The sequence below is a fragment of the Mesosutterella faecium genome, from assembly GCF_022809315.2.
Classification (GTDB): Bacteria; Pseudomonadota; Gammaproteobacteria; order Burkholderiales; family Burkholderiaceae_F; genus Mesosutterella; species Mesosutterella faecium.
Window position 1 is genome coordinate 2,263,922 of sequence record NZ_JAKZJU020000001.1, and the last position, 55,045, is coordinate 2,318,966.

Annotated in this window: 55 protein-coding genes and 2 tRNA genes (2 of these 57 cut by a window edge); 22 read left to right on the forward strand and 35 right to left on the reverse strand. The window is 63.0% G+C overall.

Annotation, left to right across the window (positions count from 1 at the left end; all coding sequences use genetic code 11):
• From MUN46_RS10095 to MUN46_RS10105, 3 genes are all read left to right on the forward strand, one after another.
• Nucleotides 1-18, forward strand: partial view of a hypothetical protein gene (locus MUN46_RS10095; protein WP_243376707.1) — the 3' end only. It extends 333 nt beyond the left edge of the window; 18 of the gene's 351 nt are visible here — the last part of the coding sequence; the start codon falls outside the window, past its left edge; its stop codon occupies nt 16-18.
• A 97-nt stretch (nt 19-115) separates the two neighbouring features.
• Complete coding sequence (locus MUN46_RS10100) at nt 116-274, forward strand: hypothetical protein (RefSeq protein ID WP_243376706.1); 159 nt, start codon at nt 116-118, stop codon at nt 272-274.
• On the forward strand, nt 271-1,380 hold the full coding sequence (locus tag MUN46_RS10105; protein WP_243376705.1) for an MBL fold metallo-hydrolase: 1,110 nt from the start codon (nt 271-273) through the stop codon (nt 1,378-1,380). The genes MUN46_RS10100 and MUN46_RS10105 overlap by 4 nt, the downstream gene beginning before the upstream one ends.
• Before the next feature lie 27 nt (nt 1,381-1,407).
• Here the strand turns inward: MUN46_RS10105 and hydE are convergent, their stop codons facing one another.
• A complete protein-coding gene (gene hydE / locus MUN46_RS10110) occupies nt 1,408-2,634 on the reverse strand; it encodes a [FeFe] hydrogenase H-cluster radical SAM maturase HydE (RefSeq protein WP_243376704.1) in 1,227 nt (408 codons plus the stop codon).
• The gene (gene hydF, locus MUN46_RS10115) at nt 2,631-3,914 is read right to left on the reverse strand and encodes a [FeFe] hydrogenase H-cluster maturation GTPase HydF (protein ID WP_243376703.1); all 1,284 of its coding nucleotides are present in this window, start codon (nt 3,912-3,914) and stop codon (nt 2,631-2,633) included. The genes hydE and hydF overlap by 4 nt, the downstream gene beginning before the upstream one ends.
• A 357-nt stretch (nt 3,915-4,271) precedes the next feature.
• On the opposite strand from hydF, the gene MUN46_RS10120 reads away from it, so the two are divergent.
• Complete coding sequence (locus tag MUN46_RS10120; protein WP_243376702.1) at nt 4,272-4,964, forward strand: DNA-3-methyladenine glycosylase family protein; 693 nt, start codon at nt 4,272-4,274, stop codon at nt 4,962-4,964.
• Nucleotides 4,965-5,060: 96 nt separating this feature from the next.
• On the opposite strand, the gene MUN46_RS10125 is transcribed toward MUN46_RS10120, so the two are convergent.
• From MUN46_RS10125 to MUN46_RS10135, 3 genes are read right to left on the reverse strand one after another with little or no spacing between them, the layout of a single operon-like run.
• Nucleotides 5,061-5,762, reverse strand: a complete 702-nt coding sequence (locus MUN46_RS10125; RefSeq protein WP_243376701.1) for a cytochrome b/b6 domain-containing protein — start codon at nt 5,760-5,762, stop codon at nt 5,061-5,063.
• Nucleotides 5,752-6,105 (reverse strand): iron hydrogenase small subunit, encoded by a 354-nt coding sequence (locus MUN46_RS10130; RefSeq protein ID WP_243376700.1) that lies wholly within the window; start codon nt 6,103-6,105, stop codon nt 5,752-5,754. Before MUN46_RS10130 ends, MUN46_RS10125 begins: the two co-directional genes overlap by 11 nt.
• Nucleotides 6,106-6,129: 24 nt before the next feature.
• Nucleotides 6,130-7,482, reverse strand: a complete 1,353-nt coding sequence (locus MUN46_RS10135; protein WP_243376699.1) for a [Fe-Fe] hydrogenase large subunit C-terminal domain-containing protein — start codon at nt 7,480-7,482, stop codon at nt 6,130-6,132.
• Nucleotides 7,483-7,871: 389 nt separating this feature from the next.
• On the opposite strand from MUN46_RS10135, the gene MUN46_RS10140 reads away from it, so the two are divergent.
• On the forward strand, nt 7,872-8,150 hold the full coding sequence (locus MUN46_RS10140; RefSeq protein ID WP_243376698.1) for a hypothetical protein: 279 nt from the start codon (nt 7,872-7,874) through the stop codon (nt 8,148-8,150).
• Between the two features lie 22 nt (nt 8,151-8,172).
• Here the strand turns inward: MUN46_RS10140 and MUN46_RS10145 are convergent, their stop codons facing one another.
• Together MUN46_RS10145 and MUN46_RS10150 are read right to left on the reverse strand one after the other, a co-directional pair.
• Nucleotides 8,173-9,087 (reverse strand): AEC family transporter, encoded by a 915-nt coding sequence (locus tag MUN46_RS10145; protein WP_243376697.1) that lies wholly within the window; start codon nt 9,085-9,087, stop codon nt 8,173-8,175.
• A gap of 63 nt (nt 9,088-9,150) precedes the next feature.
• On the reverse strand, nt 9,151-10,158 hold the full coding sequence (locus MUN46_RS10150) for an aldo/keto reductase (protein ID WP_243376696.1): 1,008 nt from the start codon (nt 10,156-10,158) through the stop codon (nt 9,151-9,153).
• Nucleotides 10,159-10,399: 241 nt separating this feature from the next.
• Here MUN46_RS10150 and MUN46_RS10155 point away from each other — a divergent pair, with 241 nt between their 5' ends.
• The gene (locus MUN46_RS10155) at nt 10,400-11,992 is read left to right on the forward strand and encodes an IS1634 family transposase (RefSeq protein ID WP_285230611.1); all 1,593 of its coding nucleotides are present in this window, start codon (nt 10,400-10,402) and stop codon (nt 11,990-11,992) included.
• A gap of 19 nt (nt 11,993-12,011) precedes the next feature.
• Here the strand turns inward: MUN46_RS10155 and MUN46_RS11750 are convergent, their stop codons facing one another.
• Both MUN46_RS11750 and MUN46_RS10160 read right to left on the reverse strand, forming a co-directional pair.
• Nucleotides 12,012-12,158: a hypothetical protein gene (locus tag MUN46_RS11750; RefSeq protein ID WP_340309685.1), complete on the reverse strand. Its 147-nt coding sequence runs from the start codon at nt 12,156-12,158 to the stop codon at nt 12,012-12,014.
• Between the two features lie 42 nt (nt 12,159-12,200).
• Entirely contained in the window at nt 12,201-12,857 is a 657-nt protein-coding gene (locus tag MUN46_RS10160) for an aldo/keto reductase (RefSeq protein WP_340309686.1), read from the reverse strand.
• A gap of 171 nt (nt 12,858-13,028) precedes the next feature.
• Between MUN46_RS10160 and MUN46_RS10165 the strand changes: the two genes are divergently transcribed.
• From MUN46_RS10165 to nrdG, 3 genes are all read left to right on the forward strand, one after another.
• A complete protein-coding gene (locus MUN46_RS10165) occupies nt 13,029-13,850 on the forward strand; it encodes a LysR family transcriptional regulator (RefSeq protein ID WP_243377724.1) in 822 nt (273 codons plus the stop codon).
• A gap of 442 nt (nt 13,851-14,292) precedes the next feature.
• Entirely contained in the window at nt 14,293-16,461 is a 2,169-nt protein-coding gene (gene nrdD / locus MUN46_RS10170) for an anaerobic ribonucleoside-triphosphate reductase (RefSeq protein ID WP_243377723.1), read from the forward strand.
• Nucleotides 16,462-16,492: 31 nt separating this feature from the next.
• On the forward strand, nt 16,493-16,975 hold the full coding sequence (gene nrdG, locus MUN46_RS10175; RefSeq protein ID WP_243377722.1) for an anaerobic ribonucleoside-triphosphate reductase activating protein: 483 nt from the start codon (nt 16,493-16,495) through the stop codon (nt 16,973-16,975).
• Between the two features lie 127 nt (nt 16,976-17,102).
• On the opposite strand, the gene MUN46_RS10180 is transcribed toward nrdG, so the two are convergent.
• A complete protein-coding gene (locus MUN46_RS10180) occupies nt 17,103-18,077 on the reverse strand; it encodes a LysR family transcriptional regulator (RefSeq protein ID WP_243377721.1) in 975 nt (324 codons plus the stop codon).
• A gap of 277 nt (nt 18,078-18,354) precedes the next feature.
• Here MUN46_RS10180 and MUN46_RS10185 point away from each other — a divergent pair, with 277 nt between their 5' ends.
• A complete protein-coding gene (locus tag MUN46_RS10185; protein ID WP_243377720.1) occupies nt 18,355-19,728 on the forward strand; it encodes an MmgE/PrpD family protein in 1,374 nt (457 codons plus the stop codon).
• Between the two features lie 180 nt (nt 19,729-19,908).
• Here the strand turns inward: MUN46_RS10185 and purB are convergent, their stop codons facing one another.
• From purB to tig, 11 genes are all read right to left on the reverse strand, one after another.
• The gene (gene purB, locus MUN46_RS10190) at nt 19,909-21,285 is read right to left on the reverse strand and encodes an adenylosuccinate lyase (protein WP_243377719.1); all 1,377 of its coding nucleotides are present in this window, start codon (nt 21,283-21,285) and stop codon (nt 19,909-19,911) included.
• A gap of 404 nt (nt 21,286-21,689) precedes the next feature.
• Nucleotides 21,690-21,917 carry a hypothetical protein gene (locus MUN46_RS10195; RefSeq protein ID WP_285230612.1) on the reverse strand — a complete coding sequence of 76 codons (228 nt, stop codon included), beginning with the start codon at nt 21,915-21,917 and terminating at the stop codon, nt 21,690-21,692.
• A 93-nt stretch (nt 21,918-22,010) separates the two neighbouring features.
• Entirely contained in the window at nt 22,011-22,784 is a 774-nt protein-coding gene (gene istB / locus MUN46_RS10200; RefSeq protein WP_243377773.1) for an IS21-like element helper ATPase IstB, read from the reverse strand.
• Nucleotides 22,781-24,070: an IS21 family transposase gene (gene istA, locus MUN46_RS10205; protein WP_285230541.1), complete on the reverse strand. Its 1,290-nt coding sequence runs from the start codon at nt 24,068-24,070 to the stop codon at nt 22,781-22,783. Before istA ends, istB begins: the two co-directional genes overlap by 4 nt.
• 24 nt (nt 24,071-24,094) lie before the next feature.
• The gene (locus tag MUN46_RS10210) at nt 24,095-25,687 is read right to left on the reverse strand and encodes an IS1634 family transposase (RefSeq protein ID WP_285230613.1); all 1,593 of its coding nucleotides are present in this window, start codon (nt 25,685-25,687) and stop codon (nt 24,095-24,097) included.
• Nucleotides 25,688-25,998: 311 nt separating this feature from the next.
• Nucleotides 25,999-26,074 (reverse strand) — tRNA-Val (locus MUN46_RS10215).
• A gap of 58 nt (nt 26,075-26,132) precedes the next feature.
• Nucleotides 26,133-26,465: an HU family DNA-binding protein gene (locus MUN46_RS10220; protein ID WP_281069894.1), complete on the reverse strand. Its 333-nt coding sequence runs from the start codon at nt 26,463-26,465 to the stop codon at nt 26,133-26,135.
• A 167-nt stretch (nt 26,466-26,632) separates the two neighbouring features.
• Nucleotides 26,633-29,083 carry an endopeptidase La gene (gene lon, locus MUN46_RS10225; RefSeq protein ID WP_243377428.1) on the reverse strand — a complete coding sequence of 817 codons (2,451 nt, stop codon included), beginning with the start codon at nt 29,081-29,083 and terminating at the stop codon, nt 26,633-26,635.
• 211 nt (nt 29,084-29,294) lie between these two features.
• Complete coding sequence (clpX, locus tag MUN46_RS10230) at nt 29,295-30,572, reverse strand: ATP-dependent Clp protease ATP-binding subunit ClpX (RefSeq protein WP_243377427.1); 1,278 nt, start codon at nt 30,570-30,572, stop codon at nt 29,295-29,297.
• 153 nt (nt 30,573-30,725) lie between these two features.
• Entirely contained in the window at nt 30,726-31,343 is a 618-nt protein-coding gene (gene clpP / locus MUN46_RS10235) for an ATP-dependent Clp endopeptidase proteolytic subunit ClpP (RefSeq protein ID WP_281069893.1), read from the reverse strand.
• A 53-nt stretch (nt 31,344-31,396) separates the two neighbouring features.
• Complete coding sequence (gene tig, locus MUN46_RS10240) at nt 31,397-32,854, reverse strand: trigger factor (RefSeq protein ID WP_243377426.1); 1,458 nt, start codon at nt 32,852-32,854, stop codon at nt 31,397-31,399.
• Between the two features lie 363 nt (nt 32,855-33,217).
• Here tig and MUN46_RS10245 point away from each other — a divergent pair, with 363 nt between their 5' ends.
• The 10 genes from MUN46_RS10245 (at nt 33,218) to MUN46_RS10290 (ending at nt 43,925) form a co-directional block, all read left to right on the forward strand.
• The gene (locus MUN46_RS10245) at nt 33,218-33,517 is read left to right on the forward strand and encodes a UxaA family hydrolase (protein WP_243377425.1); all 300 of its coding nucleotides are present in this window, start codon (nt 33,218-33,220) and stop codon (nt 33,515-33,517) included.
• Nucleotides 33,514-34,728, forward strand: a complete 1,215-nt coding sequence (locus MUN46_RS10250) for a UxaA family hydrolase (RefSeq protein ID WP_243377424.1) — start codon at nt 33,514-33,516, stop codon at nt 34,726-34,728. The genes MUN46_RS10245 and MUN46_RS10250 overlap by 4 nt, the downstream gene beginning before the upstream one ends.
• 160 nt (nt 34,729-34,888) lie before the next feature.
• The gene (locus tag MUN46_RS10255) at nt 34,889-35,509 is read left to right on the forward strand and encodes a hypothetical protein (RefSeq protein ID WP_243377423.1); all 621 of its coding nucleotides are present in this window, start codon (nt 34,889-34,891) and stop codon (nt 35,507-35,509) included.
• 72 nt (nt 35,510-35,581) lie between these two features.
• Complete coding sequence (locus tag MUN46_RS10260; protein ID WP_243377422.1) at nt 35,582-36,892, forward strand: NCS2 family permease; 1,311 nt, start codon at nt 35,582-35,584, stop codon at nt 36,890-36,892.
• Between the two features lie 134 nt (nt 36,893-37,026).
• Nucleotides 37,027-38,217, forward strand: a complete 1,191-nt coding sequence (locus tag MUN46_RS10265; RefSeq protein WP_243377421.1) for a CapA family protein — start codon at nt 37,027-37,029, stop codon at nt 38,215-38,217.
• 237 nt (nt 38,218-38,454) lie between these two features.
• Nucleotides 38,455-39,324 carry a Crp/Fnr family transcriptional regulator gene (locus MUN46_RS10270; protein ID WP_243377420.1) on the forward strand — a complete coding sequence of 290 codons (870 nt, stop codon included), beginning with the start codon at nt 38,455-38,457 and terminating at the stop codon, nt 39,322-39,324.
• Nucleotides 39,325-39,679: 355 nt separating this feature from the next.
• On the forward strand, nt 39,680-40,819 hold the full coding sequence (locus tag MUN46_RS10275; protein WP_243377419.1) for a porin: 1,140 nt from the start codon (nt 39,680-39,682) through the stop codon (nt 40,817-40,819).
• Between the two features lie 150 nt (nt 40,820-40,969).
• On the forward strand, nt 40,970-42,505 hold the full coding sequence (locus tag MUN46_RS10280) for a flavocytochrome c (protein ID WP_243377418.1): 1,536 nt from the start codon (nt 40,970-40,972) through the stop codon (nt 42,503-42,505).
• 255 nt (nt 42,506-42,760) lie between these two features.
• Complete coding sequence (locus MUN46_RS10285; RefSeq protein ID WP_243377417.1) at nt 42,761-43,111, forward strand: cytochrome c3 family protein; 351 nt, start codon at nt 42,761-42,763, stop codon at nt 43,109-43,111.
• A 247-nt stretch (nt 43,112-43,358) separates the two neighbouring features.
• Entirely contained in the window at nt 43,359-43,925 is a 567-nt protein-coding gene (locus MUN46_RS10290) for a hypothetical protein (protein WP_243377416.1), read from the forward strand.
• 111 nt (nt 43,926-44,036) lie between these two features.
• On the opposite strand, the gene MUN46_RS10295 is transcribed toward MUN46_RS10290, so the two are convergent.
• Nucleotides 44,037-48,365, reverse strand: a complete 4,329-nt coding sequence (locus MUN46_RS10295; protein WP_243377430.1) for an acyl-CoA dehydratase activase-related protein — start codon at nt 48,363-48,365, stop codon at nt 44,037-44,039.
• A 295-nt stretch (nt 48,366-48,660) separates the two neighbouring features.
• Between MUN46_RS10295 and MUN46_RS10300 the strand changes: the two genes are divergently transcribed.
• Nucleotides 48,661-48,745 (forward strand) — tRNA-Leu (locus tag MUN46_RS10300).
• 150 nt (nt 48,746-48,895) lie between these two features.
• On the forward strand, nt 48,896-50,071 hold the full coding sequence (locus MUN46_RS10305) for a tyrosine-type recombinase/integrase (protein WP_243377415.1): 1,176 nt from the start codon (nt 48,896-48,898) through the stop codon (nt 50,069-50,071).
• Here the strand turns inward: MUN46_RS10305 and MUN46_RS10310 are convergent.
• The 13 genes in view from MUN46_RS10310 to MUN46_RS10370 are tightly spaced (at most 52 nt apart) and all read right to left on the reverse strand, a layout consistent with a single transcriptional unit that may run on beyond the window.
• Entirely contained in the window at nt 49,998-50,225 is a 228-nt protein-coding gene (locus MUN46_RS10310; protein ID WP_243377414.1) for a helix-turn-helix transcriptional regulator, read from the reverse strand. The two genes, MUN46_RS10305 and MUN46_RS10310, sit on opposite strands and share 74 nt — an antisense overlap.
• Nucleotides 50,209-50,598: a DUF3310 domain-containing protein gene (locus MUN46_RS10315; RefSeq protein WP_243377413.1), complete on the reverse strand. Its 390-nt coding sequence runs from the start codon at nt 50,596-50,598 to the stop codon at nt 50,209-50,211. Before MUN46_RS10315 ends, MUN46_RS10310 begins: the two co-directional genes overlap by 17 nt.
• Nucleotides 50,582-50,821, reverse strand: coding sequence for a hypothetical protein (locus MUN46_RS10320; protein ID WP_243377412.1), 240 nt, complete (start codon nt 50,819-50,821; stop codon nt 50,582-50,584). The genes MUN46_RS10315 and MUN46_RS10320 overlap by 17 nt, the downstream gene beginning before the upstream one ends.
• On the reverse strand, nt 50,802-51,083 hold the full coding sequence (locus MUN46_RS10325) for a hypothetical protein (RefSeq protein ID WP_285230614.1): 282 nt from the start codon (nt 51,081-51,083) through the stop codon (nt 50,802-50,804). The genes MUN46_RS10320 and MUN46_RS10325 overlap by 20 nt, the downstream gene beginning before the upstream one ends.
• Before the next feature lies 1 nt (nt 51,084).
• A complete protein-coding gene (locus MUN46_RS10330; RefSeq protein ID WP_243377410.1) occupies nt 51,085-51,390 on the reverse strand; it encodes a hypothetical protein in 306 nt (101 codons plus the stop codon).
• Complete coding sequence (locus MUN46_RS10335) at nt 51,391-51,948, reverse strand: hypothetical protein (protein WP_243377409.1); 558 nt, start codon at nt 51,946-51,948, stop codon at nt 51,391-51,393. It abuts the gene before it with no gap.
• Nucleotides 51,945-52,298: a nucleoside triphosphate pyrophosphohydrolase family protein gene (locus tag MUN46_RS10340; RefSeq protein WP_243377408.1), complete on the reverse strand. Its 354-nt coding sequence runs from the start codon at nt 52,296-52,298 to the stop codon at nt 51,945-51,947. The genes MUN46_RS10335 and MUN46_RS10340 overlap by 4 nt, the downstream gene beginning before the upstream one ends.
• Nucleotides 52,289-52,597, reverse strand: coding sequence for a hypothetical protein (locus MUN46_RS10345; RefSeq protein ID WP_243377407.1), 309 nt, complete (start codon nt 52,595-52,597; stop codon nt 52,289-52,291). The genes MUN46_RS10340 and MUN46_RS10345 overlap by 10 nt, the downstream gene beginning before the upstream one ends.
• Nucleotides 52,584-52,988 carry a single-stranded DNA-binding protein gene (locus MUN46_RS10350; RefSeq protein WP_243377406.1) on the reverse strand — a complete coding sequence of 135 codons (405 nt, stop codon included), beginning with the start codon at nt 52,986-52,988 and terminating at the stop codon, nt 52,584-52,586. Before MUN46_RS10350 ends, MUN46_RS10345 begins: the two co-directional genes overlap by 14 nt.
• Before the next feature lie 22 nt (nt 52,989-53,010).
• Nucleotides 53,011-53,346 (reverse strand): hypothetical protein, encoded by a 336-nt coding sequence (locus MUN46_RS10355; RefSeq protein WP_243377405.1) that lies wholly within the window; start codon nt 53,344-53,346, stop codon nt 53,011-53,013.
• A gap of 11 nt (nt 53,347-53,357) precedes the next feature.
• Nucleotides 53,358-53,879: a siphovirus Gp157 family protein gene (locus MUN46_RS10360; protein WP_285230615.1), complete on the reverse strand. Its 522-nt coding sequence runs from the start codon at nt 53,877-53,879 to the stop codon at nt 53,358-53,360.
• Nucleotides 53,880-53,888: 9 nt separating this feature from the next.
• Nucleotides 53,889-54,425: a hypothetical protein gene (locus MUN46_RS10365; protein WP_285230616.1), complete on the reverse strand. Its 537-nt coding sequence runs from the start codon at nt 54,423-54,425 to the stop codon at nt 53,889-53,891.
• Nucleotides 54,426-54,477: 52 nt separating this feature from the next.
• Nucleotides 54,478-55,045, reverse strand: partial view of a DEAD/DEAH box helicase family protein gene (locus tag MUN46_RS10370; RefSeq protein ID WP_243377760.1) — the 3' portion only. 92 nt of this gene lie beyond the right edge of the window; the window shows 568 of its 660 coding nt (coding positions 93-660); its start codon lies off the right edge, out of view; the stop codon is at nt 54,478-54,480.

The window sequence follows — 55,045 nt, forward strand, 5'->3', positions numbered from 1 at the left end:
AGCCGCAGCCGTCCCTGAAGGTGAGCACATCTGAAGGCTCCTCCCCGGAAGGGAAAAATCAGATAATCGGTTCTGTGTCCTTCTTTTTTTCCTTCCCCGCCTTCAGCGCCACATCATGATGAAGTCAATCCTCCGGGTTTTAGCCGGGGCCTGCCTCGCCCTCACCCTCGCCGGCTGCAATGTCTTTGCGGTCAACGGGGCGGCGGGCGCCTCGGGCACCATCCACTTCCTCGCCCCGGCGGGCGGCGCGCCCGCCGCGGGGGCCTCCAGATGAAGCCGACAAGGCGCGCCCTGCTTTTAGGAAGCGCGGCAGCGGCCGCCGCGGCAGCGGCCGCAGGCGGCGCTTCGGTCTACCGGCGCGGCACGCCCGCGATAACCCCGGAGCGCCGGGCTCGGATCGAGGCCTCGCCCCACTACCAGGGCGGCGAGTTCCGCCCGGTCGTGCCCCACACGCCGCTGCGGGCGGGCCCGGACGTCTGGAAGAAGCTCCTTTTCCCGAAGCCCGGCTACGGGCAGCCGCTCAATCCGCTCCCCGCGGTGAAGACCGACCTGAAGAGCCTGCCGCGCGGCCGGGACCTCCTCGTCTGGTTCGGGCACTCGAGCTTTTACCTGCAGCTCTCCGGCCACCGCATCCTGATCGACCCGGTCTTCTCGCGCTACGCCTCGCCCGTGCCCTTCGTCTGCCGCGCCTTCCGGGGCACGGAGATCTACTCGGCCCGCGACCTCCCCGACGAGATCGACGTGCTCGCGCTCACGCACGACCACTGGGACCATCTCGACTACGAGCTCACCCGCGAGATCGAGCCGCGGGTGCGCCGCGTCGTGACGGGCCTGGGCTGCGGGGGCTACTACGAGGCCTGGGGCTATCCGCCCTCGAAGATCAGCGAGGAGGACTGGGACACGGAGGTGAAAATCGACCCGCAGCTTTCCGTCTGGGTGCTGCCGACGAGACACTTCTCGGGGCGGCTGCTCGAGAGGAACCAGACCCAGTACGTGAGCTTTGCCTTCACCACGCCGGAGCGCCGGGTCTTCGCAAGCGGCGACGGGGGCTACGACTCGAGGTTCTCCGATTTCGCGTGCCGCTTCGGGGGCTTTGACCTCGCGATCATTGAAAACGGGCAGTACAACCCCGGCTGGCACTCGGTGCACATGCTGCCCGAGGAGTCCGCGCGGGCGGCCGAGGAGGTGGGCGCAAAGGAAGTCGTGCCCTGCCACAACTCGAAGTACTGCCTCTCGCCCAGCCCCTGGAAGGAGCCGCTCGAGCGCTTTGAGGCAGAAAGCCGCGGCCGGCCCTACCGGCTTCTCACGCCGCGCATCGGCGAGGTCGTCGAAATCGGCGCGGGCCGCAGCTTCCCCGCCTGGTGGAAGAGCGCGCTCTAGAAGCGGGCTCCCCGCGCGGCCTCCCCCTCACTCTTTTTCAGCCTGCCAGGACTCGCAGGGCCCGATCTGCGACTCGCCGCAGATCGGGATCGTGCGGCCGCGCCGGGGGGCGGCGGCGCCGCCCGAGCCCGCGGCCTGGCCCGGGGCCGGGCGCTGCCCCGTGCGCTCGAAGAACGCGTTCGAGTCGCCCCAGGAGTCCCAGCCCACTTCGTCGCCCGCCCAGCGCACCCGCGCGGTGAGGCAGTTCGCGCACTGCGCGGAGGTGTCCTCCACGCAGGGCTTGCCGTCGTAGAGCTGGTAGCTGGGCCGGAACCGGGGCAGCGTCACAATCGGCATCAGCACGTTCGCCCCCGCGCGCAGCCCGAGCTCGCGCCCGTGGCGGTTGAGGCCCTGCAGCGCCGTGGTGGCGGCGATGTTCGCCTCCGGCATGAGAAGCCTCGCGGCCGCGATCATGTTGAGCCCGAGCTCGAAGCGCCGGGCGCGGTGAGCGTCGGTGTCGAGCCCCGCCTTGAGCACGGCCTGCCCCATCGGCGTGTCGTGCGCGACGATGTAGGGCCCCATGCCGATCATGTCGATTTTCATGTCCCGGAAGTAAAGGAGGTCGTCGGCGAGCATCTCCTCGCTCTGGCCCGGCAGCCCGATCATCACCCCGGTGCCCACCTGGTAGCCCGCGCGCCTCAAGGCAAGCAGGCACTCGTGCCGCACCTGCCAGAGGTGGCGGCCGTCGTCGGGGTGCATCGTCGCGTAGAAGGCGGGGCTGCTCTCCTCGATCCGAAGGAGATAGCGGTGGGCGCCGGAGGCGAACCACCGGCGGTAGGTCTCCTCGGTCTGCTCGCCCACGCAGAGCGTAATCCCCAGCCTGCCGCCCGTGACGCGCTTGATGCCGCGCACCGCCTCGTCCACGAAGTCGATGAACTTCGGGTCCGTGCGCTCGCCCGACTGCAGCACGACCGAGCCGTAGCGGTGCCCGCAGACCCACTTCGCCTGCTCGAGGATCTCCTCGAGCGTCGACTCAAAGCGCCGAACGCCGCGGCTGCCCTTCCGGATGCCGCAGTAGAGGCAGTTCTTCACGCAGATGTTGGAGAACTCGATGAGGCCGCGGTAGTAGTCGACGCGCCCGACGCGGCGCGCCTTCACCTCGTAGGCCGCCCGGTAAAGCGCCTCGCGCTCGGCCGGGTCCTGAAGCCCGATGAGGCGCGCGAGATCGGCGCGGCTGAAGCTCTCCTGCCCGAGGAGCTCTGTGAGCGGCTTCATCGGCGCTCCCCGCGCTCAAGCCTGCGCTGCCGCTCGGAGCGCCAGGCCTCGAGCGCCTCCGGGAAGGGCGAGAGCGTTCTCTCCAGCACGCCCTGCAGGTACGAGATCGCGACCCCGTAGTTCGTCATCGGCACGCCCTGGCTCTCGCACTCGCGCAGCCTCGCGAGCATGTGCCGGCGCGTCACCATGCAGCCCCCGCACTGGATCACGACCCGGTAGGGCTTGAGCTCCAGCGGGAAGTCCTTCGAGACGGCGATCGTGATGTCGAGCGGCCCGCCCGTCTTCTGCATGAGCCACTTCGGGATCTTCACGCGCCCGATGTCCTCGCCCTGCGGGTTGTGGCTGCAGGTCTCGCAGATGAGCACCTTGTCGCCGGGCCTGAGCTCGGGCAGCTCCGCGGCGCCCGCCGAGAGCTTCTCGAGGTCGCTCTTAGACCTCGCCATGAGGATGGAAAACGTGGTGAGCGGGATCTCGGGCGGCACCTGCTCGGCCACCTGCTTTACGGCCTGGGAGTCGGTGATCACCACGGCGGGCGGCACCTTCATTTCGGAAATCGCCTGCGCCACATGGTCCTCGCGGACCACGAGGCAGCCCCGCCCCTCGTCCATGAGCTCGCGAATCGCCTGCACCTGCGGCGGGATGAGGCGGCCCTTGGGGGCGCCGAAGTCGATCGGCACCACGAGGATCGCGGTCCGGCCCTCGGGGACGAGCCCCTCGGTGAGCGGCCGGTCGGGCTCCCAGCCCGCCTCGACCGTCTTCACGATCGCCGCGCGCAGCTCCTCAAGCCCCGTGCCCTTCAAGGCCGAGACGAGCACGATCGGGTAGCCGAACCCGTGCAGCGACTCGCGCAGCGCGGCCTCGGACGCCCCCCGGGAGCGGTCGGCCTTGTTGAGCACGATCACCGCAGGCGTGCCCTGGGCCTTGAGCTTCCAGAGGATCAGCCGGTCGGAGTCCAGGAGCTCGCCGCCCGCGTCGATCACGAGCAGCGCGAGATCCATCCAGGACAGCACCGACAGGGAGCGGGCGACGCGCTCGCGCCCGAGCTCGCCCACGTCGTCGAGGCCCGCCGTGTCGATGAAGACCACCGGGCCGATCGGGTGCAGCTCGCAGGCCTTCTCGACCGGGTCCGTGGTCGTGCCGGGAATGTCGGAGACAATTGAGAGGTTCTGGCCGGTGAGCCGGTTGATGAGAGAGGATTTGCCTGCGTTTCTGCGGCCGAAGATGCCGATGTGGATGCGCAGGGCCTTCTGGACTTCGAGTTTGATGGGAACGCTGTTCATCGCTGTTTTTGTTCGAAAGAAAATGGCGGCCCGCCCGAGGGAGGCGGAGCACGGGCCATTCATGAGGGAAACACCGGGCGTCCGGTTTTGCGGACGGGCGGTTTTCCCCGGCGGAAATTATAACTTTGTTCGTTTTGCATCTGCCGGCGAAAGCCCGCCCGGCCGCCTTCTCCGCAGAGACGGGGAGAGGCACAGGAAGCGCCGGAACGTCGTTTATCATCTGTTCCGGAAGAAGCTTCAAAACAGCGGCGGGTTTTCCGCTTCCGGCTCCGCCCGGGCGGAGCCTCCGCCGGGACGCGGGCGGCGGCCTGAGCCGGCTTCCGTGTTTCCTGGCATGCCCTTTTTCCGAGAACCAGGATGACCTGCTTTTTTTCTTACGGGCGCGATGCCATGGACTACCTGCGGGGCCGGGACCGGCAGCTCGGCGAGGTGATCGACCGGCTGGGGCACCTCAGCCGGCCGGCCGATCCCTGCCTTTTCGAATCGGTCGTCCGGCACATCATCGGCCAGCAGATTTCGATCCGGGCGGAGAAAACCGTCTGGGAGCGGCTGCGCGGCAGCATCAGGCCTTTTGACGCCGCCCATCTGGCCGCGGCGTCCCTCGCGGAGATCCAGTCCTGCGGAACCACCTTCCGCAAGGCGGGCTGTATCCTCGATTTCGCGAAACAGGTGGACAGCGGCAGCTTTGATCTCGGCGCGGTCGCGGCAATGACCGACCAGGAGGCGGTGGCCGCTCTCTCCTCGCTCAAGGGCATCGGCGTGTGGACTGCGGAGATGATTCTCCTTTTCAGCCTCCAGCGGCAGGACATCTTCAGCTTTTCCGACCTTGCGGTCCTGCGGGGGCTGCGCATGGTCTACCGCCACCGGAAAATATCCCGCGGGCAGTTTGAAAAATACCGGCGGCGCTATTCGCCTTACGGGAGCGTCGCGAGCCTCTACCTCTGGGCAGTCGCCTGCGGGGCGATTCCCGGGCTCACCGATCCGGCGACCCGCAGGCCCCCTGCCGCCGCAAAAATGGGCGGGATCCCTCCCGAAGCCTTTTCGCCCTAGGAGAGCCCATGGGCCTGCGTCTGCCTGGAAAAACGCGGCCGGCCGGGAAGTCCCGGCCGGCCGCGCTGCGTTCCAGTCCTTCGGAGAAAAGAAGGATCAGGACTGGTTCTTCGGATCCTTGATGTCGATCCTCACCACGTCGCGCTCAAACCAGAGCGGGGTGTGGTGCTGGGCGGCCTCGACCGAAATCGTGCCGGAGCCGAACCTCCACAGGCCCGTCACGTGAGACCAGGACAGGAGGGCGAGCGGAATGTGCGCGCACACGACGAGCACCGTGATGATCACGCCGCCCCAGACATGGAAGTAGAACATCGGCTTGAAGACGCCCTTGCCGATCAGGGGCGCGCAGACCCACAGCAGCCAGCCCGTGATGCACAGCGTGAAGATGAAGAAGAAGAAAAGGAGGTAGCTCATCTTCTGACCGCCGTTGTAGCGGCCCTGCGGGGGCACTTCCACGGGCCCGAACGGGATGTGGAAGAAGCGTCGGGGATAGCCGCCCAGGTTGCGGAACCAGAGAATCGAGTTCAGGTCCCACTCGAGCAGGTTCTTCATCGTAACCGCGAAGCGCTCGGGAGCCATGAGCAGGTAGCTGATAATGTTGATCGTGAAGATCAGGCCCACCACGATGTGGGCGAACATCAGGCCCGACTTGGTCTCGTCCGGGGCGTTGCTGAAGTAGACGATCGCGCCGGTGATGAGCAGGATGAACCAGGTGATCGCGTTCACGCCGTGGAAGATCTTGTCGGAGGCGTGGTAGCGGAGGATCCTCTCCTCGGTGGGGCAGACGTTAAGCTTCATGGCTCTTCTCCTCGAGGTCCAGGTTCGCGCGGGCCGAGTAGGTCGTGTGCACGAGGTCGTACATGAGGCCCTCGCAGGGCTTGCCGTTCATGTCCTCGTAGGCCTTCTTCACCGAGGGGTTCTGGTGCGAGGAGGCGAGGTTCATCTTCTGCAGCCGCAGGTCGTCCTTGTAGAGGCCGTCCTGGCGGGCGAGCAGGATCTTGTTGCGCCGGGCGATGAGGTCGCTGATCGCGAAGCCGGCGAGCGCCGCGCAGGCGACCACGAGCCCCACGACCTTGAAGAAGCCGCGGCGGCCGATCAGCATCGCGGCCGGCGCTTCCATCAGTGTGTAGCGGGTTTCCATTTAACTGTTGTCTCCGAAATAGGTTCAGGCGCGAAGCGGCAGCGGCAGCGCGGGCTTGAGCCAGGCCGTGCCCATGTTCTGCACCGGCTGGCCGCCTCCGTTCACGCAGCCGCCCGGGCAGTTCATCACCTCGATGAAGTGGAAGGCGGTGCGGTCCTGGCTCAGGCGGTGCATCAGCACCGGCAGCCCCTGCAGCGCGCCGTTCACCACGGCCACGCGCAGCTTGAAGATCTTGCCGCCCAGGGCCTTCACGGGAATCGCGATCTCGGCGGTGACGAGCGCCTCGTTCCTGCCGCGCACGCGCAGCACGTTGGGGTCGGCCATGTCCTCGCCGGAAAGGGCGCGGTAGGCCGTGCGGATCGCGGCCTCCATCACGCCGCCCGAGGCGCCGAAAATCGTGCCCGCGCCCGTGTAGAGCTCCATCTCGGTGGGCTGGTAGTCCTTCGGCTCCTTCAGGGGGTTGATGCCCTTGCGCCGGAAGAGCTCCGCGAGGTCGCGCACGGTGAGCACCGCGTCGATGTCGGGGAACTGGGGGGTCGAAGCCGGGATCTTGCCCGCCTTCTTCAGGTAGTCGTAGGCCTGGTGGAACTCGGGGCGCGAGGCCTCGTAGATCTTCGCCGTGCAGGGGGCGACCGCCACCATGTAGATCTTCGAGGGGTCCTTGTGCCAGACGTGCTCGGCGGCCCAGGCCTTCGCCATCGTGCCGCCCATCTGGATCGGGGACTTCGTGGTGGAGATGTGCGGGATCCAGCCCGCGTAGTTGCCCTCCATGTTGCGCACCCAGGCCGGGCAGCAGCTCGTGAACTGCGGCAGCGGGTGGTGCGCCATCATGGCGACATCCGGCGACCGGTCGTTCAGAATCCAGTAGCGGATCCTCTTCACGAGCTCCATGCCCTCCTCCCAGATCGTCTGGTCGGCGCTCTGGTTCACGTCGTAGACGGTGAAGCCCACCTTGCGCAGCGCGTTCACCAGCTGCCCGGTGGAGAGGTCGCCCGGCTCGCCGCCGAACTCCTCGGCGATCGAGACGCGGTCAGCGGGCGAGGGATGCGCCACGCAGAAGAGCTCCTTGTTGTCGAGCGCCTTCATCACCTCGTCGACGAAGCTCATCTGCTCGATCGCGCCGAAGGGACAGGCGATCAGGCACTGGCCGCACGACAGGCAGGCGTCGTTCTTGATTTTGTGGGCGACGCCGAGGCCTCCCGAGATCGCGTCCACCGGGCACATCTTGCTGCAGGTGTCGCAGCCGACGCACTTGTCCTTGTTGATTTTGATGATTCCGCGCAGCTCACCGCGGCGGAAGTTGCCCTGGACGGCCGGGCCGGTTTCGCCCCGGCAGCCCGCGGGGGGCGTAAAAGTCTTGATCGAAATGACGCTCACGATATCTCCTGCAGCCGGCTCAGGGCCGGCTTAATTATCGGTGGGATTATATATAGTTAGTTAGTATTCCCCCTAGAGGCCCCCTTTCTCCGGCCGGGTATGAAAGTGCATTGCAACCCGTTGATTAAAATTATTTTTACAGCATTTGATATCACTTAAGTCATAAGGGGATGTCTGCTCCAACCCAAGTTTTGATATACCTATTTAGGGATATTTGCGAAAAAGCCCCCGCAAAGCGGGAGATTTCTTTAATAAACAAACGTCTGTGGGACAAAAGGGCCCAGGCGGGCCCTTCTCGGGCACTCGCTCGGGGGGCTTTTCATGCTTTCCTCGGTCGGCTCGGGCCCGACATTCTTCGAAGACTTCGCCGCGGCCGACGCGAGCCTGTGGTGGGACGCGGGAACGGCGCTCGGGCGGGAGACGGACAGGCTTTCGGCCCTCCCGCCCGGATCACTCGCGGGAACCCGCGTCTTCGGGGGATTTGCAACGGCCCCCGGCCCGGCAAGGAGCTTCACTTCGAGCAGGCCGGGGAGTTCGAGCGCGTCCTGGGGCCGGTCCTCCGGAGGCTGGGCGCACGGGTCGAGGCGCGCCTCTGCCCGGAGGAAACCCACGCGACGGTGGCTCTGCCGGTGTTTGCCCTCGCGCTGAAGCGCTTCATCCTCGGCTGAGGCTTCCGGCCCGGCGCTTTTTTCAGCCTAAGCCCGTCGCGAGCGCCACGAGCGGCATCGTGAAGACCGAAACGGCCGTGGTGAGCGCGATTCCCTGCACCGTCACCGGGTAGGCCTTTTTGTTGTAGAGCGCGGCCAGCAGCGGGATCACGTTCCCCGACGGGGTGGCGAGCGCCGCCATGCACACCGCGAGCAGGTAGGTGTTGTGCACGAAAAGGCTGAGGAGCCAGGTCCCCGCGACCGGGATCACCACCATCTTGAGGACGGTGAAGGCCGCGATGCGCCCGGAAAAGAGCTCCTTCCAGTCGGTCTCAAGGAGCATGGAGCCCAGCAGCATCATCGCAAGCGGCGCGGTCATCCCGCCCAGCATTCTGATTGCCGAGACAAGCGGCCGGGGCACCTCGATCCCTGATAAATAGACCGCAATCGAAAGATAGCAGGCGAGCATTCCCGGGCTCACGAGCCCCTTCCAGCCGAAAGTCTCGCTTCCTCCGCCCTTGATCGTGCGGATCACATAGGAGAAGAAGAGCAGGTTGAACGGGATGAGGAGCACCGTCATGTAGATGAGCGCGTCCTTGCCGTAGATGCCGTCGATCATCGGCACGCCCATGAACCCGATGTTGGTGAAGACCGTCATCACGTTCACCGCGCCGCGCTCCTCCTTCGGGAAGCGCAGCAGCCGCGGGATCGCCCAGGCGCAGGCGAGCAGCCCCGCGAGCAGCGCCGCGATCACAAGGAAGGCCTGCGCGAGCTCGGCCCCGCCGATCCTCGGGCCCCTGCCCGTGACCCCCGAGAGAATGATCGCCGGGTAGGCGATGTTGAGCACGAGATTCGTGAGCTGCGGCTGTTTTTCCGGCGTGAGGATCCCGCGGCGCCGGGCCCACGCCCCGGCCGCCATGAGAAGCACGAAGATCAGCATCTGCTGCGCGACCGCCATGATCCTTTCCTCCTTGTCTTCGGACTGTGAACGGCGCGAGCGGGCGCCGCAAAAAGGCTTTTTTCAGTTCCTCGCGACGATGCGCGAGCCACCGAAGACCGCCGACATGCCGCTTGAGGCGAGCTCAGAGTCGAGCGCGGCGACCTCCCCGGGCGTGAGCTGCACCTCGGAGGCGGCCGCTTTTTCAGCAAGGCGCGCTTCCTTCGTGGTGCCCGGGATCGGCACGATCCAGGGCTTCTTGCAGATCATCCAGGCAAGCGAGAGCTGCGCCGGGGTGATGCCGTGCTCGGCCGACACCTCGTTCATGATCCCGAGCAACCGCCGGTTCTGCTCGACCGCCTCCTTCTGGAACTGCGGCATGACGCTGCGGTAGTCGTCCTTCGGATCGAACCCGGCCGTGCCGAGGTAGCGCCCGGAGAGAAACCCGTTGGCCATCGGGGAGTAGGCGACCAGCCCCACCCCCAGCTCCTCGAGCGCCGGGAAAAGGGCCTCGGCGGCCTCCCGGGCCATCATCGAGTAGCGGTTCTGGACCGCGGTGACGGGCGTGACCGCGTGGGCGCGCCGCAGCGTCGCCTCGTCGACCGCGGAAAGCCCCCAGTGCAGGATCTTGCCCTCGGCGATGAGCTCCCCCATCAGCCCCGCCACTTCTTCGACCGGGACGTTCGGGTCCTGGCGGTGCTGGTAGTAGAGGTCGATGTGGTCGGTGCGAAGCCGCTTCAGGCTCGCCTCGAGGCTGCGCCGGATGGTCTGCGGGCGCGAGTCGACGAGGATCGGCTTGTTGGTCGAGGGCGAGCTGAAGTCAAAGCTCACGCCGAACTTCGTCGCGATCACGACCCGGCTGCGGTAGGGCTCGAGCGCCGCCCCGACGAGCTCCTCGTTGTCGTGGGGGTTCGCGGCCGTGCCGTAGACCTCGGCCGTGTCAAAGAGCGTGTAGCCCAGGTCGACGGCCTTCGCGATGAGTCCGGCCATCTCCCTGTGGTCGTGCGGGCGGCCGTAGGCGTGGCTCATGCCCATGCAGCCCAGCCCCACGGCGCTCACCTTCAGGCCTTGTCCCAGAGTGCGGTATTTCATGATGTTTTTTTCCCTTTTCCTTTTCTCAGAGGCTGTCAGACGGAGCGGGCCCGCCTCAGAGGGCCCGCGTTTTGATCCGTAACGGTTTCAATTTAGGGACGCGATAATCGCGTCCCTTATCTTTCAGAATTTTCCCTAAAGCCCGCACCACCGGGCGTTTACCTCTATTTCTCAAACCTTGAAATTCGGGCCTGTATATGTCATAATTGGTATACCTAATAGGGTGGTTATAAAGACAGCTATGGCTACGACGGAAAAACCGGATTATGTGATTCAATTTCAGAAGTCCAAACCCAGGCAGACCGAGATCAAGAAAATCGGCGGCCGCTGGTATCTTTATGAGCGCTTCAGCAAATACGATCCGGAAATAAAGCGCAGCTGGAAAATATCCGGGAAATGCCTCGGAGCCATCACTCCCGAGGGGCTGGTGAAAACCACCCGCAGGCTCGCCGAGCCCAAGCCCGCTGTTCTGAACGATGTGGTTGCCGTGGGCAATGAAGTGTATTTCTGGGAAAACACGGCTCCCATGCGTCGGCGCCTCAGGAAATATTTTCCTGATCTTTGGCGGCAGATTTACACGGCCGTGTATGTCCGTTCGGCGCTGGATCCCCGATTCCGAAGGCTGCAGTCTCACTACGAAAACAGCCTGTTCTCCTACCTCTGCCCGGGCCTGTCCTTCCAAAGGCCGTGCATCAGGGATCTGCTCGAGCAGCTGGGCAGGAGCCGGGAGGCCATCCGAGGCTACATGCGGGAAGACCTTGAAGATCGGGAAGCCTTCATCCTTTTTGACGGGCACAGAATCCTGTCTGCCTCCCAGACCATGACGACGGCTGAACTGGGCTACGACTCCAAGTGCAGATTCAAGCCCCAGATCAATCTGGTGTACGTATTTTCGTTGGGCGAAGACACCGGGATGCCTTTGTATTACAAGCAGTATGCCGGGAGCACCCCCGACGTGAGCTGCTTCTCCGACCTGCTGCGCGAGACCTCGATGAACGGGAAAAACTACACCGTCATCGCCGACAAAGGCTTTGCGAGCGAGGATGGCTTCTGCCAGCTTGAGGACGATGGCCTGAAGTACCTGCTGCCCCTCAGGCGGAACTGCGCGGCAGCGGCGGATCTGATACCTGAGTCGCCCAGAGGCTACCAGAAGGGCTTCACGTATCACTCCCGCTCGATTCAGTACAGTTCCTTTGACTGCCAGGACAAAGCTTCACGGCTCCACATCTATTTCGATCCAGAGCTGTACTCCGATGAGATGGCTACGGCCACCGCCCGAATGGAAGCACAGAACCGCACCGTCGGACAGGCTCGCCAGGCGGAAGAAAACAGAAGAAAAAAGGGCAAGGGAAGACTGACCGACGCCGAACTGGAGGCTCTCAGGCCTGTGGAGCTCTCTGACATTCATGACGCCCATCCGGCGATGGGCGTCATCATCATTAAGACCAATCGGCTGGACCTGGAAGGCGAGGCTGTTTATTACATCTACAAGCAGCGCCAGAACATCGAGCAGTTCTTCAAAACCTATTCAGAGACCCTGGACTTCGAAGCCTCGTATATGCGCGGAGCAACCCAGGAGGAAGCGTGGCTGTTCCTGAACCATCTTGCGGCCGGCTTCTGCGTCAAAACCATCGAGGACATTTATTCCATCGGCGAAGGCAAAAACATTTCGTACAAGGACCTGACCAGCGGCCTGGAGAAAATCAGGGCGGCAAGATTGGGAAAATCGTGGCAGATGCCGCCCATTAAGAGGTCTACTGCCAGGCTGTGCGAAAAACTTGGCATTAACGTCACTGCCGAGAAAATCGAAAAATTGGTCGCCGGAACTGAGTAACGTACCTAAATTGAAACCGTTACGGTTTGATTTCATTCACAAACCACTCGACCGTCTCCGGGTCCCGGTGGTCGAAGAAGACGCTGCGGCCGGTGTCGAGCCGCCCGATCGAGTCCATGTCGGCCTCGGTCAACTCGAAGCCGAAGACGTCGAGGTTCTCGCGCATGCGCTCCGGACTCGAGGACTTCGGGATCGCGGCGATGCCGCGCTACAGCTGCCAGCGCAGCATCACCTGGGCCGTGCTGCGGCCGGGCCGCCCCGCGATTGAGTGAAGAGTCTCGTTTTCAAACAGACCGCCGCGGCTCTCGCCGAACGGAGCCCAGGACTCGTGGACGACGCCGAGCCGCCGCATCAGCTCGCGGGCCCCGCGCTGCTGAAAGAGGGGATGGGTCTCCACCTGGTTCACCATGGGCGGGATCTCGGCGAACCCGCACAGGTCGGCGAGCCGGTCGGGATAGAATTTGGAGACCCCGGCCGCGCGCACGGCGCCCTCGCGGTAGAGCGCCTCAAGCGCCCGCCAGGCGCCGTAATGGTCCCCGTAGGGCTGGTGCAGGAGCACGAGGTCGAGGTAGCCCGTGCGCAGCTTATCGAGCGACCTGAGCACCGCGGCGCGGGTTTCCTGCTCGCCGTAGAAGCCGGGCCAGACCTTGGTGGTGAGAAAAAGCTCGCCGCGGGGAATGCCGGAAGCCGCGGCCGCCGCCCCCACGCCTTCCTCGTTGCGGTAGCTCTGCGCGGTGTCAAGGTGCCTGTAGCCCGCCTCGAGCGCTTCGGAGACGAGACGGGCGGTCTCGCGCGGGGGGATCTGGCAGACCCCGTAGCCGATCATCGGCATCCGGGCGCCGGTCCTGAGGGTGACATAGTCCATTTTTGAGTTCCGTAAATTTCAATATTTTGATAGCTGTCTCCGAGCCGAAAACAGCCATTGTTTCTTTTATTCGCTTGAAATTTTATGTATTATTAATAATTAAATACAATATTATTTTTGCAATCAGTATTCAGTTTTTGAATACTAGATGTTCACTCTTTTATAAAAGCCATGCTCGACTACGAAGAAATGCGCTATCTGGTGGAGTTCTCGCGGCTGGGAACCCTCTCGGAGGTGGCGAAGCGCTGCCACATCTCCCAGCCCACGGTGACCCGGGCCATGAAGAAGGCCGAGGAGGAGATCGGGGTGAGCCTCTTCGAGCACCGCAGGAACCGGCTTGACTTGAACGAGAACGGGCGGCTCGCGGCCTCGGAGCTGCAGCAGCTGCTGCAGCAGTGGGACGAGGCCTACCGCAGGGTGCGCGAGTTCGACCGCTCGCACCGCGTGATTTCGATCGGCTCGTGCGCCGCGGTCCAGATCCCGGGGCTCGTCGCGCGGCTCTCCCAGGCCGCGCCCGACGCGCCGATCAGCACCGAGACCGCCGCGGTGCCCGATCTCACCGCGGGGCTCGAGGCCGGCCGCTACCGGCTCGTGGTCCTCCCCTTCCGCCCGAAGGACCCGGAGCTCTACAGCGAAAAGGTGGGCAGCGAGCAGCTCATGCTTCTCGTGCCCCCGGAGCACCGCCTCGCGGGCCGCGCTTCCGTTGCGCTCAAAGACCTCGAAGGCGAGACGATGCTGCTCTACACGCACATCGGCTTCTGGTCGGAGCTCGTGCGGAACAAAATGCCCGGAACCCGCTTCCTGCTGCAGAGCGACCGCAGGACGCTGCTCGACCTCATCGCGCGCACCGGGCTGCCCGCCTTCACCACCGACATCGCCAACCTCTCCCGCAGCCTCGAAGGCCGGGTCTGCGTCCCTTTTTCCGACCCGGAGGCCCGGGCCGACTACTACCTCGTGTGCCGCAGGGACTACTGGCGGCAGCTGCGCCTCTAAGGTCCGGGACCGGCCCGGTGGCCCTAAGGGTTATCACTGATTTTCGGCCCCCGGCCCACATCTTGTTGTCCCGGCGAGGCACCCCCAAAAAGGTTTTCCTTTCTGAACAAAGGCTTTGGCGGGGCCTGCCGAAATTCTGACCACAAGCCTTAAAAACACTAGAACTAGTTTTATGAATGTCTCCGAGCACTAAACCTAGTCAGCGTGTAAAATCCATTTCCCTGCGCGGGCGGCGGAGCCTGAGGAAGCGCCCTCCTCCTAAGGAGGGCGCTTCCTCAGGGCCCATCACCCCGCGTTAAAAATTTCGTCCGTGCGGAAAAATCCCCCGGAAGCATCCCCTCGCGCCTGGCAGCGGGAGCGGTCCCGGAGCCCGGAAAGAGCGGCCTCAGGCGGGCCGCCCCGAGGGGCTGCGGAAAAATCATTGTTGAGGCAGAGAGAAAAAATGGTACAGGTCATCAAGAAAGACGGTTCCCTCGAGAACTTCATCCCCTCGAAAATCTCGGTCGCGGCCAACAAGGCCGCCTTCCGCTGCGACAAGAAGTTCACCGAGCAGCAGCAGGCGCAGATCGTCGAGGCGGTGCTGAAGAAGCTCGGCGGCCGGGACAAGACCACCGTCTCCGACCTGCACGAAATCGTGATCGCGACCCTGGGGTCGCTCGGCTATGTCGACGTCGCGCAGTCCTACGCCGAATACCGCTACTACAAGACCCAGTACGCGAAGACCTTCGAGAAGCTACGCCAGGACGCCGACGACGTGCTGCACCTGGGCGACCGCGAGAACGCGAACTTCGACTCCGCGCTCGTCTCGACGAAGGGCTCGCTCATCAAGGGCTACCTCACGAAGTCCCTCTACAAGCAGTTCTACCTCTCCAAGCAGGAGAAGGCCCTGACCGAGCGCGGCGACATCTACATCCACGACCTCCGGGACATGATCCTGGGGAGCGTGAACTGCTGCCTCTTTGACATCGGCCGCGTCCTCAAGGGGGGCTTCGAGATGTCGAACGTCGAGTACACGGAGCCGAAGTCGGTGCTCTCGGCGCTGCAGGTCGTGGGCGACCTCACGCTCGTGGCGACCGCGCAGCAGTTCGGGGGCTTTACGCTGCCCGAGCTCGACAAGGTGCTGCTGCCCTACACGCTCAAGACCTACCGGAGCGCCCTCGAACGCTACAGGGGGCTGGGGCTCTCCGAGGACAAGTGCCTCGAGCAGGCCGAGAAGGACACCCGCCGCGAGCTCGAGCAGGGCTTCCAGAGCCTCGAGCTCAAGCTGAACACCGTGCCTTCGAGCCGCGGCGACTTCGCCTTCACGACCGTCACCTTCGGGCAGTGGTCGATCACGAAGACCACGCACGAGGAGCGCAAGTGGCTCGAGGCGATCGACGAGACGCTGCTGCGCACGCGCCGCAACGGCCACGGCAAAAACCACCAGCCGGTGGTCTTCCCGAAGCTGGTCTACCTCTACGACGAGAACCAGGTGAAGAACGACGACTCGGGCTACAGCCAGAAGCTCTACGAGGAGGGCATCCGCACCTCCGCGCAGTGCATGTACCCCGACTGGCTCTCGCTCTCCTCGAAGTACGGCACCGTCTCGCACGAGTTCCAGACCCACGGCGAGATCATCAGCCCGATGGGCTGCCGCGCCTACCTCTCGCCCTGGGCGAACGAGAAGGGCGAGTACATCTCGGTCGGCCGCTGCAACATCGGCGCGGTCTCGATCAACTTCCCGCTCATCATCAAGTACACGCAGGTGAACTACCCCGACTCCTGGCGCGAGCGCTTCTGGGTCGAGCTCGACCAGAGGCTCGAGGTGATCCGCGCGTTCCTGAAGAAGCGCTATGACGTGATCCGCCACCAGAAGTGCTCCTCGAACCCGCTCGCCTTCACGCAGGGCGGCTTCTACGAGGGCACGAAGGACCCGGACGACGAGGTGGGAGACCTCGTGCGCTACATGACCGCCTCCTTCGGCGTGGCCGCGCTCGACGAGTCCACGTACCTGTGGACCGGCCGCCGCCTGGTCGAGGACGAGGGGCGCTTTGGCAGCGAGATCCTCAACCACTTGAAGGCCAAGATCGCGCAGTTCAAGAAGGAGGACGGCTACCTCTACGCGATCTACGGGACTCCGGCCGAGAGCTACAGCGGCACGCAGGCGCGCCAGTACGACGCCTACTGCAGGAGCGTCGGGGTCGACAATGTCTTTGCGCACACGAAGCACTACAACAAGGACTACTTCTCGAACTCCTTCCACGCGAACGTGACCGAGGACATCACCCCCTTTGAGAAGCAGGACGCGGAGTTCCGCAACTTCCACCTCTGCGAGGGCGGGCACATCCAGTACGTGCGCCTCGACAACCCCGAGAACACCGAGGCGGTGAAGGCGGTGATCGAGCGCGGCATGGAAGACGGCTTCTACCAGGGCGTGAACTTCGACGCGGCGTACTGCCACGACTGCGGGACGCACTCGACCAACGTGCTCAACGTCTGCCCGCACTGCGGCAGCCGCAACATCACGGTGATCTCGCGCGTGTGCGGCTACCTCGGCTACACGAACGTGAACGGGAAGTCGCGCATGAACGACTCGAAGCGGCTCGAGATCTCGCAGCGCGTCTCGATGTGAGGCGGGCGGGCAGCGCGGGGAGCGGCTTCAAATGAACTACGTGGGCTTCAGCAAATTCGACACCGCCAACGGCCCGGGCGTGCGCGTCTCGCTTTTCGTGGCGGGCTGCACCGTCCGCTGCAAGGGGTGCTTCAATCCCGAGTCCTGGGACTTCCGGGCCGGAAAGCCCTTTACCGGGGAGACGCTCGAAGAGCTGCTCACAGGCCTTCGCAGCCCCTACGTGCGGGGGCTGTCGATCCTGGGCGGCGACCCCTTTGAGAAAGAGAACATGCCGCAGGTCCTCGCGATCGCGCAGGCCGTGCGCCGCGAGTTCGGCACGACTAAGGACATCTGGATCTGGAGCGGGCGCACGCGCGAGGTGCTCGAGCGCGATCCCTCCGCCCGCGCGATCCTGTCCGTGGCCGACGTGCTGGTGGACGGCCCCTTCGTGGAAAAGCTCAAAGTCACCGAAAAGGGGCACTGGTTCGGAAGCACCAACCAGCGGGTGATCAGGTTGCGGCCGGAGGCGGACTGACCGCCCCGCAGCCGAAAGAAGGGCGGCCTTACCTAGCCGCCCTTTCCTTTTCCTTCTTTTCCTCAAAAGCCCCGAAAGCCCGGGGCGCCCGGCCAAAAAAGGCGCCTTCCGCCCCGCCGCCCCCTTCTCAGGCCTTTTTCCGAAACTCGAGCGGAGTCCAGGTCATCGGGTTCACCCACGGGTCCTTGCCGCACACGCTCTTGATCGAGTTGGCGAGCACCCCGCGGAACCACTGCTGGGCCGGGTCCCGGCTGAAGCGGCTGTGCCAGACGATCTTGATGCTGGGCGGGGCCGCGAAAGGCTTGAAGTCCTCGGGAAAGGGGATCGTCTCCAGGTGGAAGAACGCCTTGAACATCTGCTCGGAGGTGAGCGTGCAGGCCACCATCCAGGCGTCGGTCTTCAGAAGGAACACCGGAGCGGCCAGGGCGTCGGGCACCACCACGAAGTTGTCGGGGCTCGTGCTGTCCCTCATGAACTGCCGGCCGCGCAGCCTCGAGGCCATCACGATGCACTCGGGATACTGCTCGAGGTCGGCTGCCCGCACCCGCTTGAGCGAGAGCAGCGGGTGCCCGGGGCGCAGCGTGATCGAATAGCTGCAGTGCGATGCGACGAGCTGCTCGAAGCCGCTGCGGATGTTGCCCGAGGGCGAGATCGCCACGTCGGCGCGCCCGTCGGAGAGCATCTCCTGCCAGTCGCTGCCCGGGGCGAGGAAGACGACCCGGCAGCCCGGAGCCGTGACCGAAAGCTCGTCGACCAGCACCGGCCCGAAGCGCGACAGCGGCTGGTCGAACACGATCACGGCGAAGGTTTTCTTCAGCTGCCGCGGGTCGAAGACCTGGGGCTTGAGCAGCCGCTCGAGCGCGGCGAGGCTGTCCTGGACGTAGGGCCAGAGCTCCTCGGCCGCCTTCGTGGGCGCCATCACGCTGCCCACGCGCACGAAAAGCTCGTCGCCCAGGGTCTCCCGCAGCGACTTGAGGATGCGCGAGGCCTTGGGCACGTGCACTCCAAGGAGCGCCGCGGCCTCGGTAAGCGACCGCTTCACCCAGAGCGCCCGGAAAAGCTCGAGCTGCTGCCTTGAAATGTCTTTTTCCGCCTGCTGCATGCCGATCCCCTCCCGCTTCTCCCTTTTTAAGCCCTTCCTCCGCGGGGCCCCTCAGCGCCAGGCCCCGGTCCCTGGCTGAGGGAAGGGTTCTCCGGCCCATCTTAAATCAGGGCGCGGCGCTGCGTTTAAAAACCGAAAACAGCCGTTTCATTTTGAGGAGGCGGCAGGGGGTTACTCTGACTGGTATACCACCAGGGCCTCCCTAAAATGGGCTACATCGAAGGGCTGGGCCGGCGCAGGCGCCGCCCTCCCCTTTTTTTCTGCTGGAGCGAAGACCATGGAAGAAAAATTCAGCCCGTCCCAGGCCTGCGCCGCCTTTGCGGCGGGCCTGCGCTATGAAGACATTCCCGAAAAAGTGCTCGACCTCATCAAGCGCGACCTGCTCGACTGGGCGGGCTGCGCGATCAAGGGCTCGCGCGACCGCTCCTCCCAGCCGATCAGAACCGTGAAGGCCCTTTTGGGCGGCGCCCCCCAGGCGGGCGTCTTCGGCGACCCGGCGCTCACCGACATGAGGACCGCGGCAACCGAAAACGGCTACTTCGGCCACATCTTCGAGATGGACGACGTGGACCGCGAGTCCATCTCGCACCCGGCCACCGTCGTGATGCCGCCGGCCCTTGCGGCCGCCCAGTACTACGGGCGCAGCGGGCGCGAGATCCTCACCGCCATCGTGGCCGGGTTCGAGGTGATGCTGCGCATCGGCGCCGCGATCACCCCGGCGCACTACAAGATCTTCCACACCACCTCCACCACTGGCGTCTTCGGCGCCGCGGCCTCCGCGGGCCGGATCCTCAGGCTCGCGCCCGAGCGCATGCTCTGGGCGCTCGGCAACGCGGGTACGCTCGCCTGCGGGCTGTGGCAGTTCAACCCCGATGGCGCGATGAGCAAGTTCATCCACGCGGGCGGGGCCGCCGGCAACGGCCTGTGGGTCGCCCTTCTCGCGCAAAACGGTTTTTCCGGCGCCTCGCACATCCTCGAGGGCCCCCAGGGGTTCTTCGCGGGCTTCGCCCGCCAGGAGGTGAACATGGAGCTCTTCCGCGACTTCGGGCAGCGCTGGAGGGCGGGCACCGTCTCCTTCAAGCCCTACCCCTGCTGCCGCCACACGCACTCGGCGATCGACGCCGCGCTTGAAATCAGAAGGCAGCTGCTCCAGCAGCCCGGCGACCGCATCGCAAAGCTCACGGCTCACACTTACGGCACGGCCCTTTCCATTGCCGGCAAGACCCGCCCGAAGACGGGCCGGGACGCGAAGTTCTCGCTCTCCTACTGCATCGCGAGCGCGATCCTGCGGGGCACCCCTGCCGAGGCCTCCTTCAGCCAGCAGGCGACCGAGGACCCGGAGCTGCGCGCGCTGCTCGAGCGCATCACCGTGATCGACGACCCGAAGCTCGACGCCTGCGTGCCGCACAACTGGCCCTCCAGGATCGAAGCGGTCACCGAAAGCGGCCGCGAGCTCACGGCCCAGGTCCAGGCCCCGAAGGGCGACCCCGAAAACGAAATCAGCTGGGCGGAGTGCGAGACGAAGTTCCGCACGATGACGCTCGACATCCTCACGGAGAAGCAGCAGGACGCCGTGATCGGCTACGCGAAGGGGTTCGACTCTGTCGCGGACTTCTCGCGCGAGAACCTCTTCCGGCTCGCAAACGGCTGAACGCCTGCCTGCGGGGCTCGCTTAAAGGGGGCGCCTGCTGCCGCCCCCGGATCCTCTTCAGCTCTTTCAGCCGTCCAAGGCTCAGGCGCCGGCGTCAGGTCTGACGGCGGCGCCTTTTCTTTCTTTTTCCTTCCTGCCCGCGGCCCGCTCCGGGCCGCAGGCCGGTTTCCTTCTGATCGGTCAGAAGGCAGGCTCTTCGGCCTCAGAGGCCTTCGCGCTCCACTTCTCGACCACGCGGTCGGCGAACTGCGGGGCGAGCCCGAGGTAGCTGTGCGGGTTGAGCATCGCGTCGACCTCCTCCTCGGTGAAGGCCGCCTCCACCTCCGGGGTCCTCATCAGCACGTCCTTGAGCGGGATCTCCTTCTCGTAGGCCTCCATGCAGGCCTTGTAGACGATGCCGTGGGCGGTCATGCGGCCGAGCCTGCGCGCGAGGTGCATCATCACGCACTCGCTCATCATGAGGCTCTTCTGGGCGAAGAGGTTGCGCTCCATGTGCTTCGGGTAGACGATGAGGTTCTTCAGGATGTTCTTCGACTTCGCGAGGGCCGCCCCCATGAGGTGGCAGGCGCGGGGGATGGCCTCCCACTCGGTGAGGAAGCACCCCCAGTCGCGCTCGTTCTCGCTCACCATCGACTCGGTGACGGCCGGGGCGATGCTGCGGACGCTGCGCAGCAGCGCGAGCACGTTCTCGAGCACCGCGGGGTTGCGCTTGTGGGGCATCGTGGACGACCCGATCTTGCCCATGAAGAAGGGCTCCTCGAGCTCGAGGATCTCGGTGCGCTGCAGCGACAGGATCTCGTGGCAGATGCGCCCGAGCGTGCCCGCGCAAAGCGCGAGGTTCGAGGTGAACTCGGCCTGCGAGTCGCGCGCCACGTGCCAGGCGATCGTGGGGACGCCCAGGCCCAGGATCCTGAACATGCGCTTCTGGGTCTCCAGTCCGTGCTCGGGCTGGGAGGCGAGGGTGCCCACGGCGCCCGCCATCTCGCCCACGAAGACGCGGCCGGCCATCTCCTCGAGCCGCTCGATGTCGCGCCCGAGCTCGTCGGCCCAGACCGCGGCCTTGTAGCCGAAGGTGATCGGAATGGCGTGCACGACGTGCGTGCGGCCGGCCATCGGGGTCGACCGGTATTTGCGGGCGAGATCGAGGCAGTAGCGCAGGCAGAGCTTCATGTCGCGCAGGATCACCCGGTATGCGTCGCGTTCGAGCAGCACCAGGCCGGTGTCGACGATGTCCTGGCTCGTCGCCCCCCAGTGCACGAACTCTCCGGCGCGCTCCGGCAGCACCGCCTTGAAGGCCTTGAGCAGCGGCACGATCGTGATCGAGCTCTTGTAGAACTCGCCGATCGAGGGGATGTCGAGGAGCTCGGCCCTCGCGTACTTCCTGATGATGTCGGCCTTCTCGCGCGGGATCACCCCGAGCTCGGCCTGCGCCTCGGCAAGCGCCGCCTCCGTGTCGAGCCACTTCTGGGCCCAGGACTTGTCGGAGAAAATCTCGCGCATCTCATCGGTGCTGAACATGCAGCCGTGGATCTGGCTGTCGATAACGGTTGACGGCATCTCTTGGTTCCTCGTAAAGGGGGGAGGGCGGCGGTCGGTGCGCGCCCTGACTGTGATCCGGTTGTTGTTTCCTCCCGGGGCGGCCTTTCGTCCCGGGGGACGATCCTATTTTCCCGATCTGGGCTCCCCGCTTCCCCTTTTGGCCAATATGTCCTGATTTAATGAGCGGGGCCGCAGAAAGTTCTCATTTAGGGCGTGGAATTTAAATGAATTACCGGCGGGGGCGGAAAGTCCCCGAAGCGAATAGATTCGGACATAAGGCCGGGCGGCTCCCCGCGGCTGCGGGAATCCCCGCGCTTTTTTTCCTGACTTTTTCCGTGATTTCTTTATCAAACCTTGTGCGGAAGCCTGGTACTCAAGGCTTTCGGCTCTTTTTAAATCTATCCAGCGATGTAGGTAAATTTTTAAGCCATAGGCAGGCGAGAATGGAATTTCCTGCGGATGCTTTCAGCCGTCTCAAGGTCTTTCAGAGGCTCGATCCCGCAGGCGTTAAGGATCTTGTCGCAAACTTCCTGTAAAGAGAGAAGATCTCCTTTTTCATTCCTGACGCTGAGCGACTCCGCATTCTCATTGCTGCAGCAGTAGAGGAAAGACTGAGCCTTCTTCAGCCCCTTCAGCCTGCTGATCTTCATAGATTCCAGCGCCCGAATGAGTTCCGCGTGTCAAGCGTATGTCGATTTGCCCCCCAAAACGACAAAAAAGTGACCCCCCTTTAATTTGTTAGATTAAGCGTTGTGATCACCCAGAAGCTTTAACTTCTGAGCCTCTCGTATCCGATAACTATCTCCGACAATGGTGACAGGCGTGCAATGATGAAGCAGCCTGTCCAAAATGGCGGCAGCTACAGTTGGATCCCCAAAGATCATTCCCCAGTCATTCAGCGACCTGTTGCAGGTGATCAGGATGCTTTTATGCTCGTAACGCCTGCTGACGAGTTGGAAGAACAGGTTCGAGGTTTGGGCAGAGAATGGCAGATAGCCGACTTCATCAATGATCAGTAGCTTCGGCTTATAAAGCGAGGACAGCTTTTCGTTAAGCGTGCCTTCTTTATTAGCCTTCTGCAGTCCGGCCATCAGGTGGGATGCGCTGATGAACAACACATTCTGGCCCTTTTGGACTGCACGACGCCCAAGAGCGATGGCCAAATGGGTCTTCCCTACGCCCGGAGGCCCAAGAAACAGGACATTTTCACCAGAATCGACCCATTCCATTTTCGCAAGCTCTCGGATAACACCTGGATCCAGCGAAGGCTGGGCACTGAAGTCAAAGCTCTCCAGAGTGCATGCCCTGGGAAAATGTGCGGCCATGGTTGAAAGCTTGATTCGGTTGGATTCTCTTTGGTCCACTTCTTTGGACAAAACATACTCAAGCGTTTCCCGAGGTGTCATTTTTGCGCCGGAGGCAGCTTCCAGCATTTCGGTAAGGTGATCGCGCATATAAACCAGGCGCAGACGAGCTGCCATCTGGCTCAGCCGCTCATCCGTGGCACGTGTCCTCATGACCAGGTTCCTCCGGCTACATTGGAGTAGGTTATTAATGCGCGGGATAAACGGTTTTGTTTGAACTCCGGCTTAACTTCCGGAAGAGGCTGGAGTTTTTTTCCTAAGGGCGTTTCACGTTGCTGCTCAGGCTTGTATACTGACTTCGCCTTATCCAACTCGATGACAAACTGTCCTTTTCTGGAAACGGAGATTGAGCTTTCATCTATCAGGAGTTGGACCTCTTTGTGAGCTAGCCCTTTCGCCAGCTGGTAGGCGTTGCCATCGACGCGGATAAGGCCCGCAGCGTCGACCTTTCTGGTCTCTTCCCTGACATTGGCCACTTTCGGATGGCCATCGATGGGACGCAGTGTTTTCTTCTCAATGGCAAACCGTTCTTTGGGTGTCCTGATGTCTTTGAGGAAGTCATTTAGGTGCCGTTGGTCTGCGTACGTCAGAGACCAGGTTTCCAGCCATTGGTTCAGCTCCTGCAGAGATTTGAATTTTTTCCCAGCCAAAGCATTTTCTTTGACATATCGGACGCAGCGCTCGACCTTGCCTTTGCTCTGGGGGTGGTATGGAGTACTGACAATGGGCTTGACAGCCCACTGGCGGCAGAAATAGAGGTAGCCTTCCGTGAGCTCAACCCGTCCCTTCCGGCGGTGCTCCGTCACCAGGCTCCTGCAGTTGTCGCTGAGCAGACTGACAGGAACGCCGCCAAAAAAGGAAAATGCAGACTCAATGCCGTCAAACCAGGCCGCTTGGTTTTCATGGCTGTAAGCCTTAGTGAAGATCCTTCTGGAAAAGCCAAGCACAGCTACGAAGAAATGGATATGGACAGGCTGTGATGCAATCATCACGTCCTGTTCCCCAAAATCAATCTGCATTTGCTGCCCGGGTGCTGTTTCATAGCGGCAGAAAGCCTGTACCTCTTTAATCTGACGCCTGAAAGGCCGGCAAAAGCGCTGGATCTGGCGCAGATTGATCTTTTGGGTGCTGGAGGATTCAAGATCCCGCTGGACAACAGCACAGTTGCCTTCATCTGTGAAAAACAGCTCTCGAACCCTGGAACGGTTGTCGTTTAGCCATTTCATGGCTTCTGACCGGCCTTGGCCGGTCGGAGCCCGGCCCCTCAAATACCGGCGCACTGTGTTTCTTGAAATGTGGAGCTGGCGGGCAATCGCTTTAATTGAGCGGTGCGCTTTGGCCAAATCCGTGATTAATTTAACCTCTATCTCTGTGAGCATCTTTTCAGGGCAAGTTAGTTGGACTGTCCCAATGATGCTCTGATGCTTTCTATGCTTCATAAGCCCCCTTTCGGGGGGTCAAAATTATGTCGTTTTGGGGGATATTAATCTGTCGCTCAACAGTTCCGCGCCTGAAACATCAAGGCCGGACTCGCGCAGCTTCTTCATTAAAAGCCGTTGGAGAACCAGGCCGATGTAGTTGAGGACGAAATGCCCGCGGATATGCTGGTCTGTCCAAACGAATACCGGTCTGGCCCTAAGATCGGTCTTGAGCATCCGAAAGTTGTTCTCAATGCGCCAGAGCTGCCGCAGAAGGCCGTAGATTTCGGCGGGCTTGTGCTTCTGCAAATCAAGATTGGTCAGCAGCGCCATGTATCCACACCACTTGCGGCGTTTGTCATAAAGGGCTGAGTTCAGCTCAACTTTAGTGGTTCCCGGCTTGATAAAAGCTTTGTAGCCGCTTCGCCCCGCCGCTTTCACAGCGGCGGGGCCTCTTGCCACAAGGTCGGAAGCACGCTGCCACTTGAGTTCAAGCTCCTGGCTGTCGTGTTCAAAGCGTTTGGCGGAATAGGTGGCTATGCAGGTGGCCTTGAGGCTGACCGGCCTTCGCTGGCCGGTGCTTTGGTCCACGACCGTGCGCTCAATGGACAAAGGCATTTCCTTGATTCCCCACCGAGGGTCATCAGGACTGGAGCTCCAGTGCCAGCCGTCGCTGTCCAGTAATTTCTGCTGGTCCGGCACAGACAGCTTGATGTAGGGAGGGAAGCCCACGATGAAGTTGAAATTGGATTCCTGCAGCGCCTCGAGATTGATGTACTGGTTCAGCCCGCTGTCTGCAACCACCGTGACATTCTGGACTCCGTAATCCCGGCTGAATTTCTTCACGACCTCCATCAGGGTGTGCACTTCGGCTGTGTTTCCGGGGAAGATTTCGTAATTGAACGGAATGCCTTCTGCATCCACCAGAAGCCCCAGCACCACCTGGGTCTCCTGGGTCCGATGCTCCTTGCTCATCCCCCGGCGGCGCAGGCCGTCTTCAATAAAACTCTCGAAATACAGTGTGGTCACGTCATAAAGCGCAATTGTCAGGTCGCGCTTGTAGAGCCGGCCAATGCCGTCATTGAGCTTTTTGACGATGGCCTCCTTGCGGTCGGCCAGAATGTCCAGGCTGTCGTAAATCCGATCGAGGCGCAGGTCACTGAAGTCAAAGACGAATCTTTCCTTGTTGAGCCAGGAGGAGCGCTTCGAGGAAGGGGCGATCAGCCGTGAAACGACGGAAAAGAAAATCGTCTTGTCCACGTCCCAGCCGATCCGGTAGTTGTGACGATAGTTCTGAAAATAATTTGAAATTCCCAGCTGCTCCCACAGAAGCCTGTAGGGTGCCGGCGTACAGGTCCTGCAGTCGGGCCGCCGGTTTGCCGCGCTTGGCGCGGCGACCCGCGACAAGACGGTTTCCTGGATCGTCTGGCTGTACAGCGAAGAATCCGCCCTGAGCTGCTCGGCGTGTTTCTGGATCTTCTCCATGGCGTCCGGGTCTTTTTCAAGAAGCTTCTTTTTGCTTCCGTAGCTGGTCAGCACACGGCTGGTGGGTTTGCGGGTAAGCGGGTCTCGGAAGCTTTCGCAAATGTAAACGTATTCCACACCCTTGAACTTCTTGATTGAAACGGAAATGGCCATGGGAAAGCTCCTGTCAGACATTTAAATCATATCATGATTAACACTAATCTAACTACGCAATTACGACAAAGCTTGATAAGCATCAACGTATCACATGTTTGTGTTTGTATTGATATTTATCCTTGTTAAGGACGGCTTTTTACGTAAAAGTCAGGAATTACCGGCGGGGGCGGAAAGTCCCCGAAGCGAATAGATTCGGACATAAGGCCGGGCGGCTCCCCGCGGCTGCGGGAATCCCCGCGCTTTTTTTTGCGCCGGGGCAAAGAAAAAACCGGATCCCGCCGCAGCGGAAACCCGGTTTTTTGAAAATCTGGTGGGCACTAAGAGGTTCGAACTCCTGACCTACGCCGTGTAAAGGCGCCGCTCTGCCAGCTGAGCTAAGTGCCCGGAAAAGGAGCTGTGAATGATAGCACAGCCGCCGCTCCTTCCCTGAAAGCGCCCGAGGTTACTTGACGGCGTCCTTCAGGGCCTTGCCCGGACGGAACTTCGGCAGGGTCGTCGCCTTGATCGTGATTTCCTTGCCGGTGGCGGGGTTGCGGCCCTTGCGGGCGGCGCGCTTGGAAACCGTGAAGGTGCCGAAGCCGACGATGGTGACGTCTTCCTTCTTCTTAAGGGAGCCGGTAACGCCGTCAACGAGAGCATCAAGAGCAAGGCCGGCCTTGGCCTTGGAGATGTCGGCCTTTTCGGCGATGAGTTCGATGAGTTCAGACTTGTTCATGCTGTATTTCCTTTGAGAAAGCGCCTGTTCCAGCGCGGACTCGACTGCTCCCCGTCGCATCGGGGATGACAGCTGAATTTTATTCACCGCGGCAGAAAAATCCAATGAGCCGGGGCGCCAAAGGCCGCGGAGACAGGGAAAAAACGGAAGCCTGACTCCTGCGGCCTCCGCCTTTCTTCAAAGGAGCGCGGTCCCGCGCCCCTTTTTCCCTCTTTTTTCAGGCCCTTTCAGTGCGCGACCAGGCCGCTCGAGGCCTTGCTCTTTTCGGCCGCGGGCGGAATCGCCGGGGCCGCGCTCTGCGGCTCGGGCTCGGGCAGGGGCTTGGGCATCTCGACCAGCGCCTGCTCGAGCACCTGCTCGATCCAGCGCACCGGCACGATCTCGAGCCCGTCCCTCACGTTCTGCGGGATCTCGGCCAGATCCTTCACGTTGTCCTCCGGGATCAGCACCTTCTTGATGCCGCCGCGGAGCGCCGCGAGGAGCTTTTCCTTGAGTCCCCCGATTTCCAGGATCTCGCCGCGGAGCGTGATCTCGCCCGTCATCGCGACGTCGGGCCGCACCGGAATCCCGGTGAGCGCCGAGACGATCGCCGTGGTGATCGCGCCGCCCGCCGACGGGCCGTCCTTCGGGGTCGCCCCCTCGGGGAAGTGCAGGTGCAGGTCGGTCTTCGCGAAGGCCTCGTCCTTGATGCCGAGGCTCCTCGCGCGCTCGCGCACCACGGAGCGGGCCGCCTCGACCGACTCCTTCATCACTTCGCCCAGGCTGCCCGTGCGCTGCACGACGCCCTTGCCGGGGAAGGCCGCGGCCTCGATCGAAAGCAGGTCGCCGCCCACCTCCGTCCAGGCGAGCCCGTTCACCTGGCCCACGCGCGGCTGCTTCCAGGCGATGCCGTAGGTGAAGCGGCGCACGCCGAGGTAATCCCCGACGTTGTCCTCCGTCACCGTGACGCACTTCGCCCTGCCCGTGCGGGTCTTCGTCTTCGGGTCTCCCATCATGATCGCCATCACCACCTTGCGGCAGATCTTGGAGATCTCGCGCTCGAGCCCGCGCACGCCCGCCTCGCGGGTGTAGTAGCGGATGATCGCGACGATCGCCGAGCGGTCGATCTTGAGCTCCTTGGCCTTGAGGCCGTTCATCCGCAGCTGCTTGGGGATGAGGTGCTCCTCGGCGATGTGGATCTTCTCCTCCTCGGTGTAGCCCGACAGGCTGATCACTTCCATGCGGTCGAGCAGCGCGGGCGGGATGTTGTAGGAGTTCGAGGTCGCCACGAACAGCACGTTCGAGAGGTCGAACTCCACCTCCGCGTAGTGGTCGGAGAACTTGCTGTTCTGCTCGGGGTCGAGCACCTCGAGCAGGGCGCTGGCCGGGTCGCCCCGGTAGTCCATGCCCATCTTGTCGACTTCGTCGAGCAGGAAGAGCGGATTGTTCACGCCCACCTTGATGAGGTTCTGCAGGATCTTGCCCGGCATCGAGCCCACGTAGGTGCGCCTGTGGCCGCGGATCTCGGCCTCGTCGTGCACGCCGCCCAGGGCGAGCCGCGTGAACTTGCGGCCCGTGGCCCGCGCGATCGACTCGCCCAGCGAGGTCTTGCCCACGCCCGGAGCGCCCACGAGGCAGAGGATCGGGGACTTCACCTTCTTCACCCGCGCCTGGACGGCCAGGTACTCGAGGATGCGCTCCTTCACCTTCTCAAGCCCGTAGTGGTCCTCGTCCAAAATCTTCTTCGCGCGCACGATGTCGGTCTGCACCTTCGTGTGCCGGCTCCAGGGCAGGCTGATCAGCGTGTCGAGATAGGCGCGCACGACGGTCGCCTCGGCCGACATCGGGCTCATCTGGCGCAGCTTCTTCAGCTCCGAGAAAGCCTTCTCCTCGCCCTCCTTGCTCATGCGGGCCGCGCGGATCTTCTTCTCGTACTCGGCGAGGTCGCCCTCGGCCTCGTCCTCTTCGCCGAGCTCCTTCTGGATCGCCTTGATCTGCTCGTTGAGGTAGTAGTCGCGCTGGTTCTTCTCCATCTGCTGCTTCACGCGGCCGTGGATGCGCTTCTCGATCTGCTGGATCTCGGTCTCGCCGCCCAGCAGCTCAAGCAGCTGCGTGAGCGTGCCCGTGAGCTGGTCGCTCTCGAGGAGCCGCTGCTTCTTCTCCACCGGGATTGGCAGCTGCTGCGCGACGACGTCGGCGAGCCGCATCGCGTCCTCGGTCTGAGAGACGCTTCGCACGAGGTCTTCCGGGATCTTCGGGTTGAGGCCCGCGTAGGTCGTGAAGGCGTCGATCACCGCGCGGCGCAGCGCCTCGGTCTCCGAGGGGTCGCTGTCGGCCATCGGGCGGGGCGAGGCCGCGGCCGTGAGGTAGCCGTCGAGCTCGAGCACGCGGCTCACGTCGACGCGCTCCTTGCCCTCCACCAGGATCTTCACCGTCTGGTCGGGCAGCCGCAGCATCTGCAGCACCTGCCCCACGCAGCCCACGGTGAAGAGGTCCTGCGAGGCAGGATCGTCGATCTGGCCGTTGCGCTGCGCGACAAGGAGGATGCGCTTGTCGCGGTTCATGGCCGTTTCGACCGCCTTGATCGATTTGGCCCTTCCCATGAAGAGAGTGATCACCATGCGCGGAAACACGACGATGTCGCGCAGCGGCAGAAGCGGCAGCACGTTAGGCATGCTGGATTGCGTCCTAGTTGTCATTCAAAAATTCTTTCCAAAACAATGGCCTTAGCCGGATTCCGGGCAGAATCCCGCCTTTTTCCGGCAGCAGGCCCGATACAGCCCATATGGGGGCGGAGGGCTCGTTTTTCAAGGCCCCCGGGCCTCCTTTTTTCCCATTCTAGCGGCGAAGGGAAAAGGGCCCGAGGCCTTCCCGGAAAAGGGAAGGCGCGGGGCAGCCGCCCCGCGGCCCTTATTTCTTCAGGACGAGCTGCGGGCCGGCGCTTTTTCCTTCGACCGCGTCCTCGTCCACGATGACGCGCTCGACGTCGGTGCGCGACGGGATCTCGAACATCGTGTCAAGCAGCAGCCCCTCGACGATCGAGCGCAGCCCGCGCGCGCCGGTCCTGCGCTTGATCGCCCGCTGCGCGATCGCGCGCAGGGCCCCGGGGGTGAACTCGAGCTTCACCCCCTCGTTCGCAAAGAGCGCCTGGTACTGCTTCACGAGCGCGTTCCGGGGCTCGGTGAGGATCGCAACCAGCGCCTTCTCGTCGAGCTCCGAGAGCACCGCGATCACGGGCAGACGCCCCACGAGCTCGGGGATGAGCCCGTAGCGCACGAGGTCCTGCGCCTCGAGCCGCCCGAGCAGGTCGTTCAGGGGCTCGTCGCGGCGGCTCTTCACCTCCGCTCCGAAGCCGATCCCGCTTTTTTCCGTGCGGCCGCGCACGATCTTCTCCAGCCCGTCGAAGGCGCCCCCGCAGATGAAGAGGATGTTGGTCGTGTCGACCGGGATCATCTGCTTGCCGGGATTCTTGCGCCCGCCCTGCGCGGGCACGTTCGCCACCGTGCCCTCGATCAGCTTGAGAAGGGCCTGCTGGACGCCCTCGCCCGAGACGTCGCGGGTGATCGAGGGGTTCTCGCTCTTGCGGGCGATCTTGTCGATTTCGTCGAGGTAGACGATGCCGCGCTGGGCGCGCTCGACGTCGCCGTCGGCCGCCTGCAGCAGCTTCGAGATGATGTTCTCGACGTCCTCGCCCACGTAGCCCGCCTCGGTGAGCGTCGTGGCGTCGGCGATCGCAAACGGCACGTCAAGCCGCCGGGCAAGCGTCTGGGCGAGCAGCGTCTTGCCCGAGCCCGTGGGCCCCACGAGCAGGATGTTGCTCTTTTGCAGCTCCACGTCCCGTTTTTCGTCCTTAAGGCTCCTCAGGCGCTGGTAGTGGTTGCGCACCGCGACGGCAAGCGTCTTCTTCGCCCGCTCCTGCCCGATCACGTACGCGTTGAGATGCTCGTAGATCTCCTTCGGGGTCGGGATCGGCTTTTCGGCGGGCTCGGCCGCGGCCGGCTCCTGAGGCTTTTCCTGCCCGCCCGCGGCGGAGCCCTTCTCCTCGGACTCGAGCAGCGAGGCGAGCTCGCGCGTGCAGTCGTCGCAGATGAAGACCCCGTTCGCGCCGAACAGGTGCTTCACCTCTTTTTCCCCGCGCCCGCAGAACACGCACCTGCGTTCGCCGCTGTTGTTCTCATTGCCGCTCATCGCGTTTTACTCCCGGAGCCTGCCGCTCCGAATGTCTGAAATGCCGCCCCAGAGGCGCCGGCCCGGGGCGTGAAAAGCCCGGGGGCTGCGCGCCTCCCGGGCTTTCTGGGAATGCTTTCCCCGCCGGAAAAAAGGCAGGGAGGGAAGGCCGCTTCAGCGGACTTCGCCGCGCCGCACGAAGATGTGGTCGATCAGGCCGTAGGCCTTCGCCTCTTCGGGGTTCATGAAGTTGTCCCGGTCGGTGTCCCTCTGGATCGCCTCGAGGGGCTGCCCGGTGCGCTCCGCGAGGATCTGGTTGAGCTCGCGCTTGAGGTACAGGATTTCGTTCGCCTGGATCTCAATGTCGCTTGCCATGCCCTGGGAGCCGCCCGAAGGCTGGTGGATCATGATCCGCGAGTGCGGCAGCGCGTAGCGCTTGCCCTTCGCGCCGGCCGCGAGCAGGAAGGCTCCCATGCTCGCCGCCATGCCGAAGCAGATCGTGTTCACGTCGGGCTTGATGAACTGCATGGTGTCGTAGATCCCGAGGCCGGCGTAGACGCTGCCCCCGGGGCTGTCGATGTACAGCGAGATGTCCTTGTCGGGATTCTCGCTTTCCAGAAAGAGCAGCTGCGCCACCACCAGGTTCGCCGATTCCTCGGTCACGGGACCGTTGAGGAACACCACGCGGTCACGCAGCAGCCTGGAGTAGATGTCAAACGAGCGTTCGCCCCGGCCGCTCTGCTCAATGACCATCGGGACGAGGTTCATGCCCATCGGATTGCTTCTCTTCATGCTGCCGCCTTTTCCTTTGTGCCTTCCTGATTTTTCCGGCCTTGCGCCCGCCCTCAGGCGGCGCGGCCCATCAGGGTGTTGAAGTCGATCGCCTCGTCGGCGGTCTTCGACTTGCCGAGGACGAAATCGACCAGGTTGTTCTCGATCACCGCGGCGGAGAGCTCCGCGTAGCGGTTCTCGTCCTTCAGGTACCAGTCCGTCACCTCCTCGGGCTTCTCATAGGCGGAAGCCATCTCGGCGGCGAAAGCCTTCACCTGCTCGGGCGTGCTCTGGATCTTGTTGTCGGCGATCAGCTTGGAGACGATCAGTCCGAGGCGCACGCGGCGCTGGGCCTGGGAGGTGAAGTTCTTCGGGTCGAACGGGATCTTCGAGACGTCGAGTCCGCGGGAGGCGAGGTTCTGGCGGTACTCGCTGGTGATGCGCTTCGCCTCGTCCTCGACCATCACCTGAGGGAGGTCAAACTTCGCGAGGTCCAGCAGCGCGGAGAAGACGCCTTCCTTGGTGCGGGCGTTGAGGCGGCTCTTCACCTCGCGCTTCAGGTTCTCCTCGACTTCCTTCTTGAGCTTGTCGACGCCTTCCTTGATGCCGAACTCGCTGGCGAACTTGTCATCGAGCGCGGGCAGCACGGGCTCGGAGACCTTCTTCACCGTCACGGTGAACTCGGCTTCCTTGCCGGAAAGCTCCTTCGCATAGCCCTCGGGGAAGGTGAGCTTGAAGGTCTTCGTCTCGCCCTTGGACATGCCGGTGACGGCCTGGTCGAACTCAGGCAGCATCTGGCCGGAGCCGAGCAGGAAGGAGAAGTCCTTGGCGGAGCCGCCCTCGAAGACCTTGCCGTCGATCTTGCCCTCGAAGTCGACCGTGACCTCGTCGTCCTTCTGGGAGGCGCGGTCCACTTCCTTGTAGGTGGCGCGCTGCTTGCGCATCACGTCGAGCGTGCTCGTCACTTCCTTGTCGGTCACTTCGCAGGTGTAGCGCTTGAGGGAGACCGCGGAGAAGTCCGGGGCCTCGATTTCAGGCAGCACTTCGAAGCGGGCGGTGAACTTGAGGTCGCTCTTGCCGTCGGTGGGCATGTCCTTGGAAGGCTCGACCACGGGGGCGCCGGCCAGCCTGTAGGAGCCGTCGGCGACCGCCTTGTCGACCGCCTGGCCCACGAGCTGGTTGAGCGCGTCGCCGTAGGCTTCCTGGCCGTACATGCCGCGCACGATGTTCATCGGGACGTGGCCGCGGCGGAAGCCGTCGATGCGGGCGCGCTTCGCGTAGTCCTTCAGGCGCTTTTCGGTCTCGGCGCTGAGGGCCTGCTGCGAGACGGTGACCTCGACGGTGCGCTCGAGCGGGTTCACCGGGGCGGTGACCGAGCTCTGCTCGGCCTTCGGGGCCTCGGCCGCTTCGGTCTTCTCAGCCGGCGCGGCCGCAGCGGGCTCCTCGGCCTTCGGGGCGGCCTTTTCAGCCTTTTCCGCCTTCTTGGCGGCCTTCTTCTCTTCGTCCTTGACTTTTTCAGCCTTCTTAGCCATGTTGCACTTTCCTTCCAGTGGGTTCAAAGAGGTGACCCCGGTGAACCCTGATTTAATGTGACCTTCGTCCATTCGGGCGCGGAGAGCGCGGCCCCGGAGGCGGAGGGATGGTCCTGCCCGGTTTTAGGGGGGCTTTCCTGGAAAGCCGCTCCCGGCCGGACGGAAACGATGAATTATATTTCAAAAGAAGAAGATCCGCCCGGGCTCAGCGTTTCGCGCGAAAGCCCCGCCCGCCCGGGGCCGCGGGCCCTTCTGAAACATGCGTCGGAGCGCCCTCCTTCGACTAAACTTGACCGCGGTGTTTACCTTCCTCGCAACTGGCCGGCGCGGCCCCCTTGAGGCGCGCCGGAAAGGGTCTTTGTCATGCTTGCATTGAAACTCACCGCCAAGGACACCGTGGCCACCGCGCTCGACGACGCGAAGCCCGGCGACCGCATCGAGCTCCTGCTCCACGGGGAGGACCGCCGCGAGGCGGTGACCGCCCAGGAGCCGATTCCCTTTGGATTCAAGGTCTGCGCCGCGCCCATGAAGAAGGGCGACCCGGTGATCAAGTACGGGCTGCCCATCGGGCGCGCGACGCGCGACATCCGGGCGGGCGAGCTCGTCCACGTGCACAACATCGAAGGCTGCCGCGGCCGCGGGGACCTGGAGGAAAAGAAATGAGCGAAAAGACTTTTCTCGGCTACATGAGGCCCGACGGCCACGCGGGCGCCCGCAACTGCGTGCTCATCATGCCCGTCGTGCGCTCGCTCAACTTCATCGCCTCCAACGTCGCGCGGATGACGCGCATGACGCGCCACTTCGAGATCCCGGCCGAGACCGGGCGCCCGGAGAAGGACCGCGAGACGATCGCCCGCACGATGATCGGCCTCATGCACAACCCGAACGTGGGCGGCGTGCTGCTGCTCGCGATCAAGCCGGCCGCCTCCTCGGCCTACAAGAACATGGGCATCGAGCGCTTCATCGCCGAGGCGGAGAAGACCGGCCGCCCCTGGCGCGTCGTCTACCTCACCGAAAGCGGCGGCAGCTACGGGCTGCTGGGCGAGGCGCTGCGCGCCGCCCGCGAGCTCATCGTCACCGTTTCGGGCGCGCGCCGCACGCCCTGCCCGCTCTCCTCGCTCACCCTCGCAGTGAAGTGCGGCACCTCGGACGCCACCTCGGGGATCGCCGGCAACCCCTGCGTCGGCGCGGCCTTCGACCGCGTGGTGAACGCGGGCGGCACGGCCTTCTTCTCCGAGACCACCGAGATCATCGGCGCCGAGAACCTCGTGGCCGCGCGCGCCGCGACCCCGGAGGTGGGACAGAAGATCCTCGCCGCCGCGAAGCGCTGGGAGGACAAGGCGCTCTCGACCGGCGAGGACATCCGCGAGATCAACCCGATTCCGGCCAACATCGCGGCCGGCATCTCGACCCTTGAGGAAAAGTCGCTCGGGGCGATCGCAAAGAGCGGCCACGCCCGGATCGAGGACGTGCTGCAGTACGCGCAGCGCCCCGCGGGCCACGGCCTGTACTTCATCGACGCGTGGATGTCGTCGCTGTCGCTGCCGCTTTGCTTCGCGGCAAGCGGCGCCGCGATCGTGCTCTACCAGATGGGAGGCGGCGCGATGCCCAACCACCCGATGATGCCCGCCATCAACCCGACGGTGGTCTCGCCCTTCCTCTACGTGACCGGGAACAAGAACGCCTACGCCCGCTCGCCGGACAACTTCGACTTCAACTCCTCGCCGATCATGGCGGGCGAGATCTCGATCGCCGACGAGGGCGAGAAGCTCCTCGACCACCTGCTCGAGATCGGCTCCGGAACGCTCACGCGCATGGAGACGCTCAACTACGCCGAGCAGCTCGAGGTCTTCATGGAGGGGCCCGTGCTCTAGCAGGGCCCCTGTGGGCGGGAGCCCCGCCCGCGGGGAGTAAAGAAACGCAACTTTCCCGCGCAGGCGGGGGCTTTCCGCGGCGCCGCGGCATAAAATAAGCGGCGCCGCGATTTCTCACCCCACCCGGTACGGGCGGCCCGGGTCTTGACGCTTTCAGCCTATGGATCATCTGAAAAAAATCTGGCTTACGGCGGCGGGAGCCTGCGCAGCGCTTTTTGCCACGATAGCGCTCGCCCAGGATCCCATCACGGAGTTCCTGCTGCATTCCAACACGGCCACGGCCCGGGTGCCGCCCGCGCCGCGCGCCTCAAGCGCCGCGCAGGCCGCCTCGGCCCCCGCCGCCTCGGGCGACGACAGCCTGGTGCTCGAGCCCGAGTTCGACGGCAGGAAAAAAACCTCGGAGGACGTCGCCCGGCGCTTCCAGGAGGTGAAGGGCCTCATGGAGCGGGTCTGCAGCCAGCCCTCCAACCAGCCCTATTTCGCGAAGACCCCGTGCATCGCCACCTCGCTCACCGACAGCCAGGCCTCCGACGCATCCAAGGCGACCGCGCAGGAGGTTCAGGCCGCCCGGCGCGTGTTCCAGCAGATTGACGCGATCAATGAGAAAACGAGGAAAATCATGATCGCAAGCGGCCAGGACGCGCACGAGAACGCGGTCCGCAGCTCCCAGACCCGGCTCGACCCCAAGGTGAAGGAAAACCAGGACGCGCTGCTCACGGGGCGGCGCAGCTGGGGGGAATACAACCGGGCGCGGCTCGAGCTCACGCGCAGAGTTCGCTGAAAAAAGCTCCGGGGGCGGACCCCGCCCGCGGCGCGCAGCCTCTTTTTTGATTTTTGGACAAAGGCGTTTTTTATGGACACCCTCAACCGTTTCTTCGGCATCAGCGCGGCCGGCTCTACCGTGAAGCGCGAGATTCTCGCAGGCCTCACGACCTTCATCACGATGTGCTACCTGCTCGCGGTGGTGCCGGGCATGCTTACGCACACGGGCCTTTCCTTCGGCGACGCCTTCGTCTCGACGGTCTGGATCACCGTGATCGCAACGCTCGTCATGGGGCTGTGGGCCAACTTCCCTGTCGCCGTCGCCCCGGGGCTCGGCATCAGCGCCTTCTTCTCCTTCATGGTCTGCGGGCCGATGGGCTACAGCTGGCAGACGGGCTTCGCCGCGGTCCTCGTCTCGGGCGTCATTTTCGCGATCCTCACCTTCACCAAGATCCGCCAGCTCATCATCAACTCGGTGCCCGCCGCCATGAAGGCGGCCATTCCGGCCGGCATCGGGCTTTTCATCGCCTTCATCGGGATGAAGAACTGCGGCCTCATCGTCTCCGACCCCTCGACCTTCGTCGCGCTGGGCAAAATGACCAGCCCGCCGGTGTACCTCACGCTGCTGTGCGTGATCCTGATCGGGGTGCTGATCGCAAAGAACGTCACCGGGGCGATGATTCTCGGCATGGCCGCCGTCACCGCGCTGGGCTTTCTCACCGGGGCCTCGCCCGCCCCCGACCTCGCGAAGGGCTTTTCCGAGCCCCTGCACTTCTTCCCCTCGGCCACCTTCCTGAAGCTCGACTTCAACGGGCTGATGCAGCACAGCATGATCACGGTGCTCTTCACGCTGTGCTTCGTGGACCTCTTTGACAACCTGGGCACGCTGATCGGCGTGTGCTCCAAGGCGGGCTACATCCAGAAAGACGGCACCATCCGCGGCATCGACCGCGCCCTGATGGCCGACTCCGTCGGGACGATCTGCTCGGGGCTGCTCGGCTGCACCACCGCGACGACCTACCTCGAGAGCGTCTCGGGCGTGTCGGCGGGCGGCCGCACGGGGCTCACGGCGCTCACGGTCGCAGTGCTTTTCGCGCTGTCGCTGTTTCTCGCCCCGGTGCTCGCCCTCGTGCCCGTCTACGCCACCTCGGCCGCCCTCATCATCGTGGGGGCCATGATGCTGGGGACGCTGAAGAGCGTGCGCTGGGACGACTTCACCGACGCGCTTCCCGCCTTCCTCACCGTGATCACCATGCCGCTCACCTTCAACATCGCAACCGGCCTGGGCATCGGGTTCATCTCGTTTTTCCTGCTCAAGCTGCTGAGCGGCCGCAGGGCCGAGGTGAACGTGACGCTGGGCGTGCTCGCGGCGCTGTTCGTGGTGAGCTTCGCGCTGCGCTGAAGAAAAAGCGCCCGACCGCCGCAGGGAGAGCCTTTTCCCTTTTCAAAGGCTCTCCCTTCTTTTGTCTCCCGAGCCCGCCCGGGCGACCTTAAAATACCTGCTTTCCCCTTCCTTTTCCTTCACTGCGCAGCCTCATGATTTCACGCCGGAAACTGCTTCAGATCGCGCTGGCCTCGCCGCTGGCCGCGGGCGGCGCCCCGGCCCTCGCGCAGCAGCGGGCCTTCACGCTCGCCTTCTGCGGCGACATCATGATGGGCTCCACGTTCCCGGGCGAGGCCCTGCCCGAGCACGACGGGCAGAAGCTCTTTGCCGACGCCGCGCCGGTCTTGCGCTCGGCCGACCTCGCCTTCGGGAATCTCGAGGGGACGCTGCTCGAGGGCGGGGAAACGCAGAAGGTCCCCTCGCCCACGACCTACGCCTTCCGCACGCCCGTGCGCTACGCGCGGTATCTGAAGGAAGCCGGGTTCGACTTTCTGTCGCTCGCGAACAACCACGCGGGCGACTTCGGCGAGGAAGGCATGGACTCGACGCAGCGGTGCCTGCGCGAGCAGGGGATCGCCTTCGCGGGCATCCGGGGCCGCTGCGAATACGCCCTGATCGAAAGGGGCGGAGTGCGCTTCGGCGTGGCGGCCTTCGGGCACAACTCCTATACGCTCAGGCACGGCGACGAGGCCGAGGTCCGCCGGATTCTGGCCGCGCTGCGGCGCCGCGCCGACCTCATCGTCGTCTCCTTCCACGGGGGAGCCGAAGGCCGCGACCGGGCCCGGCTGCCCTACGGTGAAGAGATCTTTCTCAACGAGAAGCGCGGCAGCCTCAGGCAGTTCGCCCATCTGTGCGTCGACCTCGGGGCCGACGCCGTCTTCGGCCACGGCCCCCACGTTCCGAGGGCGGTCGAAGTCTACAAGGGGCGCTTCATCGCCTACAGCCTCGGCAACTTCTGCACCCCTTACATGGTGAGCCTCAAGGGCATCAGCGGGCTCGCCCCCGTGATCGAAATCCGGATGAGCGCCAGCGGCCGCTTCCTTTCAGGGCAGATTTACTCGTTCCGCCAGATCCGCGGCGTGGGCCCGAGGCTGGATCCCGGGCTCGGGGCCGCAAAGCTCATCAAAACCCTCTCCGAGGAGGACATCAGCCCGCGCTTTTTCACGATCGACGACTCGGGCAGGATCCTGCCCGCCGCAGCGGCGGCGCCTGCCCCGGCGCCCGTGCAGGCGCCCGCGGCCGAGCCCGCCGGAGGGCCCTCCGGAGAGAGCGCGGAGCCCGAGGATCCGAGGATCGGCGAGGACATCCTGATCGAAGAGCCGGCGCCCGAAGCCGCCCCCTGAGGCGAGGGCTTCCCGCGCGGTGAGATCCCTCCCCGGCCTCTTTCGGCTAAAGCAGTTTAGCCGCTTGCATCGGTGTTACCACTTAATTTCAAAGAACTAGGAGCCGGCGTCCGTAGACTCTTCTTTATAGGTTCATAAACGACAGCGGCCTTCAGCCTGAGCCGAAGAGCCGCTTTGGGGAGTTGTTTTTTCCGGCCGGGGACGGTGTGAGAACGCCCGGGCCGAAGGAGGAACGCCGTGAGCAACAGAACGCTCGGCTGGTACGCCGCCATTGAGCGTCCGTTCGACCAGCCCTGGGATCTGGAGCACCCGGTGCCTGATCCCATCGTCCCCTGGATCACCCACAGCCTGCACCCGAAGCTCTACAGCCTCATTGAAAAAATCGGGACGCCCAGAGCCCTGAAGGCCGAAGAGCCCCTGATCCAGCCCGGCGAACCCGTGAATCAGGTGATCGTCGTCGCTAAAGGAGTGACCGGCCGCGAAGTGGGGCAGATTTCAGGCGCCATCGCGATCTCGCCGCCGCGCCACATCGCCTGCGGCAACCTCAATTTCCTCACGTCCCTGCCCTGCATCGGCCGCTATTTCGCTCTTGTGGACTCGACGGTGATCCAGGTGCCGCAGAAGCTGCTCCGGGGCATCCTGCAAAATGACCGGGAGACCGCCTGGCTCTTCTCGGTCCAGGCCGAGCTGTGCACGCTCTCGGACCGGATGGGCTTTGCCATCTACACGATCCCGGTGGAAGACCGGCTGAAGGCGTTTTTCATCGCCTGGGCGCGCAACTACGGCCGCTTCGCGCAGGACGCCTCCGGCGCCGGATGGTGCGTCATGCCCTCCACCGTGCAGAGGAAGTACATCGCCTCGGTCGCCAACACCTCCCGCGTCTCGCTCGACAAAACGATGAGGGCCTGGAGGGAATCCGGGGCCTATGTCTCCCAGGGCTCCTCGATCTGCATGAAGACCTCGCTCCTCGAGCCGGTCTACCGCTGGATGTCCGACATGGAGGACAACGCCGAAATCCGGCGTCCGCCCACCTTCCTCGAGTTCATCAGGGACATTGAAGCCCGGCGGCAGGCCGCGGGCTTCAAGCCCGTTTCGCTCGGCTGGTAGGAGCCTGGACCCCCTTCTCCCCGGAAAGGCTGAAGGGGCCGCTGCCGCGGCCCGCGGGCAAAGTCTGCCCGTCCGAGAGGATGGAAAAGATGTTGCGTAATAACAACGCCAGCGGGGGCCATGAAATACGCCGCATTTTCAGCAATTTACAAAAATTTTCAGGGCGCGGCGGCTGATTCTGGCCGGCTAAACCGGTTTAGCTACTCACTACAGGGTTATTGCTTAATTCTGAAGAATAATCATTCCCCCGCCCATACACTCGGACGTGAGGGGCGGAAAAACCTCCGCCCCTGCGAGTTTCAGAGGCTGGCGCGGTAACCGGCCGACTCGAAAACACCTCAAGAGAGAGAAAAACATGAAAAGAAACCTGATCGCGGCCGCCCTGCTCAGCGGCTTTGCCGGCGCTGCCCTCGCGGCTCCTTCCGTGACCCTCTACGGGCTCATCGACACGAGTCTGAGCTACGTGCACACCCACTCCGACGTGAAGGGCGTGGACTCCACCGACACCTTCTCCATGGAAAACGGCCAGGAGTTCGGCTCCCGCTGGGGCCTGCGCGGCACGGAGCGCTTTGACAGCGGCGTGACCGTGGGCTTCACGCTCGAGTCCGGGTTCGAGTCCGACACCGGTCTGTCCGACACGAAGCAGAACGACCGCCTCTTCGGGCGCGAGGCCTCGCTGAGCGTTTCCGGCCGGTACGGCACGCTGTGGGCCGGGCGCCTGCCGATCTTCGGCAGCGTGCTGGGCGCGAACGGCCTGTTCCGCGCGATCGACCCGATCTTCGCGAACTACACCTCGGGGCTCGGCTCCGGATTTGCCACGGCTTCGAGCTGGACGCGCGTCGACAACGCCCTGTCCTACCGCTCCCCGACCTTCGCGGGCTTCACGGGCTACGCGATGTACTCCTTCAAGAACGACGCCAAGGTGAACACCGCCTACGCCGAGAACAAGGCGGCCGTCGACCGCTACGGCTCTCTCGCCGTCCGCTACAAGGGCGACAACCTTGAGGCCGTGCTGGTTGCCGACACCACGCTCTGGGGCAATGCGACCTACGGCCACGCCGACGACGGCTGGACGGTCACCCTCGGCGGCAACTACAAGTTCAGCAACGGCCTCAAGCTGATCGCCTTCGGCCAGTACTTCGACAAGATGTTCCACAACGCCAACGCGCGCGCCGGCGTCGTGAGGAGCGGCCTCATGGCCTTCACCAACAACGCGGGCTACGGCCAGGTCGACGGCTGGGGCGCGAGCCTCGGCGTGAACTATCCGCTCTTTGGCGGCACGGTCAAATTCGCGGTGAACTACCGCGACATGGACAACCAGACGGGCTACGACTTCAACCGCTGGACGGTGGCCGGCGCCTATGACTACGAGCTCTCCAAGCGCACGAGCCTTTACGCCCTCGCCGGCTTCAGCCAGGAGAAGATCAAGAAGAACGGCGAGAGCGTCAAGCCGAACGGCTGCCAGGCCACCGTCGGCCTGCTCCACCGCTTTTGAGCGCCGGGGGCTCCTGCCTTCAGCGTTAACCCGCATTTAATCGGCCTAAATGCTTAGCCGGATAAACCGAAAGCACTAGATAGAATTTTCAATGAGTCAGGAGAAATTCTTCTTTTTCGGTATATCCGGCTATTTTTAAAGGACAAAAAAATGGCTTCTCTTTCCCGTCGTCATTTCCTGGGCGGCGCCGCTGCGGGCGCCGTGACCGCCGGCCTCGCTGCCGTCTCGACCAGCGCTGCCGCGCTTTCCCCCAAGATGCCCCAGAAATGGGACGAAACCGTTGACTTCCTCGTGATCGGCACGGGCTTCGCCGGGCTGGGCGGCGCGCTCGAAGCGCACCAGCAGGGCATCAAAAACGTGCTCGTCGTCGACAAGATGCCCACCGCCGGCGGCAACTCCATCATCAACGGCGGCGCTGTGGCCGCGGCCGGCACCGACATGCAGAAGGCGGCCGGCATCAAGGACAGCCCCGACCTCCTCTACAAGGACATCATGAAGGCGGGCGGCGGACTCTGCCACCCGGAGCTCGCCCGCCACATCGCCGACAGCTCGGTTGAGAACTTCTACTGGCTGCGCGACAAGATCGGCGTCAAGTTCCAGGCCGTCACCTATCACGGCGGCCACTCCGTGAAGCGCTCCCACGCTGTGACGAGCCACCGCGGCGACGGCTTCATCCTGCCGATGCTCGCCAAGTGCAAGGAATACGGCATCCCGGTGCGGCTGCGCACCTTTGTCGAGGAAATCATCGAGGACGACCAGGGCCGCGTGGTCGGCGTCAAGGTCCGCGAGAAGTACCGCTTCCCCCGCGCGAACTCCGGCACCGTGAAGTACATCCGCTCCAACAAGGGGGTGCTGCTCGCCTCGGGCGGCTTCGCGCAGAACGTCACGATGCGCATGAGCCACGACCCGCGCCTCACCGCCGCCTTCACTTCCACGAACCAGCCCGGCGCCACGGGCGAGGTAATTCAGGAGGCCCAGTTCCTCGGGGCGAACACCGTCCAGATGGACTGGATCCAGCTCGGGCCCTGGACCAGCCCGGACGAAAGCGGCTTCGGACTGTGCCCGCTCGTCACCGAGGCCACCGTGGGCTACGGCCCGATGATCGACCCCGCCACGGCCCGCCGCTTCGTGATGGAGACCGGCAACCGCAAGGTGCGCGCCGACGCAATCGTCGCGATCGGGCACCCGGTCATCATGTACACCAATGAAAAGAACATCATGAATCAGGTGGTGAACCACAACATGACCCCGGCCATGTTCGAGAAGGTCCAGGCCTCCGGCGTGGTGCACAAGTTCAACACCCTCAAGGAACTCGCGGCCTTCTACAAGGTCGACTACAACGCCCTTATGAAGGAGAACGACAAGTTCAACTCCTACATGAAGGCGATGAAGGACCCGGAATTCAACTGCAAGTTCTTCAAGGACGGCGTCCCCAACGAGGAAGGCAAGGGCCCGTTCTACGGCTGGAGGCTCTGGCCGCGCGTCCACCACTGCATGGGCGGTCTCGAGATCAATAACAAGGCGCAGGTGCTCGACGCCCGCCACAACGTGATCCCCGGCCTCTATGCGGCAGGCGAGGCGACCGGCGGCGTGCACGGCATGGTGCGCCTCGGCACGGTCGCGGTGGCCGACTGCATCATCTTCGGCCGCACCGCTGCCCGCACGGCTAAAGGCTACCAGGCCTGATCCCCTGGCGGGCTCCCAGTGAAGGATCGGCTCCCTCTCCGGCCTTTCCTTCACGGCCCGGCCCTGCGCCGGGCTTTTCTTTCAATGGAGACTCTTCTTTCAGATTGCAGGTCAGACCACACAAGGGACTTTAGTTCTAAGTATTAACGCTAATAATCGAGTTCAGCCCAGTTCGAATGCTGTAATCTGATAAAAGTAGAAAAAAGAAGCCCTAAGCTTCAAAAAAAATAAGCTTCCCATCAAGGAGATGGACCCATGAAGTTCTCAGCAAAACTCGCTATAGCCTCCATGCTCTTAGCCTTCGCCGCTTCCAGCGCCTTTGCCGCAGGCGGCAATTTCGGCGCCGACAAGCACATCAAGGCCGGGCTGAAGTGCGAATCCTGCCACGGACCGGACAAAAAGATTGAAACTCCCGAAAAGGAGCAGTGCATCAAGTGCCACGATCCGAAGAAACTCGCGGAAAAGACCAAGAACGTCAAGCCCACCAATCCGCATGACTCTCCGCACTACCATCAGGACCTCGAGTGCACGCTGTGCCATCTGCAGCATGAAAAGCCCGAGATCTACTGCAATCAGTGCCATAAGTTCGATTTCAAGATGCCCTGAAATCCGGCGATAAAGCCCTGAACCAGGCCCCGCCTCAGATCCTTGAGCGCGGGGCATTTCTTTCCGCAGGCCAGCCGGAGGCGGCGGCCCCTTTCCCCCTGCGGCGGGATTCCGCATGGCGTTTTGTCGCAGTCTGACAAGGATTTATTCAGACAGCGGTGGGAAAATGGCCTTAGAACGGAAAACCCGTTCAAGGGAGCCGGGAAATGACGCGGCGAAGCTTAAACGGGGCAAACGGGAGGTCCTCATGATGAGAACGGCGGCATGCGCCTTGCTGCTAGCGGCATCGGTCTTTTTATCCTCTGCCCAGGCGGTCTGCTTCGACCCGCAGCCGATCGGGTGGGACACCGTCGATGGGGATTACAGGAAATTCGGCGAACTGCGCTTTCCCTGCGGCGACTTGTCCGAGTCCATCGTCAAGGGCTCGAAGCTGACGACCACGAAACTCGACAACGCCGTATCGATAGAAATTACAAGTCTGGAATTCACCTGGAGCCAGGGCGTGAAGGCGGGGGTCATCATCCCGGCGAAAAAGAACCTGAAGTTCTCGAAGCAGTGCGAGCCGAAAATCTCGGTGGACATATCAAGAGGAGGCGGCAGGACAGACCCAGGCTTCGGAGAAGAGTATCCCTGCGGAGCCTACACGACGATGGCGGCCTACAGGAAGGCCCTGAGGAACGCACCCCCGAAGGCGGATCCGGTGCCCGGCTCCGAGGGCTTCGAATACAGCACGGACAGCTACGGGCAGATGACGCTCCGAGACCGCGCGACAGGCGTCGAATACACCTGTCGGGACGGCTACTGCAGCCGGTAGCCTCCGGCGGCGGCCTCACCGCCCTCTCCTGAAGCCGCACGCTTAAAAGCAGGGCCCCGCCGCAGCGGGGCCCTTTGGTCGATACCGTCCCCGGAAGAAAGTCTGAGGAGGTCAGGATCCCTTGAAGCTGAAGACCCGCACAGGCTGCTCCTCAGGGTCCGGCTCCGGCAGAGGCTGGACGGGGCGCCCCGCCATCTGCTCGCGGGCCACCGACATGAAAAGCTTCACGCGGTTGCTCACGTTCGCCTCCGAGTTTCCCGCCTCGAAGTCGATCGCCATCAGGTTGGACTCCGGGTGCTTCTCGCGGATCGCCTTGATCACGCCCTTGCCGGTGACGTGGTTGGGCAGGCAGCCGAACGGCTGCAGGCACAGCACGTTGGTGACGCCGTTCGTGATGAACTCCAGCATCTCGGCGGTGAGCAGCCAGCCCTCGCCCGCCTGCTCGCCGAGCGACACGAGCCCGTGCACCGACTGCTGCAGGCGCTGGAAATCCGAAACGGGGAAATAAGGCGTGCCCCTGAGGGCCTCGCGCATGGCGTTTCTCGCGGAGTCGAGCCGGTTGAGGAAGAAGCGGCTCGTGATCGCCTTGATGAAGGGGCCGTTTAAGAACCGGTGCTGCAGCACGTTGTCCGACAGGCAGTAGAGGAAGAAGTCGGCCATATCGGTGAGCACCGGCTCGCCCCCCTCCTTCATGATGGTGTCGGTCAGGTGCCGGTTCGCGTCCGGGTGGTACTTGAGCAGGATCTCGCCCACGATGCCGACGCGCGGCTTCACGATGTCGTCGGTCGGGACGCTCGCGAACTCGCGCACCATGTTGATCATGGCGGGCCTGAAATCCGTGAAGTTGTTGTGGAAGGCGATCTCGCGCGCCCGCCGGGTCCACTTCGCGAGCATCTCGTCGGCGTCTCCCGGGCAGAGCTCGTGCGAGCGGGTCGCGAAATACAGCCTCTGGAGCATGTCGCCCAGCAACAGCCCCAGCACCATCCGCCGCATGGCGAGCGGCGAGAGCGAAAAGCCCGGCTGCTCGTTGAAGTTTCCGCCCGAAAGGGACACGATCGGGGTGTTTTTGAAGCCCTCTTCGGCCAGGGCCTTCTGCAGCAGCGCGATGTAGTTGGTCGCGCGGCAGGGGCCGCAGGTTTGCGCAAGCATCAGCGCGGTGTTGTCCGGATCGTATTTCCCGCTCTTGATGGCGTGCACAAGCTGCCCGATCGAGACGATCGCCGGATAGCAGGCGTCGTTGTTGACGAGCGTGAGGCCCGTCTCGATCGCCGACATCGACACCGTGGGGAGAAGCTTCACGCGGTAGCCGCTGCCCAGCAGCGCGGCCTCGATGATCGGAAAGTGAATCGGCGACATCTGGGGCGCGAGAATCGTGCGCGTCTTCCTCATGGAGCGCAGGAACACGGGCGGCGTCCAGTCGGGGGCGCTCTTTTCTTCAGGCGCGGACTCAATGCCCTTGTCCTCGGCCTCCTTCTTCTCGGCGACGGCGGCCAGCAGCGAGGCGATTCGGATCTTGGCCGGCCCGAGCGAGTCGCCCTCGTCGATCTTGAGCAGCGTGTGCAGCTTCCCCGCCTTGGCGAGGATCTGCGCGATTTGGTCGGAGGTGATGGCGTCGATCCCGCAGCCGAAGTTGGTGAGCTGCACGAGCTCCACCCCCGGCTCCTGCGCGGCGAGCGTCGCAACGCGGTACATGCGGGCGTGGAAGGCCCACTGGTTCACCACGCGGAGCTTTCCGGGGTCGGGGGCGAGGTGCGCGATCGAGTCCTCGGAGAGGACCGTGACGCCGAGCGACGCGATGTAATCCGGCAGCCCGTGGTTGATGTACGGATCGGCGTGATAGGGACGCCCGGCAATGAGAATCACGATGCGGCCCTTCGCCTGGGCCTCGGAGAGCATGTGCTCGCCTTCGCACTGCAGCTGGTGCTGCCAGCTCTCCATCGCCTTTTCAGCCGCCTTGACCGCGGGGGCGATTTCCCGCTCCGGGACGTCGGGGAAATTCTCGTGGATCACGCGCGCGACCACCTTCCCGTCGGAGAGCAGCACGAAGGGCGTCAGGATGACGGGCTTCCTGCCCTCGGGAAAGTCGGCATTGAGGCGCGCGACCTCAGGGTAGCCCGCCACCACTGGGCAGGCGAAGGTGTTGTCCGACTCTTTGAATTCCTTTCTCTCGCGGGGAACGCACGGGAACCAGATGCGTCCGACGCCGTGGGCTGCGAGCCAGTTGATGTGCCCGTGGGCGAGCTTGGCCGGGAAACACACGGACTGCGAAGGCATCGAGGTGAGCCCCGAGTCAAAGATGGACTTGCTCGACTCCGGCGAGAGCACCACCCGGAAGCCCAGCTTCGTAAAAAGCGTGAACCAGTACGGATAGTGCTCGTAGATGTTCAGCGCCCGGGGAATGCCGATCACGCCGCGCGGGGCCTTCTCTTCGGGCAGCGGCTCGCCCTGGAAGAGGTGCGCGAGCTTCCAGGCGTAGATGTTGTTGCCCACGTCGCGCTTTTTCCCCGCTCCGCCCTTCGCTCCGAAGTCGCAGCGGTTGCCGGAAATGAACTTGCGCCCGTTGGAGAACCTGTTCATCGTAAGCAGGCAGCGGTTGTTGCAGCCCTTGCAGTGGAAGGAGCGCGTGATGACGTCGAGCGTCTCCAGAGCCTCGGCCGAAAGCGTGGGCGCGGGCAGCGCGTCGCGTTCGGTCTTTTCCCGGGCGATCAGGGCGCAGCCGAAGGCTCCCATGAGCCCCGCGATGTCGGGCCTGAGCACCGTGCGGCCGAGCAGCAGCTCGAGCACCCGCAGCAGCGCGTCATTGATGAAGCTGCCGCCCTGGACCACCACGTGGTCGCCCAGCTCTTCGACCGAGCGCAGCCTCAGCACTTTATAGAGGGCGTTGCGGATCACGGAGTAGCACAGCCCGGCCGCGATGTCGCCGATGTCCGCGCCTTCCTTCTGGGCCTGCTTCACCCGGGAGTTCATGAACACCGTGCAGCGGGTCCCCAGGTCGGCGGGGTGGCGCGCGAAAAGCGCCTTCTTCACAAACTGGTCGAGCGTGAGCCCGAGGCTGCGGGCAAACGTCTGTATGAACGCGCCGCAGCCCGAGGAGCAGGCCTCGTTCAGCTTGACCTGCTCGATGATCCCGTGGTGCGTCTTCAGGCACTTCATGTCCTGGCCGCCGATGTCGATCACGTAGGTCGCTTCGGGGTCAAGGAACGAAGCCGCCTTCAGGTGCGCGATCGTCTCCACTTCGAAAAGCGGGGTTCCCAGCACGGCGGCCGCGAGCTCCGCTCCGTATCCGGTCGTGCAGATCCCGCGGATCCGCGCGCCCTCTGGAATGCCGTGCAGGAGCTCCACAACCTTCGGAACCAGCGTCTTCAGGACATCGCCCGAGTTCGTGCCGTACCAGGACGCGGCGATGCGGTTGTCGGAATCGAGCACTACGGCCTTCACCGTGGTCGAGCCGAGGTCCACGCCCATCCAGAGGTCGCCCTTTGCGGAGGCGAGCTCCGAGGTCGGCGTCTTCCGGCTGTTGTGCGCGGCCTTGAAGGCCTCGTACTCCGCCTCGTCCCTGAAAAGCGGCGCGAGCATGGTCGAGCCGCGGGCCGTCGGACGGTAGGCGCGCAGGCGGCGCAGCCACTCGGCAAGCGGCAGCTCCTCCGAGCTCTGCTCCTTCGTGCGGTTCGGGTCAAGGGCGGTGAGGGCAGCGCCCTGTGCCACCACAAACTGTCCCTGCTCGCAGTCGACGACGAATTCGGGGGTGAGTTTCAGCGTCTTGATGAAGCACTTCTTCAGCTCCGTGAGGAAGTGCAGCGGCCCTCCAAGGAAAGCGACGTGCCCGCGGATCGGCCGCCCGCAGGCGAGCCCTCCGATGGTCTGGTCGACGACGGCCTGGAGAATGGAAATGGCGATGTCCTCGCGCTTCGCGCCCGCATTGAGGAGCGGCACCACGTCGGTTTTGGCGAAAACGCCGCAGCGCGAGGCAATCGGGTAGGTGATGGTCGCGCCGGCCGCGAGGCTGTTCAGGCCGGAGGCGTCGGTGTTGAGCAGCGCCGCCATCTGGTCGATGAACGCGCCGGTGCCGCCGGCGCACACCTCGTTCATGCGCAGCTCCATGCCGTCGGTGAGATAGAGGATCTTGGCGTCCTCGCCCCCCAGCTCGATCGCCACGTCGGTCTCCGGCGCGAACCGGCGCAGGGCCGTGCTGGTGGAAATCACCTCCTGCACGAAGCCCGCCCCGATGCCCTGGGAAACATCCAGGGCGGCCGATCCGGTCATGGTGAGCCGGAAAACATCCGTGGGGTGCGATTCAAGGATCTTCTCGAGCAGTGCCGCCGCGGTTTCGCGCACAGCGGCTCCGTGGCGCCGGTATTCGCTCCCCACCATCCTGCCCTCGGCGTCAAGGAGCGCGTATTTCGCAGTTGTGGACCCAAGATCGAGGCCCAGGCTATACATCGTCACAACATCGTCTCCGGAAGCTGTTCGGGAAACTCCCCCGAAGTAAGCGGCCTGGATGGCGCACCAGCATCTAAAAGTTCAATTCGTTCATTCTGCTCAAAATGAAGAGCCGTTGGCAGATCCAAAGGATCCTAACTAACCCTTAGACATTTTTTAACGGGCAGAAAACGCAAGGCGGCCTCCAGCCGGAGCCTCGCCTTGCTAATTTTTGCAACATGGTATAAAAATGTACTCTTGATTGAAGGAAAGCGGGAGGGTCAGAGCTCCCTCCTTTTCGTCTTTGTCTCGACCTGTCCGAGTGGTGAAATCGGTAGACACTGGGGATTTAAAATCCCCTGCCGCAAGGCGTGAGGGTTCGAGCCCCTCCTCGGATACCACCTTGGTTCTTCTACACTCCTACCCGTTCATCTAAACCCCCGAAAATTAAGGCTTCTTGCCAAACGCACATCATCTGCGTTACTCTCGTTTCATCACGTTTCGTTTATCGTCATGGTGGCAGGGAGGGTGGCACGGTGGCAGGAAAAAGGGTGGCACAGAAATTAAAACTCTCGGATCCCGCGCAGCTTGCGGACGGGCTTTACAGCGTGGGGAATGGACTCTATTTACGGAAGCGCGGGGTGGCAGCGTCCTGGTATTTCAGATATACAGAGAACGCCCGGCGCCGGGAAATTGGCCTGGGCTCCGCATCCAGGCTCACGCCAACGGCAGCGAAGCGCTTGGCCGTGAAGCTGCGCGCGGACATAGCCGAGGGGAAGTTTCCTGGGCACGAGCAGCAGAAGAAGATCGTGCCAACATTCGGGCAGATATGGGAGCGTGCCGTCGACCACTTCGCCACGCTCAAGGCCTGGCGCTCTAGCTACACGGATGAGAAGTGGAGATCGTCGATCCGGCTTTACATGCTGCCGACGCTCGCAGCCAAGCGCGTGGACGAGATCACCAGGGACGACGTGATCAGTATCCTCGGGCCGGTGTGGCAGCACCACGCTGAGACCGGCCGCAAGATCCGCATGCGGCTCGAGGCAATACTGGACTACTGCGAGTTCAACGGCTGGAGGACGGGCGACAATCCGGCGCGCTGGCGCGGGAACCTGGACCAGGTCTTCCCGCCGCGCGTGCACCCTACCACGCACCTGATGGCCTACCCGTGGCGTGAGCTTCCGGCGCTCTGCCAGGCGCTCTCGGAGAGCAACTCGATCGGATTTAAAGCGATACTGTTCGGGACATTGACGGCGTCCAGGGCGAACGAATTCGTGCCTGCACGCTGGGAGGAGTTTGATTTCGACAGGAAGGTGTGGCTGATGCCGCGGAGGAAAGACGGTAAAGATTACCCGCACCGCGTGCCGCTTTCGGCCCAGGCTCTATCTATATTAGAGAGCCTGCCGCGCGAGGGGGAGTTCGTCTTCTCGCGCCTGGGGCGGGGGCACATATCAAAAGAGACGCCGCGGGTTCTGCTGCAGCGTCTCACTGGAAAGGGCTACACAATGCACGGCATGCGCAGCGCTTTCCGGGACTGGGGAGCTGAGAACGGAGAGGACTTCGTTCTCTGCGAGCTCGCGCTCTCGCACGCGGTCGGCAACGCAGTGACGTCAGCATACCTGCGCACCGACCAGCTCGATCAGCGTCGCCCTCTCATGCAGCGCTGGGCCGACTTTCTTTTGCCCGACGGATATAGTCCAGCACGTCTTTCTTCTGCCAGCGCATAATGCCGTCGAAGCGCACGGGCTGAGCGATACTTCCGGAAGCGCGCAGCCTGTCGAGCGTCGAGCGGCTGATGTCCAAGAAGTCCATGATGTCCGCCGCTTTGACCCAAACCTCGCCCGAGGCAGATGGATCAGCGAGTTTATTCTTGCCCGTCATTTTCTTTCTCCTTCTCCCGAAGTTTTATCGCGGCGTCCAGGCTGTTGCGCGCCAGGTGCCAGAAGTCAAGCGCAATTAAATGCAGCGGGTACGTGAGCTCGGTGCGGTCGCCAAGGGCTTTAATGTTGTCCTCTATCATCTGCTGCCGCTGAGGATCTATCGGCTCGTAGCCCGCATAGTGCTCGTCGATCCAATGCAAATACCACTGCGCTTTCCGCAAGTCCTCGTCGTACGCACCCTTGAAGGGCGCGCGCATGAGATACTTAACCGCGTTGCCCTTGGCGAAAGACATGTAGCCGACGATAGATATAACTTCATGGGGCAGCGAGTTATAGTGCGCCGGGTGGTCGATTTTCTCAGTATTCTCGGGCATGTCTGTTGCTCCTTTCCTGCTTGAAAACCTTGCGGTGAACCTGGGTTATGCGGTTGCGCTGCGTGCCGATCTCCCAGGACTGCCTATTGATGTCCAAGCGCATATCCTCGAGCGTTCGCTCCATGGCTTTCTTGTCGCGCTCGAGCGCCTCGATCCGATCACGCAGCCTGGCGAGCTCCTCGTGCAGCCCGTCGATCCGCGCTTTAGTCCTCCCGAATATCATCTTCTTCCTCCTCGTCCGACCGCTTGCCGAGAATTGCGCGCTCGAACCCAGGCGTTTTTGTAAGCTCGTATAGTCGGCGGGTCGACGCCCTGGCGCGGTTCACAAGCTTGTAGTAGTCGCGGGGCACGACGTTACCCATGCGGGCGTCGTAGTAAAGCGCGTTGCCTAGCGCTACCTCCAGTGCCTGATTAGCTGACATGATCTGCCAGCGCAGGGCCGCTAGAACCCGGGCCGGGGAAGTGCTTGGGTTCAAGATTGTCATGTCATTCATGATCCTCTCTCCTTGATTCAGTCCAGTAATCGTGCTGCCACAACGTGACGTCCGGGTCGGTCCTCGTCGGCGCTGCAATGGCCGGCGGCACGGGCTTGTCGAACATGTCGATAGTCTTCGTGTCCTTCTTCGCGACATCGTCGAAGTGACGCAGCAGAAGGCCGATCTGCGAAACGATCCGGGCGGCGTCCGCCCTCTTCTCCATGTCGTAAGCAAACATCAGGCTGCGCGTCTGGCTGTTGCGGAACAGCAGTCTGCCGCCGTCTTCCGTGAGCTCAATCGATACTGCTATCTGCATTCAATCCTCCACTTTGTCAAGATCCACGACGCGGCGCCTTAAGCCAGGCGTCTTCTTTATCTTTACGTCAACTGACGGCACAACTCTTACCGGCGCAGATGATGGGGCTACAGAATCTTCGACCAAGTGCACCGTCGTCCTCGCCTTCGCCTTCCGCGCGAGTTCGCGGATGCGCTTGATCTCGTCGTACTCGTAGGCCGTCGTGATCGCGCGATCGACCTCCTCTTCCGAGTAGCCCGTCTGTAGCGAGATGTCCCAGTTCGACAGTCCACTCAGCATCATCCCGACCATCAAGCCCTTCTCTGCGCGAGTGATCGTCTTCTGAACCAACTTTCTGCGCGCCGGATCTTCGTAGACCCCAAGCCGCTTCAGATGATTTGAGATAGTCGTTTGCGTGACTCCGAAGTGGTCGGCGAGCGCGCCGCACGAGGCGCCAGCTAGATAGCGGCGGCACATTTCTTTCAGCGCCTCTTTTGTTTCCAGCATTCCGGCGCCGCGGTGGGAATATGTTTGTATGCGCTTCGCGAGCGCTTCCAGCACAACAGGATCTGGGTTCATACATCCCCCTGCGCACGGTGCCGGCTGCGCTCCGGATCAAACCCCTGCGGATAGCGGGCACGCAGCTTGCTGATGTTCAGACGCATGACATCGCTCAGTTTCCAGCCTTGCGCGGTGCAGTACTCGGCCACGAACCACAGCAAATCCCCCAGTTCACGCTTCGCATGCTCAGGATCTGGCTCGTGCCCTTGGAATGTCTTTTGATAGATTCCGCAGATCTCTCCGATTTCAGAGACCATGCCCAGAGTTGCGTGCTGCGCCATCTCGTCGCGGGTTAGTTCCGGGTTTATCGTCCGGGCTGCGTCACTCTGATAGACGTTCGCGTCATATTTGTCGTACGTTATTTCCATAACCTGCCTCCTTCATTCATCTCTACCCGCCATGTCGTCGTCCCGCTTCGGCTTTCCCACACGCTGAAGCGAACGATCTGCGTACGCTTATCGGGGCTGAAAGCCACATCGACAGGCTCCGGCTGGGTGTACAGCCCACCGCCAAGCGACTGCCAGAGGTACTTGCGAGCTGTGGATATCTGCCATTCCGTGATCCAGCCTTCGGGCTTCTCGTCGTACAGCACGCGGGGGGTGTTCTCGGCATCCTCGCCCTCGCGCTGCACGGTGACCTTCAGATGGCACATGTCAGAACGGGACATCTTCGTCGTCTCCGAATGCCTGCTGCTGGGCCGGGGTCTGCTTGGGCGCGGGCGGGTTGCCGTGCGCCTTGGCACCGAGCTGCATCTGCTCGGCAATGATCTCGGTCGAGTAGCGCTTGACGCCGTCCTTTTCATAGCTGCGGGTGCGCAGACGACCCTCGATGTAGACCTCGCTGCCCTTCGTAAGGTACTGCTTCGCGGTCTCTGCCTGCCGCCCGAACAGCACGACGTTGTGCCACTCCGTCTCCTCGGTGCGATTCCCAGACTGGTCTTTTCGTGTCCGAGACGTCGCGACGGCGAGCCGGGCGACAGACGTTGCAGACGTCGTCTGTCCCATCTCGGGATCGCGCCCAAGGCGGCCAAGAAGAATGACTTTGTTCACTGATGCCATTTGTTTCTCCTATGCGAGTTGGTTAGTTGATCGGTGTTTCGATCTTTTCTATCTGCAAGTCTTTGAAGGCGTCCGGGTGCATCAGCGCGATCAGCGCGATCAGTCGGTAGAAGTCCTGCAAGAGTCCGGGTTGCCCGTCCTTCTGCATGCCAGCCAGCCGACCGTAGATGTATGCGCGCTCATCAGGCTCCAGCCAGCCCTCAGTCTTCTTCGATACTCTGACAAGCAACCGCTCGCGCTCTTTGTCTGTCAGCAGACCGAGCACTTTCCATGCGACGGAGAAATCCATCAGGCACCGGTAGAGCGTCGCCACTAGCTCATCCCCGTTGACTTCTGTTTCGTCGATAATGATGTCCATGCCGTGCGCCATTACTTGATCCTCAGAGAAGTTCCTGCGGCGCCCAGCTTCGCGCCGGGGATGGTGGCGCCCTCTTTCAGTGCGGCCCGCAGGCCCGCTTTGTCCAGCCGCGGAGCCGGGTGCACCCAGTACTTATCCGGGATCTGAGCCTCGTCGAAAATCTCAACGCTGGGGGCCGTTTTGGCCACGCTGATCCGGAAGTCCGGAGATTCAACCTTCTTAATCCCCTGAGCAGTCATTGCGTCGAGAAGGTACTGCTTGAGGTGCTTGTTGCGATTCTCCAGAGCCTTTCTGCGTTTGTAGATAGCCTCTTCTCGATCCTTCATTTGCTCGATCAACGCCTGGCTGTCGTCCATAAATGCGGCGACAGCGCAAGCTTTGGCGTTGAATGTGACCTGGAGCGAGGAGAGTTCCAATTCAGCGGCGGCGAGAGCTTTTTCGTCATCCACCTCTCCTGTTTCTGCGTCAAAGCAGAGCTGGAGGCGATTGATGGCAGCAGAAAGCTGATCGTTAATTTCGTACAGAGAACTCATGGCCATTCCTTAAAACGGGATGTTTTCGTCAGGTTCGCTAGACGAGGCTTCCTGGATGGGCTCGGAAGTACGAACGCGGAGCGTACGGTCTTTCAGCGTCGCGAGCCTCTTTTCCATCGCCTTTGCCTCGGTGGCTCGGTCGAGGATCTCGGCCGCGGTCATCTTCGTCGTCTTGTCGAACGGCGTGATGATGTTCATGCTGTACGGGTAGCGCTCGTTGCTGGGATCGTTAATCCTCTGGAGGAGCAGGCCAATCGGCTTGTCGATGAGTTCAGGAAAGCGATCAACAGGCGTCACCGTTCCGTTGCGATTCACATCTCCGCTTACAGATACAACCTCCTTCAGGCGAAGAACTGTCATGATGGCGTCCACAATGGCGCGGTTGAATGTCGCTTCGCCATTGATCTTCTGAACGCACATCGAAATGTTGCACCGCTGTCCCTCAACAGACAGGAAGTCAAAATGCATGAACCCAGCGCCGCTGCGTGTTCTGATGAAATAAGCGTCCTTAAAAACGCCCTCATAGGCGCCGCTGATATCAATCATTTGTGCTTTTCCGACAGAGCGAGCGCCCTTAGGATCGAGAGAAAATTTCATTTCATGCTCCTTTAACGTTTGAAGTGATTCCGTAGTAGCTGCATATAGCCGCATCGACTGCAGCAAGGTCGTTGTCGATTTCTGGATCATTGAAGAGTCCCATGGGAGACTTGACGGTGTCTGACCCCGAGTTCTGCGTTGAGAAGAAATAGCGGCCATTGACGACGTGTGTTCTAAGAACTGTGGTGAACAAGCCCTCTACAACAATCTTGTCGTCCAGAAGCTTTCCGAGCGTCTTGATGCGCGTGTTTCCGAACTCGTCCGTTGCTGTGTGAGCAAGGACGTAAACCCGCTTGTCGTGATCGAGATCTGAAGCGGCTTTTGCGATATCGAATCCGGCGCCCCCGATGTCGTTGAACTTGTCGAACGATTTCTCGTTTCTCCGGTTCATGTACATATTCGCTAGGATGTACTGCCAGTCATCGATGACGATGATTTCATCCTTGGCTCTGGACATGACGGCAAGAATCGTTTTAGGGTTGTCGGCGACATAGATATTCCCGCCGTCATCCTTCACCTTAACTTCTCGCCACCCTTTCGGAGGGAAGGGGAGAGGCTTTCTCTCGGGC

Bases quoted from the DNA above. Each gene is read 5' to 3' on its own strand.
- MUN46_RS10100 (WP_243376706.1), top strand. From the start codon at position 116: ATGATGAAGTCAATCCTCCGGGTTTTAGCCGGGGCCTGCCTCGCCCTC.
- MUN46_RS10105 (WP_243376705.1), top strand. From the start codon at position 271: ATGAAGCCGACAAGGCGCGCCCTGCTTTTAGGAAGCGCGGCAGCGGCC.
- hydE (WP_243376704.1), bottom strand. From the start codon at position 2,634: ATGAAGCCGCTCACAGAGCTCCTCGGGCAGGAGAGCTTCAGCCGCGCC.
- hydF (WP_243376703.1), bottom strand. From the start codon at position 3,914: ATGAACAGCGTTCCCATCAAACTCGAAGTCCAGAAGGCCCTGCGCATC.
- MUN46_RS10120 (WP_243376702.1), top strand. From the start codon at position 4,272: ATGACCTGCTTTTTTTCTTACGGGCGCGATGCCATGGACTACCTGCGG.
- MUN46_RS10125 (WP_243376701.1), bottom strand. From the start codon at position 5,762: ATGAAGCTTAACGTCTGCCCCACCGAGGAGAGGATCCTCCGCTACCAC.
- MUN46_RS10130 (WP_243376700.1), bottom strand. From the start codon at position 6,105: ATGGAAACCCGCTACACACTGATGGAAGCGCCGGCCGCGATGCTGATC.
- MUN46_RS10145 (WP_243376697.1), bottom strand. From the start codon at position 9,087: ATGGCGGTCGCGCAGCAGATGCTGATCTTCGTGCTTCTCATGGCGGCC.
- MUN46_RS10150 (WP_243376696.1), bottom strand. From the start codon at position 10,158: ATGAAATACCGCACTCTGGGACAAGGCCTGAAGGTGAGCGCCGTGGGG.
- MUN46_RS10155 (WP_285230611.1), top strand. From the start codon at position 10,400: ATGGCTACGACGGAAAAACCGGATTATGTGATTCAATTTCAGAAGTCC.
- MUN46_RS11750 (WP_340309685.1), bottom strand. From the start codon at position 12,158: ATGCGCGAGAACCTCGACGTCTTCGGCTTCGAGTTGACCGAGGCCGAC.
- MUN46_RS10160 (WP_340309686.1), bottom strand. From the start codon at position 12,857: ATGGACTATGTCACCCTCAGGACCGGCGCCCGGATGCCGATGATCGGC.
- MUN46_RS10165 (WP_243377724.1), top strand. From the start codon at position 13,029: ATGCTCGACTACGAAGAAATGCGCTATCTGGTGGAGTTCTCGCGGCTG.
- nrdD (WP_243377723.1), top strand. From the start codon at position 14,293: ATGGTACAGGTCATCAAGAAAGACGGTTCCCTCGAGAACTTCATCCCC.
- nrdG (WP_243377722.1), top strand. From the start codon at position 16,493: ATGAACTACGTGGGCTTCAGCAAATTCGACACCGCCAACGGCCCGGGC.
- MUN46_RS10180 (WP_243377721.1), bottom strand. From the start codon at position 18,077: ATGCAGCAGGCGGAAAAAGACATTTCAAGGCAGCAGCTCGAGCTTTTC.
- MUN46_RS10185 (WP_243377720.1), top strand. From the start codon at position 18,355: ATGGAAGAAAAATTCAGCCCGTCCCAGGCCTGCGCCGCCTTTGCGGCG.
- purB (WP_243377719.1), bottom strand. From the start codon at position 21,285: ATGCCGTCAACCGTTATCGACAGCCAGATCCACGGCTGCATGTTCAGC.
- MUN46_RS10195 (WP_285230612.1), bottom strand. From the start codon at position 21,917: ATGAAGATCAGCAGGCTGAAGGGGCTGAAGAAGGCTCAGTCTTTCCTC.
- istB (WP_243377773.1), bottom strand. From the start codon at position 22,784: ATGAGGACACGTGCCACGGATGAGCGGCTGAGCCAGATGGCAGCTCGT.
- istA (WP_285230541.1), bottom strand. From the start codon at position 24,070: ATGAAGCATAGAAAGCATCAGAGCATCATTGGGACAGTCCAACTAACT.
- MUN46_RS10210 (WP_285230613.1), bottom strand. From the start codon at position 25,687: ATGGCCATTTCCGTTTCAATCAAGAAGTTCAAGGGTGTGGAATACGTT.
- MUN46_RS10220 (WP_281069894.1), bottom strand. From the start codon at position 26,465: ATGCGACGGGGAGCAGTCGAGTCCGCGCTGGAACAGGCGCTTTCTCAA.
- lon (WP_243377428.1), bottom strand. From the start codon at position 29,083: ATGACAACTAGGACGCAATCCAGCATGCCTAACGTGCTGCCGCTTCTG.
- clpX (WP_243377427.1), bottom strand. From the start codon at position 30,572: ATGAGCGGCAATGAGAACAACAGCGGCGAACGCAGGTGCGTGTTCTGC.
- clpP (WP_281069893.1), bottom strand. From the start codon at position 31,343: ATGAAGAGAAGCAATCCGATGGGCATGAACCTCGTCCCGATGGTCATT.
- tig (WP_243377426.1), bottom strand. From the start codon at position 32,854: ATGGCTAAGAAGGCTGAAAAAGTCAAGGACGAAGAGAAGAAGGCCGCC.
- MUN46_RS10245 (WP_243377425.1), top strand. From the start codon at position 33,218: ATGCTTGCATTGAAACTCACCGCCAAGGACACCGTGGCCACCGCGCTC.
- MUN46_RS10250 (WP_243377424.1), top strand. From the start codon at position 33,514: ATGAGCGAAAAGACTTTTCTCGGCTACATGAGGCCCGACGGCCACGCG.
- MUN46_RS10255 (WP_243377423.1), top strand. From the start codon at position 34,889: ATGGATCATCTGAAAAAAATCTGGCTTACGGCGGCGGGAGCCTGCGCA.
- MUN46_RS10260 (WP_243377422.1), top strand. From the start codon at position 35,582: ATGGACACCCTCAACCGTTTCTTCGGCATCAGCGCGGCCGGCTCTACC.
- MUN46_RS10265 (WP_243377421.1), top strand. From the start codon at position 37,027: ATGATTTCACGCCGGAAACTGCTTCAGATCGCGCTGGCCTCGCCGCTG.
- MUN46_RS10275 (WP_243377419.1), top strand. From the start codon at position 39,680: ATGAAAAGAAACCTGATCGCGGCCGCCCTGCTCAGCGGCTTTGCCGGC.
- MUN46_RS10280 (WP_243377418.1), top strand. From the start codon at position 40,970: ATGGCTTCTCTTTCCCGTCGTCATTTCCTGGGCGGCGCCGCTGCGGGC.
- MUN46_RS10285 (WP_243377417.1), top strand. From the start codon at position 42,761: ATGAAGTTCTCAGCAAAACTCGCTATAGCCTCCATGCTCTTAGCCTTC.
- MUN46_RS10290 (WP_243377416.1), top strand. From the start codon at position 43,359: ATGATGAGAACGGCGGCATGCGCCTTGCTGCTAGCGGCATCGGTCTTT.
- MUN46_RS10295 (WP_243377430.1), bottom strand. From the start codon at position 48,365: ATGTATAGCCTGGGCCTCGATCTTGGGTCCACAACTGCGAAATACGCG.
- MUN46_RS10310 (WP_243377414.1), bottom strand. From the start codon at position 50,225: ATGACGGGCAAGAATAAACTCGCTGATCCATCTGCCTCGGGCGAGGTT.
- MUN46_RS10315 (WP_243377413.1), bottom strand. From the start codon at position 50,598: ATGCCCGAGAATACTGAGAAAATCGACCACCCGGCGCACTATAACTCG.
- MUN46_RS10320 (WP_243377412.1), bottom strand. From the start codon at position 50,821: ATGATATTCGGGAGGACTAAAGCGCGGATCGACGGGCTGCACGAGGAG.
- MUN46_RS10325 (WP_285230614.1), bottom strand. From the start codon at position 51,083: ATGACAATCTTGAACCCAAGCACTTCCCCGGCCCGGGTTCTAGCGGCC.
- MUN46_RS10330 (WP_243377410.1), bottom strand. From the start codon at position 51,390: ATGCAGATAGCAGTATCGATTGAGCTCACGGAAGACGGCGGCAGACTG.
- MUN46_RS10335 (WP_243377409.1), bottom strand. From the start codon at position 51,948: ATGAACCCAGATCCTGTTGTGCTGGAAGCGCTCGCGAAGCGCATACAA.
- MUN46_RS10340 (WP_243377408.1), bottom strand. From the start codon at position 52,298: ATGGAAATAACGTACGACAAATATGACGCGAACGTCTATCAGAGTGAC.
- MUN46_RS10345 (WP_243377407.1), bottom strand. From the start codon at position 52,597: ATGTCCCGTTCTGACATGTGCCATCTGAAGGTCACCGTGCAGCGCGAG.
- MUN46_RS10350 (WP_243377406.1), bottom strand. From the start codon at position 52,988: ATGGCATCAGTGAACAAAGTCATTCTTCTTGGCCGCCTTGGGCGCGAT.
- MUN46_RS10355 (WP_243377405.1), bottom strand. From the start codon at position 53,346: ATGGACATCATTATCGACGAAACAGAAGTCAACGGGGATGAGCTAGTG.
- MUN46_RS10360 (WP_285230615.1), bottom strand. From the start codon at position 53,879: ATGAGTTCTCTGTACGAAATTAACGATCAGCTTTCTGCTGCCATCAAT.
- MUN46_RS10365 (WP_285230616.1), bottom strand. From the start codon at position 54,425: ATGATTGATATCAGCGGCGCCTATGAGGGCGTTTTTAAGGACGCTTAT.